The organism is Leptospira montravelensis (assembly GCF_004770045.1).
Classification (GTDB): domain Bacteria; phylum Spirochaetota; class Leptospiria; order Leptospirales; family Leptospiraceae; genus Leptospira_A; species Leptospira_A montravelensis.
Window position 1 is genome coordinate 1047501 of the sequence record NZ_RQFO01000004.1, and the last position, 57671, is coordinate 1105171.

General features: G+C 38.0%; 51 protein-coding genes, 1 tRNA gene, 1 other RNA gene and 2 pseudogenes (2 of these 55 cut by a window edge). 29 read left to right on the top strand and 26 right to left on the bottom strand.

What is annotated here, in order from left to right:
- The 3 genes from EHQ31_RS05775 to EHQ31_RS05785 form a co-directional block, all read right to left on the bottom strand.
- On the bottom strand, positions 1–990 hold the 5' portion of the coding sequence (locus EHQ31_RS05775) for a sensor histidine kinase (RefSeq protein WP_135570402.1). It extends 693 nt beyond the left edge of the window; 990 of the gene's 1683 nt are visible here — the first part of the coding sequence; the start codon lies at positions 988–990; its stop codon lies beyond the left edge, outside the window.
- Between the two features lie 136 nt (positions 991–1126).
- Complete coding sequence (gene trpC, locus EHQ31_RS05780) at positions 1127–1885, bottom strand: indole-3-glycerol phosphate synthase TrpC (RefSeq protein WP_135570404.1); 759 nt, start codon at positions 1883–1885, stop codon at positions 1127–1129.
- A gap of 9 nt (positions 1886–1894) precedes the next feature.
- Positions 1895–2227, bottom strand: a complete 333-nt coding sequence (locus EHQ31_RS05785) for an STAS domain-containing protein (protein ID WP_002979701.1) — start codon at positions 2225–2227, stop codon at positions 1895–1897.
- Positions 2228–2287: 60 nt separating this feature from the next.
- Between EHQ31_RS05785 and murD the strand changes: the two genes are divergently transcribed.
- Positions 2288–3709, top strand: a complete 1422-nt coding sequence (gene murD, locus EHQ31_RS05790; protein WP_135571011.1) for a UDP-N-acetylmuramoyl-L-alanine--D-glutamate ligase — start codon at positions 2288–2290, stop codon at positions 3707–3709.
- Positions 3710–3711: 2 nt separating this feature from the next.
- On the opposite strand, the gene EHQ31_RS05795 is transcribed toward murD, so the two are convergent.
- The 7 genes and pseudogenes from EHQ31_RS05795 to EHQ31_RS05825 all read right to left on the bottom strand — a co-directional run bounded on the left by EHQ31_RS05795 (position 3712) and on the right by EHQ31_RS05825 (position 13779).
- Complete coding sequence (locus tag EHQ31_RS05795) at positions 3712–4548, bottom strand: enoyl-ACP reductase FabI (RefSeq protein ID WP_135570406.1); 837 nt, start codon at positions 4546–4548, stop codon at positions 3712–3714.
- A 72-nt stretch (positions 4549–4620) separates the two neighbouring features.
- Positions 4621–6600, bottom strand: a complete 1980-nt coding sequence (locus tag EHQ31_RS05800; protein ID WP_135570408.1) for an HD family phosphohydrolase — start codon at positions 6598–6600, stop codon at positions 4621–4623.
- A 50-nt stretch (positions 6601–6650) separates the two neighbouring features.
- Positions 6651–7643, bottom strand: a complete 993-nt coding sequence (locus EHQ31_RS05805; protein ID WP_135570410.1) for a hypothetical protein — start codon at positions 7641–7643, stop codon at positions 6651–6653.
- Positions 7640–9982: a tetratricopeptide repeat protein gene (locus tag EHQ31_RS05810; protein WP_135570413.1), complete on the bottom strand. Its 2343-nt coding sequence runs from the start codon at positions 9980–9982 to the stop codon at positions 7640–7642. The genes EHQ31_RS05805 and EHQ31_RS05810 overlap by 4 nt, the downstream gene beginning before the upstream one ends.
- A gap of 97 nt (positions 9983–10079) precedes the next feature.
- On the bottom strand, positions 10080–11474 hold the full coding sequence (gene flgE, locus EHQ31_RS05815; protein ID WP_135570415.1) for a flagellar hook protein FlgE: 1395 nt from the start codon (positions 11472–11474) through the stop codon (positions 10080–10082).
- A 68-nt stretch (positions 11475–11542) separates the two neighbouring features.
- Positions 11543–12097, bottom strand: a pseudogene (locus tag EHQ31_RS05820) (flagellar hook capping FlgD N-terminal domain-containing protein); the annotation flags it as partial.
- A 32-nt stretch (positions 12098–12129) separates the two neighbouring features.
- A complete protein-coding gene (locus EHQ31_RS05825; protein ID WP_135570419.1) occupies positions 12130–13779 on the bottom strand; it encodes a flagellar hook-length control protein FliK in 1650 nt (549 codons plus the stop codon).
- 179 nt (positions 13780–13958) lie between these two features.
- Here EHQ31_RS05825 and EHQ31_RS05830 point away from each other — a divergent pair, with 179 nt between their 5' ends.
- The 9 genes from EHQ31_RS05830 (at position 13959) to EHQ31_RS05870 (ending at position 22683) form a co-directional block, all read left to right on the top strand.
- A complete protein-coding gene (locus tag EHQ31_RS05830) occupies positions 13959–14996 on the top strand; it encodes a sulfate ABC transporter substrate-binding protein (protein WP_135570421.1) in 1038 nt (345 codons plus the stop codon).
- 3 nt (positions 14997–14999) lie between these two features.
- Positions 15000–15827 (top strand): sulfate ABC transporter permease subunit CysT, encoded by an 828-nt coding sequence (gene cysT / locus EHQ31_RS05835; RefSeq protein WP_135570423.1) that lies wholly within the window; start codon positions 15000–15002, stop codon positions 15825–15827.
- Entirely contained in the window at positions 15824–16639 is an 816-nt protein-coding gene (gene cysW, locus EHQ31_RS05840) for a sulfate ABC transporter permease subunit CysW (protein WP_135570425.1), read from the top strand. The genes cysT and cysW overlap by 4 nt, the downstream gene beginning before the upstream one ends.
- Entirely contained in the window at positions 16629–17693 is a 1065-nt protein-coding gene (locus EHQ31_RS05845; protein ID WP_135570427.1) for a sulfate/molybdate ABC transporter ATP-binding protein, read from the top strand. The genes cysW and EHQ31_RS05845 overlap by 11 nt, the downstream gene beginning before the upstream one ends.
- Positions 17694–17761: 68 nt before the next feature.
- Positions 17762–18487 carry a phosphoadenylyl-sulfate reductase gene (locus tag EHQ31_RS05850; RefSeq protein WP_135570429.1) on the top strand — a complete coding sequence of 242 codons (726 nt, stop codon included), beginning with the start codon at positions 17762–17764 and terminating at the stop codon, positions 18485–18487.
- A 7-nt stretch (positions 18488–18494) separates the two neighbouring features.
- Positions 18495–19403: a sulfate adenylyltransferase subunit CysD gene (gene cysD, locus EHQ31_RS05855; RefSeq protein WP_100742436.1), complete on the top strand. Its 909-nt coding sequence runs from the start codon at positions 18495–18497 to the stop codon at positions 19401–19403.
- Positions 19403–20635, top strand: coding sequence for a sulfate adenylyltransferase subunit 1 (locus EHQ31_RS05860; protein ID WP_135570431.1), 1233 nt, complete (start codon positions 19403–19405; stop codon positions 20633–20635). The genes cysD and EHQ31_RS05860 overlap by 1 nt, the downstream gene beginning before the upstream one ends.
- Positions 20636–20703: 68 nt before the next feature.
- A complete protein-coding gene (locus EHQ31_RS05865; RefSeq protein WP_135570432.1) occupies positions 20704–21774 on the top strand; it encodes a TauD/TfdA family dioxygenase in 1071 nt (356 codons plus the stop codon).
- A complete protein-coding gene (locus tag EHQ31_RS05870) occupies positions 21775–22683 on the top strand; it encodes a bile acid:sodium symporter family protein (RefSeq protein WP_135570434.1) in 909 nt (302 codons plus the stop codon).
- Here EHQ31_RS05870 and EHQ31_RS05875 read toward each other — a convergent pair.
- Both EHQ31_RS05875 and EHQ31_RS05880 read right to left on the bottom strand, forming a co-directional pair.
- Positions 22680–24347 carry an NADPH-dependent assimilatory sulfite reductase hemoprotein subunit gene (locus EHQ31_RS05875; RefSeq protein WP_135570436.1) on the bottom strand — a complete coding sequence of 556 codons (1668 nt, stop codon included), beginning with the start codon at positions 24345–24347 and terminating at the stop codon, positions 22680–22682. The two genes, EHQ31_RS05870 and EHQ31_RS05875, sit on opposite strands and share 4 nt — an antisense overlap.
- 7 nt (positions 24348–24354) lie before the next feature.
- Entirely contained in the window at positions 24355–26124 is a 1770-nt protein-coding gene (locus EHQ31_RS05880) for a diflavin oxidoreductase (protein WP_135570438.1), read from the bottom strand.
- Between the two features lie 165 nt (positions 26125–26289).
- On the opposite strand from EHQ31_RS05880, the gene cobA reads away from it, so the two are divergent.
- The gene (gene cobA, locus EHQ31_RS05885) at positions 26290–27072 is read left to right on the top strand and encodes a uroporphyrinogen-III C-methyltransferase (RefSeq protein ID WP_135570440.1); all 783 of its coding nucleotides are present in this window, start codon (positions 26290–26292) and stop codon (positions 27070–27072) included.
- Positions 27072–27665: a precorrin-2 dehydrogenase/sirohydrochlorin ferrochelatase family protein gene (locus EHQ31_RS05890; protein ID WP_135570442.1), complete on the top strand. Its 594-nt coding sequence runs from the start codon at positions 27072–27074 to the stop codon at positions 27663–27665. The genes cobA and EHQ31_RS05890 overlap by 1 nt, the downstream gene beginning before the upstream one ends.
- Here the strand turns inward: EHQ31_RS05890 and EHQ31_RS05895 are convergent.
- The gene (locus tag EHQ31_RS05895) at positions 27662–28267 is read right to left on the bottom strand and encodes an LBF_1134 family protein (RefSeq protein ID WP_208652715.1); all 606 of its coding nucleotides are present in this window, start codon (positions 28265–28267) and stop codon (positions 27662–27664) included. The genes EHQ31_RS05890 and EHQ31_RS05895 overlap by 4 nt on opposite strands.
- Before the next feature lie 43 nt (positions 28268–28310).
- Between EHQ31_RS05895 and EHQ31_RS19060 the strand changes: the two are divergent.
- Positions 28311–28649: pseudogene (locus EHQ31_RS19060) on the top strand (nuclease-related domain-containing protein); the annotation flags it as partial.
- Positions 28650–29851: 1202 nt separating this feature from the next.
- Here the strand turns inward: EHQ31_RS19060 and rnpB are convergent.
- Positions 29852–30201, bottom strand: an RNA gene (rnpB, locus tag EHQ31_RS05905) — RNase P RNA component class A.
- 104 nt (positions 30202–30305) lie between these two features.
- On the opposite strand from rnpB, the gene EHQ31_RS05910 reads away from it, so the two are divergent.
- The gene (locus tag EHQ31_RS05910) at positions 30306–30752 is read left to right on the top strand and encodes an LEPBI_I1174 family sigma 54-regulated protein (RefSeq protein WP_135570445.1); all 447 of its coding nucleotides are present in this window, start codon (positions 30306–30308) and stop codon (positions 30750–30752) included.
- Positions 30753–30836: 84 nt separating this feature from the next.
- Here EHQ31_RS05910 and msrB read toward each other — a convergent pair whose 3' ends face one another.
- Positions 30837–31220, bottom strand: a complete 384-nt coding sequence (msrB, locus tag EHQ31_RS05915) for a peptide-methionine (R)-S-oxide reductase MsrB (protein WP_135570447.1) — start codon at positions 31218–31220, stop codon at positions 30837–30839.
- 106 nt (positions 31221–31326) lie between these two features.
- On the opposite strand from msrB, the gene EHQ31_RS05920 reads away from it, so the two are divergent.
- Genes EHQ31_RS05920 through EHQ31_RS05950 form a run of 7 tightly spaced genes read left to right on the top strand, consistent with a single transcriptional unit; the run spans position 31327 to position 39539 of the window.
- Complete coding sequence (locus EHQ31_RS05920; RefSeq protein WP_135570449.1) at positions 31327–32196, top strand: Rossmann-fold NAD(P)-binding domain-containing protein; 870 nt, start codon at positions 31327–31329, stop codon at positions 32194–32196.
- On the top strand, positions 32189–33724 hold the full coding sequence (gene hemC, locus EHQ31_RS05925; RefSeq protein WP_135570451.1) for a hydroxymethylbilane synthase: 1536 nt from the start codon (positions 32189–32191) through the stop codon (positions 33722–33724). The genes EHQ31_RS05920 and hemC overlap by 8 nt, the downstream gene beginning before the upstream one ends.
- Positions 33721–34674 (top strand): porphobilinogen synthase, encoded by a 954-nt coding sequence (gene hemB, locus EHQ31_RS05930; protein WP_135570453.1) that lies wholly within the window; start codon positions 33721–33723, stop codon positions 34672–34674. Before hemC ends, hemB begins: the two co-directional genes overlap by 4 nt.
- Positions 34671–35954: a glutamate-1-semialdehyde 2,1-aminomutase gene (gene hemL / locus EHQ31_RS05935; RefSeq protein WP_135570455.1), complete on the top strand. Its 1284-nt coding sequence runs from the start codon at positions 34671–34673 to the stop codon at positions 35952–35954. Before hemB ends, hemL begins: the two co-directional genes overlap by 4 nt.
- Positions 35951–36994: a uroporphyrinogen decarboxylase family protein gene (locus EHQ31_RS05940; protein ID WP_135570457.1), complete on the top strand. Its 1044-nt coding sequence runs from the start codon at positions 35951–35953 to the stop codon at positions 36992–36994. The genes hemL and EHQ31_RS05940 overlap by 4 nt, the downstream gene beginning before the upstream one ends.
- Positions 36991–38331, top strand: coding sequence for an oxygen-independent coproporphyrinogen III oxidase (gene hemN, locus EHQ31_RS05945; RefSeq protein WP_135570458.1), 1341 nt, complete (start codon positions 36991–36993; stop codon positions 38329–38331). The genes EHQ31_RS05940 and hemN overlap by 4 nt, the downstream gene beginning before the upstream one ends.
- Positions 38328–39539, top strand: a complete 1212-nt coding sequence (locus EHQ31_RS05950) for a protoporphyrinogen/coproporphyrinogen oxidase (protein WP_135570460.1) — start codon at positions 38328–38330, stop codon at positions 39537–39539. Before hemN ends, EHQ31_RS05950 begins: the two co-directional genes overlap by 4 nt.
- On the opposite strand, the gene hemH is transcribed toward EHQ31_RS05950, so the two are convergent.
- The 5 genes from hemH to EHQ31_RS05975 form a co-directional block, all read right to left on the bottom strand.
- Positions 39513–40598 carry a ferrochelatase gene (gene hemH / locus EHQ31_RS05955; RefSeq protein ID WP_135570462.1) on the bottom strand — a complete coding sequence of 362 codons (1086 nt, stop codon included), beginning with the start codon at positions 40596–40598 and terminating at the stop codon, positions 39513–39515. The genes EHQ31_RS05950 and hemH overlap by 27 nt on opposite strands.
- Positions 40588–42477 carry a type I DNA topoisomerase gene (gene topA, locus EHQ31_RS05960; RefSeq protein WP_244247288.1) on the bottom strand — a complete coding sequence of 630 codons (1890 nt, stop codon included), beginning with the start codon at positions 42475–42477 and terminating at the stop codon, positions 40588–40590. Before topA ends, hemH begins: the two co-directional genes overlap by 11 nt.
- A gap of 57 nt (positions 42478–42534) precedes the next feature.
- Positions 42535–43449 carry a cysteine synthase A gene (gene cysK / locus EHQ31_RS05965; protein WP_004788535.1) on the bottom strand — a complete coding sequence of 305 codons (915 nt, stop codon included), beginning with the start codon at positions 43447–43449 and terminating at the stop codon, positions 42535–42537.
- Between the two features lie 65 nt (positions 43450–43514).
- A complete protein-coding gene (locus EHQ31_RS05970; protein ID WP_135570466.1) occupies positions 43515–44402 on the bottom strand; it encodes a HEAT repeat domain-containing protein in 888 nt (295 codons plus the stop codon).
- 48 nt (positions 44403–44450) lie between these two features.
- Complete coding sequence (locus EHQ31_RS05975) at positions 44451–44999, bottom strand: polyhydroxyalkanoate synthesis regulator DNA-binding domain-containing protein (protein WP_004789271.1); 549 nt, start codon at positions 44997–44999, stop codon at positions 44451–44453.
- A 58-nt stretch (positions 45000–45057) separates the two neighbouring features.
- On the opposite strand from EHQ31_RS05975, the gene EHQ31_RS05980 reads away from it, so the two are divergent.
- Positions 45058–45924 carry a hypothetical protein gene (locus EHQ31_RS05980; protein WP_135570468.1) on the top strand — a complete coding sequence of 289 codons (867 nt, stop codon included), beginning with the start codon at positions 45058–45060 and terminating at the stop codon, positions 45922–45924.
- Between the two features lie 11 nt (positions 45925–45935).
- Here EHQ31_RS05980 and EHQ31_RS05985 read toward each other — a convergent pair whose 3' ends face one another.
- From EHQ31_RS05985 to EHQ31_RS06005, 5 genes are read right to left on the bottom strand one after another with little or no spacing between them, the layout of a single operon-like run.
- The gene (locus EHQ31_RS05985; protein WP_135570470.1) at positions 45936–46709 is read right to left on the bottom strand and encodes a hypothetical protein; all 774 of its coding nucleotides are present in this window, start codon (positions 46707–46709) and stop codon (positions 45936–45938) included.
- 17 nt (positions 46710–46726) lie between these two features.
- Positions 46727–47236, bottom strand: coding sequence for a TlpA family protein disulfide reductase (locus tag EHQ31_RS05990; protein WP_135570472.1), 510 nt, complete (start codon positions 47234–47236; stop codon positions 46727–46729).
- A 5-nt stretch (positions 47237–47241) separates the two neighbouring features.
- Entirely contained in the window at positions 47242–48141 is a 900-nt protein-coding gene (locus tag EHQ31_RS05995) for a decaprenyl-phosphate phosphoribosyltransferase (protein ID WP_135570474.1), read from the bottom strand.
- Positions 48138–49163 carry a hypothetical protein gene (locus EHQ31_RS06000; protein WP_338069449.1) on the bottom strand — a complete coding sequence of 342 codons (1026 nt, stop codon included), beginning with the start codon at positions 49161–49163 and terminating at the stop codon, positions 48138–48140. Before EHQ31_RS06000 ends, EHQ31_RS05995 begins: the two co-directional genes overlap by 4 nt.
- Before the next feature lie 54 nt (positions 49164–49217).
- Positions 49218–50744, bottom strand: coding sequence for a TrkH family potassium uptake protein (locus tag EHQ31_RS06005; RefSeq protein WP_135570478.1), 1527 nt, complete (start codon positions 50742–50744; stop codon positions 49218–49220).
- 126 nt (positions 50745–50870) lie between these two features.
- On the opposite strand from EHQ31_RS06005, the gene fusA reads away from it, so the two are divergent.
- From fusA to prmC, 7 genes are all read left to right on the top strand, one after another.
- Complete coding sequence (fusA, locus tag EHQ31_RS06010) at positions 50871–52988, top strand: elongation factor G (RefSeq protein ID WP_135570480.1); 2118 nt, start codon at positions 50871–50873, stop codon at positions 52986–52988.
- A 100-nt stretch (positions 52989–53088) separates the two neighbouring features.
- Complete coding sequence (locus EHQ31_RS06015) at positions 53089–53727, top strand: LIC_10271 family cell wall hydrolase (protein WP_135570482.1); 639 nt, start codon at positions 53089–53091, stop codon at positions 53725–53727.
- The gene (locus EHQ31_RS06020) at positions 53727–54956 is read left to right on the top strand and encodes an amidohydrolase family protein (protein ID WP_135570484.1); all 1230 of its coding nucleotides are present in this window, start codon (positions 53727–53729) and stop codon (positions 54954–54956) included. The genes EHQ31_RS06015 and EHQ31_RS06020 overlap by 1 nt, the downstream gene beginning before the upstream one ends.
- A 25-nt stretch (positions 54957–54981) precedes the next feature.
- Entirely contained in the window at positions 54982–56034 is a 1053-nt protein-coding gene (locus EHQ31_RS06025; protein ID WP_135570486.1) for a tetratricopeptide repeat protein, read from the top strand.
- A gap of 11 nt (positions 56035–56045) precedes the next feature.
- Positions 56046–56678, top strand: a complete 633-nt coding sequence (locus tag EHQ31_RS06030; protein WP_167481642.1) for a Crp/Fnr family transcriptional regulator — start codon at positions 56046–56048, stop codon at positions 56676–56678.
- 2 nt (positions 56679–56680) lie between these two features.
- Positions 56681–56753 (top strand) — tRNA-Arg (locus EHQ31_RS06035).
- A 6-nt stretch (positions 56754–56759) separates the two neighbouring features.
- Positions 56760–57632: a peptide chain release factor N(5)-glutamine methyltransferase gene (gene prmC, locus EHQ31_RS06040; protein WP_135570490.1), complete on the top strand. Its 873-nt coding sequence runs from the start codon at positions 56760–56762 to the stop codon at positions 57630–57632.
- A gap of 11 nt (positions 57633–57643) precedes the next feature.
- Here the strand turns inward: prmC and EHQ31_RS06045 are convergent, their stop codons facing one another.
- A protein-coding gene (locus EHQ31_RS06045; RefSeq protein ID WP_135570492.1) for a MarR family winged helix-turn-helix transcriptional regulator crosses the window boundary here: on the bottom strand, positions 57644–57671 show its final stretch. The gene runs 428 nt beyond the window's last position; the window shows 28 of its 456 coding nt (coding positions 429–456); the start codon falls outside the window, past its right edge; it ends in the stop codon at positions 57644–57646.

Sequence of the window (57671 nt, forward strand, 5' to 3'; positions counted from 1 at the left end):
CTCACTAAGTAATTTTTCAGAAGTATGTAGGGCTTCGATTGCTTTATTCTTTTCGAACACTTGTTTTCTGAGTAATTTAGTTCGATCAAAGACCTTTTTTTCCAACTCAAATCGATAGGTTATCAGCCTTTGGTATTGTAAAGTAATGAACTCAGATAAAATAGAAAACGGGATCAGAAACGAAATTAAATAAATATAAGAGTCAAATGCTCCAGAATATACAAACGGACCAACACCAAGTCGGGTCATAAGAATACTAGAAAGATATAATAAAAATACTCCTAAGGTAACCCCTCTAATTTGAAACCGGTAACCCAAGTAAATTAAAATCAAAAAGGATAAAAAGAATAAATAAGGAAAGTGATAAACAATAACGAGTTGGACTAAGATAAAAGTGGTGGTCCAAAGGATCAGTTTAATCGACAAATCTCCAAACCGGAATTTTCTCCATGCCATAAAAAAAGGCACTGTGATGAAAATTCCAATCGTATCTCCAAAGGTAATTACGATTAATGTCCGGACCATATCGGAAAGATCTAACCGATAAAAATACCCAAAGTAATAAAGAATTCCACCAAGACATAAAATGGAAATCAAACTAGAAAGAAAACAAACATAAGTAACAAAAAAGAAATTATCTTTTGCAGAATTTAAACTTTTGCGAATTTTTTGAATCCAGAAAGTATAAGCTAAAGTGGATTGTAAGGTATCAATTCCGGCAGTCAGACAGATACTCAAATATAAGTTGAATTGGTCCAAACCATGTTGGCTTTGAATAAGCCCGTCTTTATTCGCGAGGAAACTCGCAAGCCAAATCACAGGAAGAAATCGAAACCCAAAATACAAACATCCAATCAGCCCAATCCCTGAAGGAATCCAAAGAACCGCAAGGTTCACTGGCTGGAAGGAAAAGAACTCCATTCCTAATTTAGCAGTCCCTATATACAATAGAAACAAAACGAATCCCTTTAGGAATTGTTTCCAGATCATGAAGGATAGATTAACGGAAGGACAGTAGGAGAAAAGCGAAAATATCTTTGGATTTTTGAGGGTTATACGGGTTACCCTAAAAAGGGTCAAGTTTTCTAAACAGAAAAAGGCTTAGAATGTAATAAAAAACCGTAGATTAGTTTCCTGACAAGAGGGCGCGGAAGTCTTTTGCAATGTCCTTACTTTTCATAAAGTAAGTTCCGACTAACATAGAGTCAACGATTCCTCTGTATTTTTGCCAATCTGAATAACTTTCTATCCCTGATTCAGCCACACGGATGATGGAATCATCTAATTCAGGAGCAATCTCTTCAATTAGGTTTTTATGAATTTCAAATGTGTCAAGATCGCGGGTATTGATTCCTATGGTTGTGGCTCCAGCATCAAGTGCAATTTTTACCTCTTCTCGGTTGTGGGTTTCCACAAGGACAGAAAGACCTAAATTTTTCGCAAAACTATGTAAAGATGATAATTCCTTTGGAGTTAGAATCCTTACAATGAGCAAAATGGCGGAAGCACCGTATGCATAAGCTTCATCGATTTGAATCGGATCAATGATAAAGTCTTTTCGAATCACAGGAATAGAAACGGACTCAGAAACCGAGGTTAAGTCAGATAAGGATCCAAAAAAATACTGTGAGTCCGTGAGAACAGAAATCGCACCAGCACCAGCGGATTCGTAAATAGAGGCAATGTTTACGGGATCGTAGTCAGGGCGAAGAATCCCAGAACTAGGGCTTCCTTTTTTACATTCGGCAATAACAGAAATGGAGTTCGTTTTGAGATTTGATTCCCAAGGTCGAATAGGAATCTTTCGAGGTGGAAGAGTTTTCCCTTTTCCTAAGAGAATCTCTTCCTGTTTGGTCTCGACAATTTTATGTAATACAGGATTCAAGAACCCCGCTTAAAACGCTTTTAACGCAGCGTCTTCTGAATCGTAAATATCAAAAAGAGAAGTAAGTTCGATCACGTCAAAGATACGTTTGACCGCAGGTTTGATATTAGAAATTTTTAAAGCACCCTCTTTCGAATTAAGTTTTCTGAGAGTAGATATACAAGCTCGGAAACCAGAGGATGACATATATTCAACGTCTTTCATATTCAGAAGGACTTTTCTATGCCCCGCATTATCGATGAGTTCCATAAGGCCCTCTTCCACTTCATTTGCCACAGAAACGTCCAATCGACCTTCCAGATAAACGACTAGTTTTCCGTCTTTCACTTCGTGTTTCAGCACCGATTTACCCAACCTGATATGATTTTACAAAATCATCCTATTTTAGCGCAGTGTCAATCAATGTTTTCACAATCCATTCCTAAGGCTTCTGACCTAGACAAATTCAAAAAATTCCTGATTTTAGGTGGTGGGTCCTCCGGGGACTCCTCTGCCCAATTACTAACTTCCCTAGGAAAAATCTGTATATTAGCCGACAAGTTTCCAGAGAAAGCCAACTCCACTTTGTATGAGGAAGTTTTGTCAGACAATCAACCACAGGAAATTTTAAGAGAGGTTGACTGTATTATCAAAAGTCCAGGAATCCTACCGAACCATCCCATCTTGGAAGAAGCAAAAGAAAGGCAAATTCCCGTTTTAAGTGAAATTGGTTTGGGTAGAGTTTTTTACAAAGGCCCTATCATTGGAATCACAGGCACGGATGGAAAATCAACCACCACTGCCCTCACCTATCATATTTTAAAATCAAAATTTCCCAATTCCAAAATGGGAGGAAATATCGGAGTTCCCTTCACATCTTTTTGTTTAGAACCACTTGATTTAGTTGTATTGGAACTTTCTAGTTACCAACTAGACGACTCACCTAACTTACATATAACGTCTTCTGCCATTTTAAATTTGGCATCCGATCATTTGGAACGACATAAAACAATGGAGTCCTATGCAAAAGCGAAATGGAAAATCCAAGATTTGGAAAACCCAAATCATAAATTATTTGTGAACCCAAATTTTTTTCAGTATTTCCCACCTCTTTCTCAAAAAAAAGACAACTTACATCCGATAGGTGAAAACCAAAAATATTTTCTCAGTTTAGAACCAAATCTTGTGCACACCCCAAATTTTGTTTATGATGTTTCTTTGTTTCCACTAAAAGGAAAACACAACCTTATGAATTTATGTTTTGCCATTGCACTCAGTGAATCAATGGGAATGAAAAAAGAGGAAATCCAAACCACGTTCGAAACTTTTTTGGGCCTGCCACATAGGTTCCGAAAGATAGAAAATTCTGGGTTTCAAAACCCATATAAATCGATTCAGTTTATCAATGATTCAAAATCCACAAACCTTCATTCCATGCTTTCAGGTATTTCTGGATTTAAAAAAGGAGATGGATTGTTTTTGATTTTAGGAGGAATTCCCAAACAAGAACCCATCGAACCATTTTTAGCACGATGGAAAGAATTAGAATGTCCTATCTGGGTTTATGGAAAGGCTGTAGAAGTTTGGAAACCAGAGTTTGAAAAAACAGGATTACCCGTTTATTATTTTCCCAATCTTTCCTCTCTCCTCGAAGATCTGAAAAATAAAATCGATTCGCATCTTAATACAAATACATTCGATTCCTCAATGGTTCGTAAATCAGGAAATGAGTCCAACTCCCTATCGGTGATTTTTTCACCGGCAGGAGCAAGTTTTGATTTGTATAAAAATTTTGAAGAGAGAGGAAACCATTTCGAAAGTTTGGTTACGCAACTCTTTTCGTGAATTTAGCCGCGAATGTGATAACCGCCATCCACATGGCGTATTTCACCAGTGATCCGGTTCCCTGGTCGGAATAAATAAGCTACTTCTTCAGCTAAGTCCTTTGCCTTAGCATTTCCCAAAGGAGACAGTTCTTCACAACTGCTCTCCGCTTGTTCTAATCCTTCAATCGCCGAACCAGCCTTACTTGCCCGGTAAGGAGAAAATCGAATGGCATTCACTTGAATTTGTTTTTCCTTTCCTAATTCCATTGCCATTTCTTTTACCAATCGCTCTAATGCCGATTTAGCAACACCAATGTTTTTGTAAGGATGGGAAACAACCTTTTCTGCACCTAAATAACTCAAAGCAACAATAGAACCACCTTCTACCAACAAATTCCTTTGGTACAAACTTTGGGTTAGAGCAAGAAGAGAAAAGGCTGATACATTCATAGCATCCATAAACTCCTCACGGGAGATTGTCATAATGGGTTTTACTTTTCCTTGACGAATGGTTTTATCCATTGCAATGGAATGTAAAAAGGAATGGATTTTGATTTTATTTGTTTGTAAAAAATCGGCAAAAGCATCTATATTTGCCTGAATGGTCACATCTAATGGATAAGTAATTACATCATCACCTAACTCTTCCTTTACGGTTTTGGTGAAATCTGAGTATGTACGTTCTAAAAAAGAAAGTCCAGCTTCTGAAAGATTTTTGTGGAACTCAGTTTTTCCAAGACCCGTACAAATCAAATTGGCACCTAGCTGTTTACATTCTTTGGCGATCACTAAAGCAAGCGATGACGAATCCGTAATTCCCGTAACGATTACAGTTCTACCAGACAAATTATAGTTCATTTTTACCCTCACCGATTAGACAAAAAGGAGGAAAAAGGAAATCAAAAATACGAAGTTTTTTTCACGTTTATTTCATCGTTTATGAGAAATTTTTTCGTATGCCTTACTGCCAATAAAAATATCCAAAAGATCCCCATCAATGTGTTGGTCACGAACTTCCATTTTTAGAATGTCAAAAGCGCGTTCCAAGGGGACAGCTTTTTTGTATGGGCGATCTTGATCGGTAAGCGCATCAAAGATATCGGCAATGGCCATCATTTTCGCTTGGACAGGGATCTCCACCGCAGAAAGGCCTCGCGGGTAACCGGAACCATTCAATTTTTCGTGATGTCCGTGCGCAATGGCTGGAACCATTTTTAATTCTCTTGTCCAAGGAATTTTGGAAAGAAACTGAAATGTATGTTCCACATGAGATTCAATTTCTCTACGTTCTTCAAAATCTAAGGAACCACGACGAATGGATAAAAATCCAAATTCTTTTGGCATTAGTAAGTTTAGTTGGTTCCCGTCAGTTGTATGATAACTCATTTTGGAAATCTCTTCTAAAAAGTTGGAATTTCCTTCTTCTAAAATGGAAGGTTCATTGGATTCCGAAATCACGCGAACCATTTCTTCTAATTTTTCTTTTTCCAAAGTGTATTCGAGTTGGATTGACTTCTCAAACTCCGCATAACCACTGTTCCCATGTTTTTTTAGATATTCGATTTTCTTTTGTGATAGTTTTGCTTCTACATCTTTTAAAATAAACTGAAAACGCCATCGAATTAAATCTAATTCGTAATCTTCTAGTTTTTTGGCTTTGACAAGAACCTTTTCCCGAACTCCTACTTTTCCAAAATCATGTAAGAGTGATGCATAACGAATTTCCTTTACTTGTGATTCATTAAAGTGTATATCTTTAAATCTTCCCGTTTGAATTGCATTGACAGACTCTGCTAAACCCACTGTATACTGTGCCACTCGAAACGAATGACCCGAAGTTGTTGGATCCCTAGATTCAATCGCAGAAACACTAGCAGTTACAAATCCTTCAAATAGGGTTTCTATATCATGAACCAAATTGTTATTTTGGATGGCCACTGCCGCTTGGCCTGCCACTGCCATCACCAATTCTTCGGAATACTTATCGTAATCTAAAATGGAATTGGATTTCATTTCCTCTAAAGTAAGTTTGGTTTGAAAATTTTTCTTTCGATTGATGAGTTGAATGACACCTACCACTTCATCATGATGGTCCTTCATTGGAACAACTAACATCGATTTTGAATAATAATTACTCATTTTATCAAAATCACTGTTAAATTTATATTCTTCCTTTCCAGACAATTCGTAAACGTTAGGAATATTTAGTTGTTTTCCAGTAAATGCTACGTAACCCGCAATACTCTTTTTATTAATTGGTAAAATAAATTCATCAGAATTCAAATCAAGAGCAGAGATTTTAAATCTAAGGTTTCTAGGATTTCCCCTTTCATCCTTTTCTACCAAATATAAAGATCCCGAATCTGAATTAGAAATTTCGCGGGCAGAATTTAAAATATCACGAAGCAATTTCGTAAAATCTTTTTCATTGGCAAGGCTAATTCCAATCTTTGTAAGTTTGGAAATTTCATTTGTAGATACATTGATTCGTTTTTGAAGTTCAAATTTATCCACAACCATCTGAAGGCTTGTGAACGCATTGACAAATGCCTTTACCAAAAAAACTAGAGGAGCATCATCAGGCACATTTGTAAAAAATAAATCTTCTTCAATGTCTAGTGCTATGTATCCGGTGTAATCAATGGGAGCTCGAACAATAAAGTTCGACATAATGGTCGGATGATCCTTTAAAAATTGGTGGATCTCCTTATGTTTCGATTCCAATTCATACCGAGAGATATAAAATAATACTTTGGCGATTCTGCCTTGCGAATCTGATTCTATTTGGTCTAACTCGGCTAAGGTCAAAACCTTAGCTTTGATTTTTTTGGAATAATCGGCTATTTTGCCTTCAAAAAAAGGGTCGTCCGTGATGATGAATTGCGAATCCGAAGATTTGGTCACAGGCATACTATCGACATGAAAAAAACGACTGTCGATTGTTTTTTACAAAAATAATCTTACTTTTGTTTGTTTAAGAGGATGAGACCAAAACTAAAAGCGCCGGCCAAATAAAAACTTAAAAAATACAATGTTTGAACCCCTAACAATACGTAGGGTGAGTGGACCCAATCCTTTGGTTCTGTCAGTAAAAATGGAAGAAAAATTCCTAAAAAAGATGGAAAGAGGAATGAGACCACTCCCCGGATGCTTGGCTCAGACCAGGAAAGGGAAGAAAGGTAGGAATACAACAACCTACCAAATATTCCAGAAAGGATGGCTAAAGGAAGAACAACGAGAATTTCTGTTCCTAAACAGGAAGAAAAGGTTATGGCCCCGATCCATATTCCTATTTCTGATTCCGCGGGAACTGATTCTTTCTTAAATTTCGAAACAAATTGAAATCCAATTTGGGATGATATTCCATACAGTAGAATGTTTGCCACTTTTGTGTAAAAACTGACTTCAAACTTCCAAGGAGATAAAACCAAAAACGTTGCTGGCAAAAAACACAAATATACCAATCGAGAAGAATCCTCACCTAACTTAGGAGAATTTTCTTCAAAACTCCAAAACATTTCCCGAGACCAAATAAAAGCACCGAGAGAGATTGCAAATGGTAAAATAAAAGTATTATCTTGGACAAAAATAGTTTTTTGGAAAAACTGAATCCCAAAAAGAACACCTACCCAAAAAAGGTATAAAAACACAGAAACAAAAAACCTTCTCGATGGTTTTAAAGTAAATATCCTTTCTTCCAAGGTTACATAAGATAAAAATAGTAATAAATTACTTCTAGTGATATAACCGAAAATGGAATCTGTGTTCCAAAGATCCGAGTGAATTCCCCATTTTAATAGTGATTCTGTAATGATAAATCCAAAACCAGTGATGTTAGTCCAAAGGAAAACTAATTCTCTTCTTTTCCACTCATCAGATAATCTTTCGATCGAATGAAACAAAAAGAAACCAGATAAAATACAAAAGAGGAATTCTGTTTCAAATAAATTCATAGGTTTACTTCCTCACAAACAGTAAACGGAAGGATGGAATACGGCGGTTCTCCGTTACGATCTAAACTTTGAAAGTTATGATGAAATCCTCTGATGGATTGATTTCCAATGAGGATAAATTTTTCACTTCCAGCAGGTTTTAATAAAATACTCCGATTGAAAAAATAAAGGATAGGGTTATTTTTCAGTTCCTTTCCAATGTTTTGGAAATGGGGGAGAATTTTTGTATATGGCTCATAGATATCAATCGAGTTTGCTGCACGAATGATGATGGTTTTTCCTTTTAAATTGGGAACTGGACGGTTCCTTAAAATCCAATTGTTAGGGTTGGAATAAACTGTTTGGAATTCACCCACTCCATCCGCAGAAAGAATCCGAATGTTTGGAAAAGCATAAAGCCTATCTTTTAATTCCGGTTTTACCTTTTTCAAAAACAAATCCACTTCCCCAGGTAACTCCCATAAGACAACTTCCATTCCTGAAAAATGTTTGGCCACAGCAAGTGAGGTAACTCCAGGATATTCGGGATGGTTTAATGCAGGACCAATATCAAAAAATACAATTTGATTTCCTTTATCAAAACGCTTCAGATCACCAAACAAAGTTTTTCGGAGCGCTGACATAGGTTTAGAAAGAAACGCCTTTGCATTTAATAAATCATCCAAAAATAAATTAGTGTCTTCCAATCTATTTTCATAGGTCCTTGCACGAATTTCTTCATCTTGGCTATTAAACAAATAACGTCCAGTATACGACCTTATTGTTTTTTCTTCTAATTCAGTAAAGGAGTTGGGATTTAAAGTTTCCCAAGTATAAGGATAAATAGTTTTTCCAATTTCAAAACGATCCGTTGTAGGTAAATCGACTATTTGACCATAAGGAGATAATCTTACGTATTGTTTGTAATAAGTTTCTGTTTGTTCTGGATTGTTTCGAAGTTTAGAAAGAACTGCAAGGTTATAAAGCGCAAATCTATGATATGGCTTTTCTTCAATTCCATAGATGGATTTGGCAGAAACAAGAGCTTCCCAAACTGAATTTGCAACACTCCATTTTCCCGATTTATAAAGAGTGGCCGCATATAAATTATAAGAATACAATGCTATGTCATGATTGGCATAACTTTCATCCATAATCACTTTTCTTTGGTCTTGTAACAATGACAAGGCAGCATCATACCTACCTAAATCATAATAAACCTTTGCCAAATTAAAATCCAGATAAAGGGAATCAATACCTTTGTATTTATTTCGAATTGAGGAAAGTTCATACGAAGCAAGTTCGGCTTGCGAAAGATCATAAAGTAGAAGTCCATAAAAATATGAATTTTCTACTGAGTTTGGATCAGACAAAAGACCCAAAGTGTCATAAAGTTTTCTGGCAGAAGTTAAATAGTAAACAGCTTCTTCTTTTTTTCCGTCCAGAACCAAAGCTTTTCCGAGTAAAGAAAGTGTATCTGCATAATCGCTATGAAATACGGATTTAAGAAGTTCTCTTTCTTTTTTTGCGGCGTTTGCATACTCAATGGTTTTACTAAATTCTTGTTTTGTGAAATAGTAATCAGCAATAGTTTTTGCAACATAGAACCTCGTGTAGGCTGAGAAATTTAAATTCCCACCCACATTCCGCCAAGTTTCCTTGAATGATTCTTCTGTTCTTTTTTCTAAACTAAGACCAATTTTAATGAACTGTAAATACTCGGATGGAAATTCCAAAGATTTCAAAAGGACATTTTTTTCTTCCAGAGATAACTTGGGATCATATTCAGACAAACGAACAAACTCGGATTCAGAAAGAAATACCACTTCGGAAGGAAATTTCCATTCTGGTGTTCGTTTCATCAAACGATGCAAACGAATGGTTTCATCCAAAAGATGAGAAAGTGATCGATAAACAAGAGAAACCAATTTCCCACGTTCTTCATAAGGCAGAAACACCGACTTACCCGTGTAAGTTGATTTAAGTTCTAATGATTTTAATTTAGGTATGAATTCAATTCCCTTTTCTTTCCACTCGAAAACTCCGGTAAAAACAAAATTGGACCTTAGTTTCTTTGCAAGTGTGAGCGAATTTTCTTTTCCAAGATACACTCCCCCAGTCACTTTTTGAAATTCAAAATCAATCAACTCAGAAAGTAGATGTAAGGTTTTGGGATCAGATTCTTTTCCTGAAATTTCAAAGTCGCCTAAACTAAAAAAGGAAACTGTTTCGGCGGATTCATAAGTTACCGGTAAGGTTTCTTTTTGGATCGCATTTCGAATCGAATAGTATAACGGAGCATAGGCGACAAAGGCCAAAAGGGAAAAGGTGAGTAGGGTATTTTTTTGAAAGCGGGACAAGTTTTGTTAATTCTAAAAAGTTTAGTTTGACCTATTTTTCTTAGAATTTTGCAGAACTCAAGGAAAAAACGGGGTTTCCCCCGTTAGGAATCGAATCTTATCGTTTGAGACCTAGAACTTCCTGGATCATTTGGTCAGAAGTCACAATGGTTCGGGAGTTGGCTTGGAATCCCCTTTGGGTCACAATCATATCAGTGAACTGGTCAGAAAGATCCACGTTTGACATCTCTAGGAGTCCCGCATTGATTTTTCCACGGCCTTGGCTTCCTGCTTCCCCAATGTTTGCATCCCCTGAGTTGAGAGAGTAACTATACATTGTGTCCCCTTCTTTATTGAGACCGGCTGGGTTTGTAAAGTTGGCAAGTGCAATCCTTGCGAGTGGTTGGCGCACTCCATTAGAAAATACTCCCGTTACGGTTCCTGTGTTATCTATGGAAAAAGATTCCATATATCCCATTGGGTATCCGTCTTGTTTCACAGCTTTCGTTGTAAAATCAGAAGAGAACTGAGTGATCCCACCCACAAGACCTGCTTCTCCTAAATTCAAACTGAATTTTTGAGCGGTTGGGTTTCCAGGAATGCGGAAAGAAATATCTGCTTTGAGTTTTCCAGTCGTTTGGGAATCCACTCCATCAGAGACCGAGATGATTTTCCCGTCTGGTGTGAAAGATACTTCAAGCTCTTGGTTTCCAGAAACTTTTGTGTTTTCTCCACCTGTTCCACTGACGTCTACAGAAACTTGGCTTGCATCTTCCAATTTGAAACGCATCTTCCAAACGTTCTCTCTCATTTTGTAAAACTCCACTCCCATTTGGCGAGTGTTTCCGAGTTCATCATATACATTAATGGATGTTACATGGCCTCTTCTTTGGCGAGGATCTGGATCATTGATATAACGTTGGATGTCTTCTTCTGTTGCATCAGAGGGAACTGCGGCAACACTTGCATTGAGGTTGGATTGAAAATCTACGTTTTGAGTCGCACGAGCCGGTTCTTTGGAATAAAGAGGAATCATGATGTCTTCCAAAGATCCTGCGGAGTTGATGTATTTGTTTCCACCATCATCCAAACGAGAATTCCAACCTTGTACTTTTAAGCCGTTGGCAGGGTTTACATAAAATCCGTTTTTATCTACGTTGAAAGCACCAGCGCGAGTATAAAATTGTTTGTCGCCGTCTTTTACAACGAAGAAACCTTCACCTGAGACTGCAACATCAGTATTTTTTCCTGTAGTTTGCAAAGCACCTTGTGTCATAATTTTATCGATAGCAGCGATGAGAGAACCAAGACCAACTTGTTTCGGGTTTGTTCCCCCGATCCTTTCGTTTGGTTCTGACGCACCTTGTAACTCTTGCGAGATCATATCTTGGAAGGTAACTCGTTCCGTTTTAAAACCGTGTGTGTTCACGTTGGAAATGTTGTTACCAATAACATCCATTCTTACTTGGTGGTTTTTCAATCCGGAAACTCCGGAGTAAAGTGATCTCATCATAACGTTATATCCTCTCTTTTTCTATCGACCATTTTTGATTAATCCTGATAAGCTTCTTGTTTTTTTAATGTATTATTCGGAACGTTTGTCGCGTTCTGTGGGCGTTGGAATTCTGGTTCTGCTTTGAGTAGTGATGGATCAGAAATCAAATTGATTTTTGCAACATCAAGCATCCTACCATTGACACGCACATATGTTTTCCCTTCGTTATCAAAAAGAATAGCACCCGCAAGTCCTGTCACATCTTCACCTGTGACTAAATCTGGCCCGGACACAATTTTACCCACTACCGAATAACTTTGTTTAGATTCCATTCTAGCAATTCCAGAAGAAATATTTTTCATTTGTTCGAGAGATGAGAACTGAGCCATTTGAGCAATGAAGTCTTTGTCTTGCACTGGGTTTGTTGGATCTTGGTGAGAAAGTTGCGTGAGAAGGAGTTTTAGAAAATCATCCTTTCCTAGTTCCTTTTGTTTCTCACGAATTTCGATTCCCTTCAAACCACTTGTTTCTTCTTTTTCTAACTGATCCAAATGTTTACGAATATTGAAAGTTCTATCCCCTTCAAAGTATTTGGTTCTAGCTGAATTTTGAGTCGATATATCTGACATTCCTTCTGGCATGGGATCCTCTATTTTTCTATATTGATTGGCGTTTATGCGAAAAATTCCAATGTTTTGGATTCTTCTATGTCTTGCAGTAAGTCCGCCGATTCTTCTAAACCTAAATTGTTTTCAGTATTGCGAAACCGGGCCGCACCTACCATCGTTTGGTAGAGTTCATTTTGTTCTCTTCGATCAGTAAGGCCACTTCCATCATCCCATAAATCAATGATGAGCGCTTGTAAGTCGAGACCAGATTCTTTTAAGTTTTCTTTAATAGTTTGAATTTCGTTTTGAAGAGATTTCTGAAGTTCTTCCGATTCCACAAGGATTCGGCCTTCCACTTTATCCCCATCTACAGTGACTTTCAAAGTAAGCCTACCGTATTCTTTGGGATTCATTACGATTTCTGCACTGGACTTTCCGTTTTGAACAATATCAAACCGAGCTTGTTTGATGAGTTCGTCGATATTTTGTTTGAGGTTGGACTCTTTTGGTTTTGCAGTTTTTTCCGCAGAACGAATGTCTTCAGTTTTTTGCGTAGATTTAGATTCTAAAGAGGAAAATGAAAAACCTTGTTTGGATCCACGCTCTTCAAAAGAACGACCACCCTCTTCTCCCGATTTAGAGGATGAGGAATTTTGAATATTAGAGATAAAAGAAACCTCTGTCTGTTTTTGTTTTTCAGAAGGAGTTTGTACTTTCGAATCTTGTTTTTGAAACTCTTTATCTTTGATACCGAGCGAACGAATCATCTTATCTGAATTAACAGATTGGTTTGATTTTTCTGGTTCCGATGATACTTCCAAGTTTTCAGATCCGTTTTTAGTTTGTTTGTTTGGTTTGATTTTTCCGTCATTCTTACGAACAGAATGTTCCGTCGGAATTTCTTTTCCTTCCACTTTTACTTCTTTGCCTTTGGCAAAGACTAAATCAGATATTACCGAACCAGAATGGATAGGCTCTTTTTTAATATTTAAAGATTCTAATTTATCATTGCCTCTTTTATTTTCTAAGGTTTTTTTTTCCGACTTAGGAAAATGAACTAAGTTAGAATCTTTCTCTAAATTGATTTGTGGTTTTAGGATAGTTGGTTCGTTCTGTTTGGTTCCCTTTTCTGATTGGAAAAGTTGCATTGCTAATTTTTTTGCTTCATCGATAAAACCAGATCCTTCTTTAGGGGAAGAGGAATAAGCTGTAGTTTTTTCAGCAGATTTTTGTAAGGAGAGTAAGACAGTTTTTTCTTTATTTACAATTTCCGTCATTTGGTTTGCTGAAACCAAAGACCGGTCCCAATCCGCATAAGAAGTCACCAAATCAATGCTATACTCCAATGCATCACGGTCCAAATCTTCCTCTTCCGTATTTTCTTCTGATTCATCCGCTTCTTCCGATAAATTTGTCTCTTTAGAAATAGTTTTTTCATTGGATGATTCTGATACAGCAGTTAACTCTTGTTTTTTGATTTCATCTGATTTAGATGGTTCGGAAAAAGAACTTACTTCTTCATTTTCGCGTGTTTTGGTTTTGAATTCAGAATTAGGTTGTTTTTTTTCTGTGTGCACCTGGAACTCTCGTTCCAAAATTTCCCCAAAACTTTCCCTCACTGCCGCTGCATGGTTTTCGAAACCGGTGGGCTGGGAAGACTTCCCTTCGACTTTCGGGAATGGGATTACGTTTTGGTTTGGGGCTTTTACGTTCATAGGGTGCCTTCTCCCTTTAGGATCGAACTTCCCGAGATTTCCTTTAGAGAATTATCTTCTTCCTTTTCCGGTTTATGTCGGAAAGGGTAAATGACAGAGTTTTACGAAATAAATTTCGTTTGACAAATTTCCGCTAAATTGGAGGATGAGTTTGATTTATTAAACAAAAGGGCGCAAAAATGAAAATAGATACCCGTAATCCGAACCTAAAATCAACAATTTCTGCCATATTGTGCATTTTTTTGAGCGTGATGAGCTTTTCCTCTCTCGCAAGCGAAGGCACTTTCCTCCATGTGTCCTTTGACCCTACAAGAGAATTGTATGAGGAAATTAACAAAGCTTTCTTAAAAGAATGGAAATCCAAAAAAGGAAACGATTTTGCCATCCAACAATCTCACGGCGGATCCGGGAAACAAGCACGTGCAGTAATCGATGGACTGGATGCTGACGTAGTGAGCCTTGCTCTTTCTTATGATATTGATAGTATCTCCACCAAATCAGGGTTAATCGAAGCAAATTGGCAAAAAAAACTCCCAAACAATAGTGTTCCTTACTACTCAACCATAGTTTTTTTAGTCCGTAAATCCAATCCGAAAAAAATCAAAGATTGGGATGATATCGTAAAACCAGGAGTTGCAATCATTACACCTAATCCAAAAACCAGTGGTGGTGCTCGTTGGAATTATTTGGCAGCTTACGGATTTGCAAAACGCAAATACAAATCAGATGAAAAAGCCACTGAGTTTGTCAAAGCACTTTTCAAAAATACATCCGTCCTTGATACAGGGGCCCGCGGGTCCACAACTACGTTTGTCCAAAGAGGAATTGGTGACGTTCTCATCACTTGGGAAAACGAAGCCAAACTTTCTTTAGATGAAGAAAAAAGATCAGGAAAAAACACTTTAGAAGTGGTGTATCCATCTGAATCCATCAAGGCAGAAACTCCAGTTGCTGTTGTTACGAAAACTGCTAAAGAAAAAGGCAATTTGGAAAAAGCTACAGCCTATCTAGAGTTTCTTTATACAAAAGAAGGACAATCGATCATCGCTAAACATTTTTTTAGACCAACAGATGCCGCAGTAACAAAATCTTCTGCAAAAGAATTTCCCAACATTAAATTATTTTCCCTATCCGATTTAGGGGAAACTTGGGAATCTGCTCAGAAAAAACATTTTGCAGATGCAGGTGTCTTTGATGCCATCTACAAAACCCCTTAAAATATGCTTATAGAAACCCGGCCGTATAAAAAACTACATTTTGGAATCAGTTTAGGACTGACTGTCTTTTATTCGTCCGCGGTTGTTGTCATTCCACTTCTAGGACTTTTTTTCCATTCCCTCGGGATTGGAGTTTCAGGGATCTTAGAAGTGTTTGCCGATGAAAGAATTCGTTCCGCACTTTTTTTAAGTTTCAGTGTGGGTTTTATCTCTGCCATCATCAATCTCTTTGTTGGATTTTTATTCGCTTGGGTTCTTGTTCGTTACAACTTTCCTTTTAAAAAATTACTCGATACCTTAATTGATTTACCTTTCACATTACCCACTGCGGTGGCAGGAATTGCTCTCACAACAATTTATTCTCAAAATGGAATCATTGGATCTTACTTTGAACCGTGGGGTATCAAAATTGCTTACACTCCGATTGGAATTGTGATCGCGCTAGTGTTTATTGGATTTCCTTTTGTCGTACGAACTGTCCAACCTGTGATCGAAGAACTACCAAAGGAACTGGAAGAAAGTGCCCGTTGCCTCGGTGCGACACCCTTCCAAACTTTTTATAAAGTTTTATTACCCGAACTTTGGCCTTCCCTACTAGCCGGAACAGGAATGGCTTTTGCCAGAAGTATTGGTGAATATGGATCTGTTGTTTTTATTTCCGGAAACATTCCAGGAAAAACAGAAATCCTTCCTCTTCTCATTGTCACCAAACTCGAACAATACGAATATCAAAAAGCAACTTCCATTGCACTTGTGATGTTACTCACTTCTTTTGTTTTTATGTTTCTAATCAATTTACTCCAAGAACGGGCATCGAAAAAATTATCATGAAAATTAAAATTTTGCCCATTTTCCTCGTGTTTTTGGCTTATTTTTTTGCTGGGATCATCCTTCTTTTGCCCATTTACACTGTGTTTTCCGAAGCATTTTCCGAAGGTTATACAAAGTATATCGAATCCATTACTGGCGAATATGCACTGTATGCGATTGGCCTCACCATTAAAGTATCTGTTGTCTCTGTCATACTCAATACAATCTTTGGAGTGACCGCAGCCTTTACCATCACAAGGTTTCAATTCCCAGGGAAAAATATTTTAGTCACCATCATCGACTCTCCCTTTGCCGTTTCTCCTGTAGTTTCTGGGCTTATCTTTTTATTGTTATTCGGAAGGCAAGGTTACTTTGGTGATTTTCTTTCAGCACATGGAATCAAAATTGTTTTTAATACTCCGGGCCTTATCCTTGCCACAGTATTCATTACCTTTCCCTTTGTGGCAAGGGAACTAGTTCCCTTAATGCAAAGCCAAGGGAGAGAGGAAGAGGAAGCCGGTATGTTACTGGGTGCTAATTTCTTTCAATTACTGCGACGAGTCATTCTCCCTAATATCAAATGGGGTTTGTTATACGGGATCATTCTTTGTAATGCAAGGGCTATGGGCGAGTTTGGAGCGGTATCGGTTCTTAGTGGGCATATTCGCGGGAAAACAACCACCCTTCCTCTCCATATCGAAATGTTGTACAATGAATTTGATTCCGTGGGAGCCTTTTCCTGTGCCACCTTACTTGTGTTTCTCTCTCTTCTCACACTGATCTTTAAATTGATTTTGGAAAAACGAACTGCGAGTCAGAACAATGCCGATTGAAATAAATAACGTAAATAAAACCTTTGGGTCGTTCACCGCTCTAAGAGATGTTAACCTTACGATTCCTGATGGAGAACTTGTGGCACTCCTTGGTCCCTCTGGATCAGGAAAAACCACCTTACTCCGAATCATCGCAGGTCTCGAAGAACCATCCTCGGGAAAAGTGGAGTTCGTGGGTGAAAACCTCTCCACTTCTAAAATTCAAAATGGCGAAGTCGGATTTGTTTTCCAACATTATGCCCTCTTTCGCCACATGACCATTGCCGAAAACATAGCCTTTGGTTTGGAAGTCAGACCAAAAAACCTGCGACCTTCGAAAAAAGAAATTGGGGAAAAAGTTTCGAAACTCCTCACACTCATCCAATTAGAAAAATTCCATAACCGATACCCGCACGAATTGTCTGGGGGCCAACGCCAACGTGTGGCTCTCGCACGTGCCCTTGCCATCGAACCAAAATTTTTATTACTCGATGAACCATTTGGTGCCCTTGATGCCAAAGTGAGAAAGGAACTAAGAAACTGGTTACGAAGACTCCATGACGAAATCCATATAACAAGTGTTTTTGTAACTCATGACCAAGAAGAGGCATTGGAAGTCAGTGACCGAGTTGTCATTCTCAATCATGGCCAACTGGAACAAGTGGGAAGTCCTGACGAAGTGTACAACAAACCCAAGTCTCCTTTTGTGTTTCATTTTCTCGGAGATGTGAATCTTTTTCACGGAAGGATCGAAGAAGGAAAAACGAAAATTGGGAATTTGGCCCTCGATAGCACGGAACACCAAGATGTAAAAGAATCGGTGGCCGTGGCCTATGTTCGTCCTTATGATGTGGAAATTGTCAGAGAGTCTGACCAAGGGATCGCCGCCGAAATCCAATACATCCATTCCACGGGAAGGAATGTGCGAGTGGAATTGAAACGAGTGGACACGGGGACACTCATCGAATCAGTTCTCGAGCAGGAAACCTACCGTCTTTTGAACCTTTTGCCAGGCGAGACGGTCTACCTTAGGATTAAAAAAGCAAAAGTTTACGTAGAAGACTTCTCTATCTAATATTTTCCGCTAATATAGTTTACAAATCGTCCAATATACAAAACATTGGACGGTAGGATTGGAAAAAAATGGGAAATTTGGAAGTTTTGACAGAAACCTATACCTCCCTCTCCTTGGAACAGGGATTACGACAACTTAGTCTGGACTTCTCCGGAAAAGTTGTTTTCACAACGAGTTTTGGATTGGAAGACCAGGCCATCACTCACGCGATTCTCGCAAACCAAATCGACATTCGAATCGCAACTCTGGATACAGGCCGCCTCTTCCAAGAAACCTATGATGTTTGGCAAAAAACAAACATCCGTTATGGGGCAAAAATTGAAGCCTTTTATCCAAACGAAAAAGAAATTCAAACCTTTGTAGAAGAGAATGGTCCGAATGCCTTTTATGATTCCCAAGATTTACGTAAAGAATGTTGTCGGATTCGTAAGCTTGTTCCCCTTGATGCCATTTTAAAAAACACAGAAGTTTGGGTGACGGGACTCAGAAAAGACCAATCCGGATTTCGAACTGAGATGTCTATTTTCGAATCGGATCCTCAAAGAAATTTAATCAAATACCAACCACTACTTTTATGGTCCTTTGAAGATACTTGGAAGTATATCAGAGAACATAACGTACCATACAACCTATTACACGATAAAGGTTTTCCAAGCATCGGTTGCGCTCCCTGCACCCGTGCGATTGAACCTGGGGAAGACTTTCGTGCCGGAAGATGGTGGTGGGAACAAGAATCTAAAAAAGAATGCGGCTTACACTGGGTAGACGGCAAACTCACACCGAAAAAAGGATAATACCAATATGACCGATTTACATCGACTTTCCCATCTAGACCAACTAGAATCGGAAGCCATTTATATTTTAAGAGAAGTAGCAGCTCAATTTGAAAGACCTGCCCTTTTATTTTCTGGAGGCAAGGACTCCATTTGTCTTGTACATCTTGCACTCAAAGCCTTTCGACCTGGTAAATTTCCTTTTCCTTTAGTTCATATTGATACAGGGCATAACTTTGATGAGGCGCTAAAATTTAGAGACGACCTTGCCGAACGAACTGGTGAAAAACTAATTGTTCGTTATGTACAAGACTCCATCGACCAAGGAAAAGCAGTCGAAGAAAAAGGAAAGTTTCCTAGTCGTAATGCCATCCAAGCGGTAACACTTCTCGATACCATTGCTGAATTTAAGTTTGATGCTTGTATTGGTGGTGCTCGTCGGGATGAAGAAAAAGCTCGTGCCAAAGAAAGAATTTTTTCAGTAAGGGATGAATTTGGATCATGGGATCCTAAACTTCAACGCCCAGAACTTTGGAATATTTATAATGGAAAAATCCATGTAGGTGAAAACGTTCGAGTTTTCCCAATCAGTAACTGGACAGAACTTGATGTTTGGGAATACATTCGCAAAGAAAAAATCGAACTCCCTTCCCTATATTTTTCACACCAAAGAGAAATTGTATGGCGAGAAGACCTAGTGTTTCCGGTATCAAAGTTCATCTCCTTAGACAATACCGACAAAGTAGAAACAAGAACCGTTCGTTTCCGAACTGTAGGTGATATGACCTGCACTGCGGCCGTGGAATCAGAAGCCAATTCCATCGATGATATCATTCGTGAAATTCAAATTTCTAGAACCACCGAAAGAGGATCTCGTTTGGATGACAAACGTTCGGAAGCGGCGATGGAAGATAGAAAAAAAGGCGGATACTTTTAATGGATATTTTACGTTTTATTACAGCAGGTAGTGTGGATGATGGGAAATCAACTCTCATCGGACGATTGTTATACGATAGTAAATCTATTTTTCAAGACCAATTAGAAGCCATTGAAAAAGCAGGACAGGTAAATGGTCAAATCAACCTTGCCCTTCTTACGGATGGACTAAAAGCGGAAAGAGAACAAGGGATCACTATCGACGTTGCTTATAAATATTTTTCTACACCAAAAAGAAAGTTTATCATAGCCGATGCACCAGGCCATGTTCAATACACAAGAAACATGGTGACAGGAGCCTCTAACTCGGATCTTGCGATCATTTTAATTGATGCCAGAAAAGGTGTGATCGAACAAACCTATCGCCATTCTTATATTGTCTCCCTACTTCGTATTCCCTATGTAGTCGTGTGCGTAAACAAAATGGACTTAGTGGATTTTTCGGAAGAAGTGTTTTTAAATATCCAAAAACAATATTTGGATTTTGCAAAAGATCTAGATCTAAAATCCATCCACTTCCTGCCTATCTCCGCACTGAACGGGGACAATGTGGTGGATTTATCAACCTCTATGCCTTGGTGGAAAGGAAAATCCCTTCTTGGATTTTTAGAAGGAATCGAAATCCATACAGAAGAAGAATCACCGGCCCCAAGATTTCCCGTACAAAATGTAATTCGTCCTCAAACAACGGAATACCATGATTACAGAGGTTATGCGGGTCAAATCCGTAGTGGCCACTTTTCCGTTGGTGATTCCATAACCGTTTTACCCAGTGGACTCAAATCAAAAATCAAAGCCATTGATACCTATGCGGGTTCTCTACAAACTGCATTTGCTCCCATGTCTGTGGTCATTCGCCTGGAAGATGAAATTGATGTGAGTCGGGGAGATATGCTCGTTGTCACTGGACAGGAACCAACTACTTCTCAAGATTTGGAAGCCCATATCTGTTGGATGGACCAAAAACCAATGACACCTGGTTCGAAGTATTTACTACGCCAAACGACAAATGCGGTGAAAGCCTCTATTCGATCTTTGGAATACCGAGTGGAAACGAGCACCCATGAAAAAAAGGAACAGTCGAGTCTGGCTTTAAATGAAATTGGAAAAGTCACCATAAGGACAGCAAAACCCGTGGCCTACGATCCCTATTCCAAAATCCGAGGGACCGGAAGTTTCATTTTAGTAGATGAAGGTACGAACCAAACTGTAGGTGCCGGAATGCTATTGTAGAAATTTAATCTGCTATAGCAGATTTTTTCTTGATATAATACTGCACAGTTCACTAAACTGGCAGTATTATGAGCCAAACTACTGCAGTAAAAACACAATGGATCCGCAAATTTTTCATCGGGGAAACGAAACTTCCCGTTGTTTACGAACCTTCTGAAGAAAAGGATTTATTGGATCTGACTCAGTGGATTCAAAAAAACCAAAAGGAATGGAGAGAGGATCTAAAAACCTACGGTGCCATTCTTTTTCGTGGTTTTCCTATTCATGAAGCAACAGACTTCCAATCCATTCTCTTTGCGACCGAAGAAAAAAAATTGGGGGAATTTTATTTAGGAACATCGCCAAGAGACCAGGTCGTCAAACACGTGTATACTGCAAGTGAACTTCCCCCTCACTACCCGATCATGCAACATGCTGAAATGAGTTTTCTTGACAATCCTCCTAAACTTTTATTTTTTTATGCAGAAAAAGCCTCAGAGACCGGCGGGGAAACCCCACTCACCGATCTTCGGGAAATTTATAAAGAAATAGATCCAAAAATTAAAGAAAAAATAGAAAACCACGGAATTCGTTATCGAAGGCGTTACGATGGTCCATCCAAAAAAGCCAGATTCTCTTTATGGAAAACAAAACGTTGGGATGAAATGTTTGGAACCACAAACCTAGAAGAAGTAAAAAAGATCTCAAAACAAAATAGATTTCAATTGGATTGGTTTGGAAAGGATTCCTTAACTATTACCAACGAACAATCTGGTTTCCGCATCCATCCAGAAGCAAAGACAATCGCTTGGCACAATCATTCCCAAACCTTTCATTACCAAGCAGCTGTAAGTGAAGTATGGAAAATTTTTAAAAAACAAAAAACATTTAGGTCTTTTGGTGTGGCAATTCTACTCACTCTTCTAACAACCATCAAACGAATTTTAGGACCTGAGTCCCATGATGTACATGTTACTTATGGCAATGGAGAAGAAATCTCAGCAAAAGAAATGAAATCGATATCCGATGTATTTTGGAAACATTTAGTTGCCATTCCTTGGCAAACGGGAGATGTCCTCATCATTGACAATTTATCAGTTTCTCATGGCAGGCTTCCGTTTACAGGCCCACGCAGAATTCTCGTAGGATGGTCTGATTAAATGGATATCAATGCAGTTCGTCTAAATTTCAACAAAGAATCAGTATATTTAATCAATGCACTGATTGGTTTCATTATGTTTGGAATTGCTTTAGAATTAAAACTACAAGACTTCAAACATTTGTTACGTAATCCTAAACCAGCGTTTGTTGGTCTTTTTAGCCAATATGTTCTTTTGCCACTCGCAACGCTTCTCATCATCTGGGTGATAAATCCCCACCCTGGTCTTGCACTGGGTATGGTACTTGTGGCCGCATGTCCAGGCGGGAATATGTCCAATTTTTTCACTCATTTAGCAAAAGGTAATTTAGCACTTTCTGTTAGTCTCACTACCTTTTCTTCTGCTTTGGCATTTATCTTAACGCCACTTGGATTTTTCTTCTGGGGAAATTTACTCCCAGTGACTCGTGAGTATCTAAAATCCATTTCGGTAAGTCCATATGAGATTCTAGTTTCGGTAACATTAATTTTACTCATTCCACTTGTTATAGGAATTCTATTTCAAAAATTGTTTCCGAAACTGACTCATACGGTAAAACGAGCAGTGCAACGGATATCGGTGTTGTTACTTGGTTTTTTTATTGTCGGAGCTCTTGCCACCAATTGGAAATTCTTTAAGGAATACATCCACCTTCTCTTTGGACTTGTTTTTATTATGAATTTAGCAGGGCTTTCTCTTGGATATTACTTTGCCAAACTGTTCCGATTGCCGCCAAACGACAGAAAGACGGTTGCGATTGAAACAGGAATTCAAAATTCAAGTCTTGGACTTGCAATTGTTTTTAATTTTTTTGATGGGCTTGGGGGAATGGCGATGATTTGTGCTTGGTGGGGAATTTGGCACCTGATTGCCGGTGCCGTGATTGCTACTTATTGGAATAAAATTGCCCCGAAGGAATTGGAATCTTAATTTAAGATTCCAATTCGATTGATATAATCTCCAAACGACTCTTTGGAATTTCGCTCTTTAGCGTATTTACCAAAAAGTCCATCCAGTTCCGAAAGAATAGCCGTTTCATCTAAATCTTCTTTATACTTTCGATTGAGTCTGTATCCTTCCGCATCCGCGCCTAAGTGTAAATTGTATTTCCCATAGGAAGTTCCCACAAGACCAATCTCTGCAATGTAAGGTCTTGCACATCCATTCGGACAGCCTGTCATTCGGATGGATACTGGTTCGTCAGTTAGTCCATGTTTTCCAAGAATTGGTTCAATTTTATCAATTAAACTTGGTAGGTATCTTTGTCCCTCAGCCAATGCAAGCGAACAGGTGTTTAATGCTACACAAGCAATTGAATTTTTACGGATTGGTGAAACTTCCGCAGTTTTACGATGAACTCCAAACTTCACAAGAATGGATTCTATGAGATCCTTATCTTTAGGAAAAATATCAGATAAAATAAGATTTTGGTTACAAGTAAATCGAAAGGTAGCCCTTCTAGTTTTGGATACCTCTAATAGTGCTGTTTTTAAATTATAACCATGTTCATCACAAACACGACCATTTTCGACAAACACAGTATAATGCCAGTTACCTGCTGAGTCTTGTTTCCATCCGAAATCATCAGATCTTTGTGTAAATTGATAATCTTTCGCTGGTTCAAAACTGATCCCCGCTCGTTTTTCTACTTCTCGTTTGTAGAACTCAACACCTAAGCGGTCCAAAGTATATTTTAAACGAGAAAGTTTTCGATCTTCTCTATTTCCAAAATCTCTTTGGACAGTGATAATTTCATACACAACTTTTAAGATATCTTTTTTAGGAATAAAACCGAATACAGTTCCCACTCTAGGATAAGTGTCTGGATTACCATGAGTGGTTCCAAGTCCCCCACCAACAGCTACGTTAAAACCAAGCAGTTGTCCATTTTCAATGATAGCAATGAGGCCTATATCATTTGTGAAAAGGTCCACATCGTTGTAAGGAGGGATTGCAATCGCAATTTTAAACTTCCGTGGAAGATAAACATCCTTGTATAAAGGATCTTCTGGTTCTTCTTTTTCTGCCAAAAGATTTTCATCGAGCCAAATCTCGTAATAAGCTCTGGTTTTGGGTAGTAGCGATCTACTGATTTCACCGGCATAACCGAACACTTCTTTATGTAACGGACTTGTGGCAGGATTTGATGTACAAGTAACGTTACGATTTACATCCCCACAAGCTGCAATGGAATCTAAAAAAACAGAATCAAAGGCTTTGATGGTTGGTTTGATTTTTGATTTTAAAATTCCATGTAATTGTACGGTTTGACGAGTGGTAATTTTGATTGTACCAGTCGAATTTTCACCAGCAACGTTGTGTAAGGCTTCCCAATGAACAGGGCCAATCATCCCACCAGGAATTCGCAAACGAATCATAAAGGAATACAAACGTTCTAATTTTTTAGCTGCGCGTTCTTCTCTTCGGTCTCTATCATCTTGTTGGTACATTCCATGAAACTTTAGTAGGAGTTGGTCATCGGAACGTAAAGAACCAGTATGTTCATCCTTTAAACTATCAGCCAGTGTTCCTCTAAGTCCACGGCTGAGGCGTTTCACCTTTTCTGCGAGTGTTTCTTTTTTTTGTTCTGCCATGATTCCCTCAGTAAACGTCTTTAATATAACGACCGGCTTCTTCCAATTCTTTTAGATAATCAGAAGCATCTTTACCAGTTTCAAATGTTCTTTCCGATAAAATTTCAATGAGTTTGCGGTCTACATCCTTACTCATTGGATCTTTTGACCCACAAAGATAAATAACTGCCCCATTCTCTATCCACTTCAGAAGTTCTGCCGCATTTTCACCCATACGATCTTGCACATATACTTTCTGTTTTGTGTCTCTAGAAAAAGCAGTATTTAACTTATGTAAGACGCCCGTGTCCATAAGTTCCAAAAGTTCAGTTTGGTAATAAAAATCAGAGACAAAGTTTCGTTCTCCAAAAAATAACCAATTTTTTCCGTTCCCCGAATTTTGTTCCCTTTCGAATAGAAAACTTCGAAAAGGCGCAATTCCAGTTCCTGGTCCAATCATAATGATATCCGTGTCGGGACTTGGGAGACGAAACGATTGATTTCTTTGGATGAAAAAAGGAACTGTATCTCCTTCCTTTAAATCTGCTAAAAACCCTGAACAAAAACCAGTTTTAATTCCAGTAAATGTTTCAATCTCTACTTCTGCCACAGTTAGGTGGACTTCATCTTCCCCATGCGCCGATGGACTAGAAGCAATGGAATAATATCTAGGAACGATGGGCTCTAAAATATCTACAATGGTTTGGATGTCCCATTTTGTTTCCGATGGATTTAGAGTGAGTAAAACATCTAAATCTGTTTTACCGGAAGGAATTTCTTTACCAATCAGTGTTGCATATTTTTGGATGACTCTGTCTGGCAAAAAACGAATGGATACTTTTTTGCGAAACAAATCATAAGCCATCCATGTTTCCCCTTTATAAGTAACGCGAGTTTCACGGTCTGCTTTCAAAAGAGACAATATTCGATTAATTTCTTCATCACGATTATAAGCTAAAAATCCTGCACTGTCTCCTGGTAAATAATCAACAGGAACAGGTGTTTTGATTTCAATATGCCTTGTTGATTTACTAGCACCTATATCATTTAAAACAATGTTTGTGACAACAGAGCCTTCATACACAACCTTACCACCAGATGTTGGTTTTGCGGTTTGATTTTGACTAGTTTTTGCCTGTTGTGTCGTTGCAGTTTTGGAATGAGCATTGAGTATAGAGATAAGTTCACTCATCCAGGGTTTTGCCACGATTTCATAATCTACATCACATTTACCTAATGGTTGGATACGTTCGGCACCAAGGTTTGCTAACAAAGAATCCACATCTTCACCTGATTGACAAAAAAGTGGATAACTAGTATCACCTAACCCAAGCACTGCGAACTTTACCTTTGATAAAGAATCTTTTGTATCTTTTAATATTTGAATAAAAGGTTTTGCCGCTTGTGGTGGTTCGCCGTCGCCATGAGTGGACACAATTACAAATAAATACTCTTCTTCTTTTAGGTCTTTGGCTTTGTATGTATCTGTACTTTTGAGTTTAGCGGAAACACCAAGTTCCTTTAATTTTTTTACAAGTTCTGTTCCGAGTTTTTTGGAATTTCCGGTTTCTGTTCCGTAAACTACACTGCATTGGAGTGGTTGGGCTTTTAAATTTCCATGTAATGAATCCGTTCCTGAATCTATACTCACAGGAGCTGTGATGGAAACATCCACACTGCTCCCCCCAAGGCTCGGTTGGGTCAATGCGGATAAATACCCTGACATCCAAACCCATTCGTCTTTGGTAGATTCCTTCAGTAATTGTAAAAATCGATTGCGTTTCTCATCGGATAACATAAAAACCTATTTTCGATTTGGATTCCAGTAAAACATCCAAAAAGTCTTATAAATTGAATCTTTCCCCAGAGATACGCCCCAAGTAAACCAAAAAAATGGAGATTTTGTAGAAATTATTAGCCATTCACTTGACTATTTCTAGCAATATGGCAGGGTATAACAGATATGTCCTCCAATAAGACAGAACCTGGATTTGTTAGTTTTGTAAGCGGTGGCCCAGGCCCCATCGACCTTTTGACCCTTCGTGGCCGAGGCCGCATCGAATCCGCTGAGGTCATTCTTTACGATGCCCTCCTGGATCCCGGTTTTTTGGAACTTTTTCCAGAAAACGCAGAAATCCTCTATGTGGGAAAACGGGCCAAAGAACATGCCCGCACCCAGGATGAGATCAACTCACTCCTTGTCAAATACGTAAACGAAGGAAAACGAGTGGTTCGTTTGAAAGGGGGAGATGCTTCTATTTTTGGTAGGCTTGCCGAGGAAATCCAAATTTTGGAAACTCATGGTATTGCTTTTGAAGTAGTTCCCGGAGTGAGTTCTGTGACCACAGGTGCCGCTGACTTAGGCATCTCACTGACGGTTCGGGGCATTTCTAGACAGATCATCATCTTAGATGGACATACCATTTTAGAAGACGAACGCAGTTGGATTGGAATGGAAAACTTTTTTGGAACCATTGTCATTCTTATGGGCAGTAAAAAAACAAAAGAACTCGCAGAAAGATTGATCCAAAAAGGAATTAAGGATTCCACTCCAGTTGTCCTTGCAGAAAATGTAGGTGGAAAAAAAACCACATATACATCCTCTACTCTCGCCGATACTTTGTTAGATGGAATTCAAAAACAAACTTCAGGTCCAGGTATTCTTTACGTAGGAGAAGCAGTCCGTCCCCTCCTAAACAGAAAAGATAAAATTCAAAAACAGACAATAATGGCTCTTCTTACTTAATGGTTTTTAAAAAATATCCTATTTTCTTAAACTTAGAAAACAAAAACATTCTCATCGTAGGTGGTGGGAATGCATGTTTGGAAAAACTGTATGGATTAGAGTTTACAGGTGCAAAACTCCATGTAATCTCCATTGACTTTAGCGATGATGTTCAAATTTTTTTAAATAAATACCCTGATATATCCGCTGAAAAACGTGCAGTTAAAGAAGAAGATTTAAATCATCGAGATATTATTTTTTTAGCAACGAGTGATTCCGAAACCAACAAAAACTTTCGTAAAATTGCGAAAGAAAAAGGAATTTGGGTAAACTCAGTGGATGATCCAAAAAATTGCGATTTTTATTCTTCCTCAACTGTAACGGTAGGCCCGGTTCAATTTGCCATATCTACTGATGGAAAATTTGCAGGTGTATCTTCTACACTCCGCAAACTTTTTGAAGAAATTCTACCAGAGGAAGATCATGAACTAATGGAAACTATTTTTGAAATGAGAAGGAACTTAAAAGAAATCCTTCCCGATCAAAATGAAAGAAGACTTGCTCTAAAAGAAATCATTCGAAACTTAAATTCCAAATATTTTCATAAATCCTAATCCGAATCTGGAAAAACCTGAACTGTTGTTAACTGGTGTTCATTTGCCCACACAGAGTGTAAAGGAATATTCACAACCATTTTATCTGAGCTATCCAACCTAACTGTCCATTCACCTGGAGTTCTAGGTTCGGCAAATTTTACTTTTTTTATAGGAAAGGGAAACTGGATTTCAAACTGAATGAATTCAACTAAAGTATTAAAACGTAATAAATCATCTCTTTGTTTTGCTTCATTCAAAATAGTATCAATTTCTGTTTTGTTAATTTCCAATGCTTTGAGTAAGGGCGAGGATTGGCTTGTATCCACGACCAATTGGATTTCCTGGGTTTTGTCTTCTGTAAATTCAATGAAACGAAAACCCGGCGGAAGGATATGAGTATAATGGGAAAACTTGTAAGCTCTTTCTTTAATAGAAATTTCTAATTCCCCGACAGGCACAAGGCCTGAACCAAAAAACATTCCAGAAGGTTTTTTGGTTATTTTTTTTTGGTATAAAACCAAATCTCCAGAAAGATCTGGTCGAATCTTTATTTTAATATTCCCACCGGCACAGGCACAAAACAATAGGCAGAAAATTAAGGTTGGTGGTATCAGTTTCATATCACCAATGAAAACCTTGGTGCCCAGTTTACAGAACTAAAAAATGATTTACCCAAAACAGTTTCACGGAAAAGCGAAAGACGTTTCGCTCGAATCCCATTTTTACCATCGTTTTTCAAAAGAAATTCGTATCCCATGTAATATTTATTATTCCCTTACCCTCATCACACCTGATGTTCCTATGCGAGAAATTGACTTTCTTGTGGTATCACCTTACGGGGTCATCACCATTGAATTAAAAAATGGAAAATGGAGAGAAAAAAAAGGTGAGTGGGAATTTTATAACGTACGAGCCAGAGAATGGAATCCGGTAGAAGGTAAGTCCTATTCCAATCCCATAGAACAAGTACAAACGCAAAGAGATTTGATTCGTGAATTTTTTAAAAATCACAACCAACTCACTGATTTATTCCCAGCAGATTATTATGATAGTGCAATTTTCTTTTTAAAAAACGAAAGAAAAGAATTTCACCTACCAAATGATAGACATCTGTATGTGTTTGGTGGCAAAGAAGTAGAGGATGATGTAAATTTAAATTCTGTACTCGAATCGATTCTATTTCGTTATAACAGGGAACCTCTACCAGAATCGGTCTTAATAAAAGCACATGAAATCATTAAAAAGAATTTAAATTTCTTTCAAACATTTCGTTCCCAGAAAGAAAAAGAAGAAGAGAATTTATTATTTTTCACCAAAGAACAATTTCAATTGGTGGAAGGTATTAGTAACCATTCGCATAATTTAGTTTTCGGTAGCACAGGTTCAGGCAAATCGATACTCGCAGGAGAGTTAGCCATACAAAATGCACGTGTTGGCAAAAAAGTATTATTATGGCAAGGAGCCAAAGCACTATACGAAATTTGGAAAGAAGAGTTAGAAAATATCCCTGAAAAATCAAATATCGACCTCATTTCAAACATAAATGAAATCAACCATAACCATTTTGATCTTCTGATCGCCGACGGGATCGAAGACATCTTGGACCAATCACCGGAAAAGGAAGTATTTTTATATTTATCAAAGTATTTTTGGGAAAATAAAAATTGGATCCTTTTTATTTCGAGAAGATTTAAATATTTAGAATCTCCCATGTTAGATTATTGGAATTCCTTATCTCGGCATGTTTGGGATATCAAACGAAATATTCGCAACTCACCTGAAATTGTAAATTTTGCAAACTCATTACTAAATGATTTTTCTGAATCGCCTATCCAAAGTAATCTTTCGGATATCCAATTTATAAAGGCGGATGAAGACCTAACAGACCAAATTCGATGGTGTTATGGATATGCTAAAAAAGTATTGGAAGTAGAAAATGATCAAATAGTTGTAATTTACAAATCGGAAGAATCAATATCTCAAAATGGATTAAAACAATTTTTAGATGAAAATGGGATGCGAAACTATTCCGCTAAAGAATTCTCCGGAATGGAAGAAACATGTGGAATCATCGTTGGTTATGAAAATTGGGACAAAATAGAAACTAGAACCTCTCTTGCAGAAACCATTTTAAAAATTAGAAGTTTAATTTGTGTATTTTACCCACCTAATGAAGAAGAGGTGATTCAATCTATTTTAAAAAAAGGTGACTCTGGCCCGTAAGCCGGATTCTGTTTTATGCGATCATTTATCTGATGCTCTCTACCCACAACCTGGCGGGACAAACTCATAACGGTTGTTTACTTGAGATTGCACATCGGAGGGTTTACCATGCCCCTATTTTTACAAATAGAGCGGTGGGCTCTTACCCCACCCTTTCACCCTTACCTACCTAAGTAGGCGGTTTGCTTTCTGTTGCACTTTCCGTCTCCTGATCTTCATTTCTGAAAACCAAAAGCCCAAGCATTACTCGGTCCAATTGTCCCCTAGTGTCCGGACTTTCCTCCCCTTTCTCTCCAGAAGGAGAAAAAAAGGCGATCGCTCGGCCAGAGTCAGTTTCATTGGAAAGTCCACCCCATAACCGTCTATGAGTATTTCATTCCCTTGGCACAAAATATGCAATCTTTCATAGAACGGAGTCAGTGAGGCACGTCTTGTATGATCAAATACCAAATTGCTATACTTTTCATCATTTCTTTTGGTTTGCATGCAAATCCCATTTTAGATGAACCAGCAGAGGATATCCTTAGGGCGGTTCGTTTGTCTCGCATTCCCACTGTCATCAACAGTTTAGAAGAAAGGGCCATTCAAAAAATGGAATCCAACGATTTACTTTCGGCAAGGGAAGATTTAAAAAAAGCCATCCAATTAAAACATGCCATTGGTATGAAAGAATCGGAAGGAAACGCAAGCCTTCTATTACAAATCTCTAAATTAGAATCACGTCTTGGGAATCGTTGTGAAGCCAACCAATATTCGCATCTAGCCAAAAGGATTGCCCTTCGTATTGGAGTTAATTTGGGAGCGGTAGCACTCGAACGCGCAAACCTATCCGAAACAAGAAAACCCGACGGATGTATTGAAGTATCTTGGTTAAAAGAATAAATCCGAATCAGAAATAATCATACCATCACGAAAGATCCAGTCTCAGTTTTTACAAACCTTCCTGGATCATTTCACTCTAACGGCTTAAGATTCCTTTTCAAACTTTAAAGAAGCTGAATTCACACAATACCTGAGTCCTGTTGGTTTAGGTCCATCAGGAAAAACATGTCCCAGATGTGCTCCACAGTTTTTACAATGGATTTCTGTTCTGACCATTCCATGACTTTGGTCTTTCTCAGTTGCGACAGCTTCCGCTTTTACAGGTTCGTAATAACTGGGCCAACCACTACCGGAATCATACTTAGCCTGAGAAGAAAATAATTTTTCACCACAACAAATACATAAGTATATTCCTTTTTCTTTATGTTCATAGTATTCACCAGTAAACGGACGTTCGGTGCCTTTTTCACGAGTGACTTGGTATTGTAAGGGAGTGAGTTTTTCTTTCCAATTTTCTTCGTTCATCATATACCATTCCTAATTAATTGAGACTAAGTTTCAATATCATATTTTATTTTTTTAGATACTGACAATCTTGTGACAGTTGGGAGCTTGTATTTGATAGAATAAAATTATGTGGTCAAACCTGATTCTATTACACTCAAATGATCCCATCAAAACTTTAGACGACTCCGGTCTAGAGATTTGGCAAACATGCCAAAGAACCATTGCGTTTGGAGACCGCAGACTCTTTCCCCTTTCGGAAACTGAAAGATTTTACAAAGGCCATGAAGTGTTTCATGGCTTCGAAGCTTACCGATTTTTATTAGAAGTAGTTTCTGGTTTACGATCCAAATTATTTGGGGAATCAGAAATCCAAGCCCAGTTCCGTGATCGATTCAGAGAAGATAAAGTGAATGATTCTACCTTTGCTCTTTCTCTTTTAAGGCTGAGAGATCAAATTCTAGAACACACAAAACAAATTCGTTCCAAATATTTAACTGGGATTGGTAGACAAACTTACGGTAGTGTCGCAGATTCCTATTTGCAAAAACATAAAACAGTCACCTTACTGGGAACAGGAAAACTTGCCACATCCATTCTTCCTTATCTTGTTTCCAAAAACAAAGAAGTTCGACTCATCGGACGAAACCAAACTAGAATGAGTGAATTACAAAAAGAATTCCCAATTACCACTTACCACTGGGAAGATTACAAACCTATTAACGAAGCGATTGTTATCGCATCTAGTTTTTTACCATTCAACTGGGAAACAATGATCGAAAATTCATCACTGATTTTAGATTTTCGTGAAATAGGTTTTACTGAACCAAAATACCAAAATTATATTCCTCTTTCCAAAATTTTGGGAGATTTGCAAGAAACCGATGAACAAATCCAATCAGTAAAAATAGACTTACAATTCTTTCTTACTGAACTCACTCGGGAAAGGGAGGAAGAACAAATACACATTATGAATGGATGGGAAGATTTACTTGTCTGAACTGATTAAAGTCGGAGGAAGATCCTCCCTACTCTCTCGAATTCAAATTTTTTCTGTCATCAAAGCTCTCCAGGAAAAAAACAAAACTAAAAACTTCCAACCAGTATTTCGGGAATCTGCCGGTGATAAGGATCTAAAAACTCCACTTTGGCAATTTGCAGGACAAGGAATTTTTACAAAAGATCTTCAAGAAGATTTATTAAATCATAAAGTTGATATTGTCATCCATTCTTGGAAAGATATGGATCTAAAAGACAGAAAAGACACCATTCTTATACCGATTCTTCCTAGAGAAGATGTAAGAGATGTTTTATTATTTAAAAGAAATAAATGGATTTCGGCTCCAACAGATATCACAATTCTTACTTCTTCCCCTAGAAGAGAACATCATATAAAAGATTTTATTAAAACTTTTTTTCCGACACCTATCAATACCTTTGATATTAAAATAGAATCTGTCAGAGGAAATATACAAACAAGACTAAGAAAGTATTTAGAACATGAAAACGGCGGTATCTTAGTCGCAAAAGCTGCCTTAGATCGAATTCTTGGATTTAAAGATGAAGAAAACTTAATTCCAGAATTACATGCAATTAAAAAACTAATCAGCGAAACAATCAATCTTTCGTTGTTTATGGTTTTACCATCTTCGATTTTTCCAAGTGCACCTGCCCAAGGTGCTCTTTGTGCAGAGATACGAAAAGAAGACAAAGAATTAGAATCCATTCTTAGAGAAATCACAAACAAAGAAGCAGAACTCACTGCAAATGAAGAAAGAAAAATATTATCCAAATATGGCGGTGGTTGCCATCAGAAAATTGGAGTTTCTGTTTTAACAAGAGATTACGGAAAAATAACTTTTGTTAAAGGAGAGACCGAAAACGGACAAACTTTATTTTCTAAGGAGTTGTCTGGCGCTCCCGATTTGAGTTTCGATAAATCCGAAGTTTGGCCTCCCAATGCTAAAATGGCGGCAAGACAAAGAGAAAGGCTGACCTATTCTCTTCCCAAGGATGTAGACGTATTTGTTTCTAGAGGTTATGCTTTCCCACTCGATTTATCAGTAAACCCAACCAACCAAATCCTTTGGTCTGCAGGTCTTTCTACATGGAAAGATTTAGCACTTCGTGGATTTTGGGTCAATGGCACCTGTGATGGATTAGGTGAAAGTGAACCACCCATGATTGATTTACTTCTCGGAAGAGAAACCAATTTTGTGAAACTTACACATGTGGATTCAGATAAAAACAATAGTATCTATCCAGTCATTCCAACTTATTTTGTTTCGGCACCAGAAATCCCTGTTCCCTTTGATACTTCTAAAATTAAAGCAGCATATTGGCGCAGTGGATCCGAGTTTGATATAGTTACCAAACGGTTCCCGGAACTCCTGGATGTAATTCATTTTGTGGGGCCTGGATCCACATTCAAAAAAATCAAACAGACAATAGGCGAAGAAGCTTCGAATCAAAGAGTATTCGTGTCATTGTCTTTTGATTCTTGGGTAGAAAGGTATATAAAACAATGAAAAAACAAACACTAAGATTACGTTCCAACCAATATTTAAGAAATTTAGGTGAAACAGGGTCACTCAATGTAAATAAAATGATCCAACCACTTTTTCTTGCTGAAGGCATTGAGGAAAAAGAACCAATCAAAGGTTTACCTGGAGTTTTTCGTGATACAGATAAGTCAATTCTCCACCAAATTGAATCTGATTTAAAAGCTGGTGTATCTCAATTTTTATTATTTATGGTTCCGAAAGACAAATCGGATACAAGTTTTCCAAAGGACTTTTACCAATCCAACATTAGTGTGATTAAAAAGAAATTCCCCGACATGTTTTTGTGGCTCGATACCTGTATTTGTTCGGTAACAACTACAGGACATTGTTGCCATTTTCACAAATCAGGAAGTATTGATCTTGAATTAACGCTAAAACGATTGTCTGATTTGGCACTGATTTATGCGGATGCTGGGGCAGATGGAATTGCACCTAGCGATATGATGGATGGTCGAGTTGGTTCTCACAGAAAAATTCTAGATACTAACGGGCATTCAATGGTCCCTATCATGAGTTATTCGACAAAATTCAAAAGTAATTTTTATGGACCATTTCGAGGAGCGGCAGATTCCTCACCACAATTTGGTGATCGGAGTGGATACCAACTTGATGTAAGGGATCGTGATACAGCCATCCACACATCTCTTAGGGATAAAGAGGAAGGTGCTGACTTACTTATGGTAAAACCTGGAATGACTGCGATTGACCTCATTGGACCTATCAAAGAAAAAACAGGACTTCCTACTGGTGCTTACCAAGTCAGTGGAGAATATGCAAGTCTTGTGTATTTAGCTAAGGAAGGTTTTTTAAATTTCGAAGAAGGATTAAGAGAAACTTGGGATGTCTTTAGAAGAGCTGGGTCTTCTTATTTAATTACATATGGTGCAAGAATTGCACAAAGGATTTATTCATGAACTCAGAAGAACTATTTATACGTTCCAAAAACGTGGTTCCCGGTGGAGTCCATAGTCCCGTTCGTTCCTTTGCCTCCGTTGGTGGGACACCTATTTTTTTTAGTGAAGCAAACGGCGCCTATCTAAAGTCAGTCGAAGGAAAAGAATATATCGATTATTGTTTGAGTTTTGGCCCACTTCTTTTTGGTCACAGACATCCAGAAATTCAAGAAGTAGTTGAAGATACTGTAAGAAAGGCTTGGTCATTTGGAGCTTGTGAACCTTATTCCCTAGAACTAGCAGAGTTTATCACAAGTAAAATTCCTTGGGCCGAAAAAATCCGATTTGTGAACTCAGGAACAGAAGCAGTGATGAGTGCTCTTCGAGTTGCAAGAGCAGCCACAGGCCGAAGTAAAATTTTAAAATTTGACGGCTGTTACCACGGCCATTTAGACCAACTGCTTGTAAAAGCCGGTTCTGGACTTGCCGGGCTCAGTTCGAGTGACAGTAAAGGAATTGGACCCGAAATCATTCAAAATACCCTTGTACTACCGTTAGATGATGAAACTACTTTAGAAAATTTATTTTTAGAACAAGGAAAGGACATAGCTTGTCTTATCATTGAACCAATTCCCGCCAATTACGGCCTTCTTCCTCAGAGAACTGAATTCTTAAAAAAATGCAGGGAACTAACCACAAAATATGGAACCTTACTATTGTTTGATGAAGTAATCTCTGGATTTCGCGTTTCTTTCCAAGGAATGGCTGGACTTACTGGAATTGTCCCGGACCTCGTTTGTTACGGTAAAATTATAGGTGGAGGTTTTCCTGTAGGTGCCTATGCCGGTAAAAAAGACCTAATGGATTTAGTCGCACCCAGTGGTCCAGTTTACCAAGCGGGAACCTTATCAGCAAACCCGATTGGTATGCGAGCTGGTCTAAAAACTTTAACGAAAGCTTGGACTGAAAATCCATACCCTGAATTAGAATCAAAAACAAAACAATTAACTTCAGGGATATTAAAACATTTAGAAGAATCTGGAGATTCGAACTGGGAAGCCGTCACATTCGGAAGTCTTTTTTGGCTAAAGGGAAAAACAAAGGATCCTGTTCGCACCATAACATCAATTCCCAGTGACCACAAATCTAGGTTTGCTACATTTTTTCACAAACTCCTAAACCAAGGTGTATATCTTGCACCTAGCGGTTATGAGGTGGGATTTCTTTCAACAGTTCATACCGAAGAAATTATAGAAGCCACTTTAAATAAAACCAAACAGGCATTAAAGGAAAAAAAATGATTACAACTACATTTCGAAATGACAGATTTGCAAATGCCATAAATTTAATACCCCAAAAAATCCCGCCTATTTGGTTTATGCGCCAAGCCGGAAGGTATCACTCCCATTACCGTAAACTCAAAGAAACTTATAGTTTTATGGATTTATGCAAACAACCGGAACTCGCAGCAGAAGTGGCACTTGGACCTGTTAAGGAATTTGGATTTGATGTTAGTATTTTGTTTTCCGACCTACTTTTCCCTTTAGAAGCATTGGGAATGGGTTTAACTTATGATCCTGGTCCGAAACTTTCCTTTTCCCTCACTTCCGAAAAAGATTTATTACAATTAAAATCTCCTGACGAAGCAATAGAAGCACTCAAGTTTCAAAAAGAAGCTGTGATTCGAACAAGGGAAGTTTTACCAAAAGATGTATCTCTTATTGGATTTGTAGGTGGACCGTTTACATTAATGACCTATGCAAGCATTGGAAAACATGATGGAAATTTATCCTTTATCAAAACTAATCAAAGTTTTGTAGATCAATTTTATTCCATACTTGTTCCACTTCTCAAACAAAACATCGAATTACAATTGCAAGGTGGAGCTGAAGTTGTAATGATTTTTGATACTGCAGCCGGTATGTTAGATCCTTATAACTTCCAAAGATATGTTAAAGGGCCAATTTCCGAATTTGCAAAACTCTACCCAAAACAAATTGGATATTACGCAAAAAATTCTACAGAAGAACACGTGAGGCAAATTCAAGAAATTCCAGGTTTAGCGGGTTTTGGTGTGGATCATAGATTCTCTATCAAACAAACTTTAAAAAACTTTGGGGGAAAAGGTTTCATCCAAGGTAATTTCGATCAAGAACTTCTCTTTGCAGATCCCCAAACACTAAAACAGAAAATTCGAGAGTATCTTTTGCCAATCAAAGATTTAGATCCTGAAGACCGAAAAGGATGGGTAGCTGGACTTGGGCATGGAGTTTTACAGTTCACTCCAGAAACTTCCGTCCATATGCTCATAGAAGAAACAAGAAAGGTATTTAGCGAATGAAACAATTACTCGAAAAATACGATACACCAGCACCAAGGTACACAAGTTATCCAACAGTTCCCTATTGGACGGATTCTCCAACGTTGGACGAATGTATCCAATCCTTGGAAACTAATTTATCTCCTAAAGAATCAAAACTTGCCTTATACCTTCACATTCCATTTTGTGAAACACTTTGTACATTTTGCGGATGTAATACATCCATCACAAAAAACCATACGGTCGAAGAACCTTATGTGGCGGCGATTAAAAATGAATTAAATCTTTATACCGATAAAGTAAATAGTTTAAAAGGTAAAAAGTTAAGCGAACTACATTTGGGTGGCGGAAGCCCAACCTATCTTTCAGACTATAATTTGGAATCTACAATTGATTACATTTTAAATAAACTAAACCCAACGGAAGATCCTCAGTATTCGATTGAAGTGGACCCAAGAAGGACAAGGGTATCGCAACTAAAACTTTTGCAAAAACTTGGATTCAGAAGGATTAGTTTGGGAGTGCAAGACTTTGATCCCGAAGTACAAAGGTTAGTCAACAGAATCCAACCTTTTGAACTCACTGAAAATATCACTCGCGAAGCGAGGGCACTTGGCTTTGATTCTGTTAATTTTGATCTTATTTATGGCCTGCCCAAACAAACCCTAGACTCAATGAAATATTCTATCGAAAGGACATTAGAATTAAAACCAGATAGAATTGCTTTTTACTCTTATGCTCACGTACCTTGGATCAAAGCATCGCAACGCCTATTCACAGAAAAAGATCTTCCTGAAGCTACTGTAAAACGAGACTTGTATGAAATCGGCAGACAATTGTTAGAAAAGGAAGGTTACAGAGAAATTGGAATGGACCATTTTGCCCTTCCACACGATAAACTTTGGAAGGCTTTCAATTCAAACCAACTACATCGAAACTTTATGGGTTATAGCGATTCACGAACAGATGTTATGTTGGGACTAGGTTCCTCTTCTATCTCAGAAACTCCTGATCTTTTTTTCCAAAACCAAAAGTTGGAAATGAAATACCGTAAATCCTTGTTAGATGGGATCATTCCAATCTTTCGTGGACATAAATTAACAAAATCTGACCAAATACGTAAACAATTGATTTTAGATTTAATGACATCTTGGAAAGTGAATGTTCCTAGCGAAATGAAAACTCATGTTTTCCAATTTTTAAAAGAAATGGAATCCGATCAGTTAATCAGATGGCAAGAAAATACACTGACTGTGACAGAACTTGGAAAACCTTTCTTAAGAATCATTGCAATGGCTTTCGATGAAAAATTACAACTAAGCCAACCAACAAAACCTGTTTTTTCGAAAGCAATATGAGTGAACAAGTTCATATCATTGGCGGTGGTATCACTGGTTTATTTCTGGCATACCATCATACGAAACGTGGAGACAGGGTTACTTTATATGAAGAGGCCGATAAATTAGGCGGAGTCATAGGAACAAAAATTGTTAATGAGGGACTTGTCGAACTTGCTGCCAATGGTGTTTTACTCACAGATGAAATGAAATCCATGTTAGATGACATTGGACTTTCACCTGTTTATCCAAATCAGGCAGCAAAAAGAAGGTATTTCTTTACTAATCAAAAGTTATCGAGACTTCCCATTTCCATTTTTACTGGCATTCGGTTAATTATTACAGTACTTTTTAAAAAAATAAAATTCAACAAAGACCAAAACTTTGAAACTTGGGCTTGTCAAATGTTTGGTAACTCTGTTACAAAAAACATCATCGAACCAGCAATTGGCGGAGTTTACGGAACTCGGCTCGACTCCCTCCAAGCAGAATCTATATTCTCTAAATGGGAAGGTACAGGAACAAAAACAATCCTGCAGGAACTAAAAAAGAATAAATCTAAAACCTATGGAACAGTATCCTTTCCGCAAGGAATGGGAGATTTAGTATCCCATTTAGTTCAATATTTAGAACCTAAAATAGAAATCAAAACTAAGTTTTCAAAAGCGAATTTGGAAACTATCCTTAAATGGAAAGGGAAAATTCGTTTTTCTACATCCTTAAAGAATTTAATCCCAATTCTCGGCGATCATATAGAACCCAATGAAGTTCCCAATTTACTTTCTATCACAACAATCACAAGGTTCGGGAAAAATCACCTAACAAAGAAACCATGTTTCGGTGTCCTTTTTGGAAAAAACGAAGGAATCCGAGCTCTCGGTGTTTTATCCAATTCCGATATTTTTCCGGGAAGGGCAATAGATGGCCTTCATTCAGAAACCTGGATTTATCCGAGTGCGGCTAAAACCGGTGATTCTATCACATGGGAATCTATCTTAGAAGAAGATAGAAAATTGATCACAAAAATTGAAGATTCACCTAAAGCTGTTTATGTGACTTCTTGGAACGGTGTATTCCCTGCTTACGATAGAAAATTGTTTTTATTCAATCAAAAACTGGATTCCTTAGAAACACAATGGTTGTCGGAAGGAATAAACATTCGCTTTTTTGGAAATTATCGAAAAGGTATTGGACTAAGATCTTTATTTGAATCGACAAGTGGTGAGTGATTCACCACCCATCTCTTTACAAAAACAATGGTGTATCGACTTGTCTACATCGACTACTTTCTCCGCCAAATACTCGATAAACGGCGGGTAAACTCCGAATGCAGGAATTCTAGTAAAAGATTTTGCACCTTTCTCTAAGGCAAGGTCTTTAAATTGTTCTCCTATTTCTTCCAAAGTTTCTAAATGATCACTGACAAAACTAATAGGATATACGGCAATTTGTTTCCCTTCTTTGGCAAGAGATTCTATCATCTGTAAAGAACTTGGTTCCGTCCATTTTGCCGGTCCCACCTTACTTTGATAAGATATATGGGTTTTCCCTTTAAAACCTAAGAGACGGAGTTCTTCTTTAATTCCTTTTACTGAAGATTCAATTTCTTGCATATACCTGTCTCCTTTGCGAATGAGCCGCAACGGAACCCCATGAGCTGAAAAAACAATATCTATCTCTTTCCAATCTAGTGTTGGACTTACATTTGGAAAATGTAAAAATTCATCTGATTTTAGGACTCCGCTAAAAAATTCAAAAATAAACCTAGCAGATATTTGGTGAAATTTAGGATCAGAGGCAAAACTAGGAACATATCCACCGCTTCCGACAGGACATTCTTTGAACTTTTTTTCTAAATGGTTTAATGTCGATAAAACTGTAGAACGAGAATATTGAGGATATAACGGCAGATAGATGGTATCCGGTGATGGTTTTCCAAATTCATTATCTCTAATATGAGGAAAACCACAGGTCATTGCAACCTTTACTGTCCAATTTATATTGGTTTTAAGATTTAATATTCTTTCAATAGTTTTGGCTTGTTTTTCTGTTTCGGAAACTAAAGGAGAACCTCCACCAAATCCCATGGACTCATAAATTCTTTTTACCTTGGGGCTGCGTTTTTTAGCGATAAACCTTGCTAATGGAAGTCGTAAAAATTCAGGTAAAGGCAAATCAAAGACAAATGGATCCGTAAATAAATCGGTTAAAAAAACTTCAATTTCCTCTGTGTTTCTAGGCCCACCTAAATTAACTAGGATCAATGTTTTTTCTGGTTTATGGTTCATAAGTTATGTAGTCACAATGTGGGTAACGGGAACAAAAATAAATGGTTTTTCCTTTTTTACCTAGTTTGGTTTTTACAAATCCAAGCTGACACACGGGACAAATGTTTGTAGGTTTTAGACTGGATTCAATGGTATCGAGTTTAATATTTTGTTTTTTACTGGAAGATGTTTTTCTGGCAACAGCTCGTTCTGATTTGTTTTGTTCTACATTTGGAACATTTACAGGTGCGAGTGGAGTATTTTTTTTTCTAGGACTTCGTAAGATACGAAGTAAACCTTCATAGAAATTTTGGATCAGAAGGATTCTTGATTCTTTATTTTCAGTGACTTGGTCTAATTTTTCCTCCAAATCTTTTGTGAAAGACTCACCAATCATATCTTGAAAGTTTAAAAATAGATAATCATTTACTTTCAATCCAAGTGCCGTAGGCCCAATGGATTTGTGATATTCCACAATGTATTTCCGAGTTTTTAAAGTTTCAATAATGGACCCATAGGTAGAAGGTCTACCCACACCTGTATCTTCCATTTTTTGAACCAGTTTTCCTTGTGTATAACGAACTGGTGGCTCTGTTTGTTTTTCTTCTATGGTATAGGACTCGTAAAGGAACCGGTCACCCAATTTCCAATCCAATTGTTTTTGTATTTTTTTCTTATCCGTTTTAAAAAAGGCCTTAAATCCAAAATCGGTTATCAATTCATTTTTATAATAGAAAGTATGTTTCTCTTTTTGAAATTCATATATCGTTTCTTCACCTAACTCTGGCTTCATCAATGAAACTAAAAATCGCTCCCAAATTAAAGTGTATAGTTTTTTCTCATCAGGTGATAAATAGGAGGAAATAGAATCAGGAGTCAAATTTGGATTTGTGGGGATGACAGCTTCGTGGGCATCCTGAGAGTATTTTTTTTGTTTTTTGGGAGTAGAATTTATATTAGAAAGTAAACCAGGATAATTTTTATTTAAATAATCTTCACCTAACTCTCGCTTATCCAATGAAACTCGAGTGCTATCGGTTCGCATATAGGTGATAAGCCCTACTCTCTCTCCAGTTCCAATTTTTTTCCCTTCAAAAAGCATTTGTGCCAGTTTCATAGTTTTTTTAGAATCAAAACCCAAAATGCGAAAACTCGTTTCTTGTAAACTAGCAGTGGAAAAAGCTGGGGGAGGATTTCTTTTGATATTTTTCTTTTTGATTTGCGATAGGATTAAGTCTTTTAATTTTGAAGGTTCTGGTAAAATTTCTATATCCGAAAGTAGGTTTTGAATTGAATTAGAATCTAATTTATCTTTTGTTTGGTGGTCTAAATCTATAGATTCTCCTAAAACAGATCCATGTAATCTTAATTGGTAATAAATCTCTTTGGAAAAATTCTGGATTTCTTTTTCTCTTTCACAAATCCAATGTAAAACCGTAGATTGCACACGACCCGCAGACAAAGAAGAGATTTTTAACTGTTTCCACAAATCAGGAGATACTTCAAATCCAAAAATTCGATCAACAACACGCCTTGCAATTTGTGATTCTATTTCTGCAAGATCGAGTCCAAACTTTAATTGGATTTGACGGCTTACTTCCTCTTTGGAAATTTCCTTCAGTCGTAGTCTAAAAATAGGTTTTTTTAATTTTACTAGTTCATCATAACAATGTTTGGCGATGATTTCCCCTTCCCGATCCGGGTCACTGGCGATATAAATTACTGAAGATAACTTGGCTTTGGATTTAATCGCAGAAAAAACAGCCTTCTTACCTTTTAGCCATTCATATTCTGGTTCAAATTGGTTTTTAAAATCTACCCCATAGGATTTGGGAGGAAGGTCTTTGATATGTCCCTTGGTAGCAACAACAACCCAATCCTTATCTAAATAAGAAGCGATTGTTGCTGCTTTTGTCGGCGATTCGACTATTAAAAGTTTGGTGATTTTAAATTCCTATTAAACAAACAAACCTTCAACGGATAGGTATCTTTCTCCAGTATCATAACAGAAAGTAAGAACCTTCGAACCTGCGGGAATTTCTTTTAGTTTTTTAGAAACAGCAGCAAGGCTGGCACCGGAAGAAGTTCCAATAAAAATTCCTTCTTTTTTAGCGGCAAGAACCGCCATAGTGAAAGCTTCATCCTTTCCAACGGTGATGATTCCATCCAGTAATTCTGTTTTACAGTTTTTAGGAATGAATCCTGCACCAATGCCTTGCAGAGGGTGTGGGCCAGGTTTTCCACCACTCAAAACAGGAGAACCTTCTGGCTCTACAGCAAATACTTTGAGTTTAGGAAATCTTTTCTTTAAGTTTTCCGCACAACCAGTGATATGACCACCTGTTCCGACTCCTGTAATGATATAATCTAATCCGTCTGGGAAATCTTTTGCGATTTCTTCAGCAGTTTTTTCTCTATGAACTTGTATGTTAGCTTCGTTTTCAAACTGTTGAGGCATCCAAGCATTTGGATTTGCTGCCACAATCTCTTGTGCTTTTGCGATTGCACCTGGCATTCCTTTTTCTCGTGGTGTGAGTTCAAACTTAGCACCATAGGCCGCCATAATTCTTCTTCTTTCTACAGACATATGTTCCGGCATGACGAGTGTAATTGCATACCCTTTAACAGCTGCTACCATCGCAAGGCCAATCCCAGTGTTACCGGAAGTAGGTTCTACAATAAAAGAATCCTTTTTTAATTTTCCTGATTTCTCTGCTTCTTCAATCATTGCAAGAGCAATCCGATCTTTGATCGATCCACCTGGATTTTGTCTTTCGAGTTTCATATAAACTTCATGATCTGTTCCAAAAAGGCGCGACAATCTAACGTGAGGTGTATTTCCGATGGCTTCTAGAATGCTGTTTAATTTCATAATTTCTCCGCTCTGTCACATTTTAAGAGAAAAAGCGGATTTGTCCACAATGAAAATTAGAAAACTTATGGTGTATGAAAGGAAACAAGAAACTGGTAATCTGATTTCATTTGATTTAGGACTTTAACATTGTTTTCTGATTGAATCACCTTTTCTAAGTAAGGTGCCGAGGTTCGGAAATCCAATCGGCGCAGTGCCTCTGATGCTTTTACCCTTACCTCTGGATCTTTGTCAGTGAGGGATTCTAACACTGCTTTATAATTTTGGTTTGGCATACGTTCTAACCCAACGACAGCTGAAAGTAAGGAAATTTTAGCATAAGGAACTGACTCTTTGCCCAAACTGTCTAGTAAACTAGACAAAAATTCCTTTTTTCCAGAAAGATAAAGCGCATCAGCAGCCGAACTGCGAAGGTAAAAATTAGGACTTGTTAGTGCCAATTTGATAGTGGCTTCTGATTCTGAAGTTAGAGGCAAAGTTCCTAAAGAACGTAAGATTTCCCCACAGGTAAGAGTGATGGGAACCTCTCCATCCTCATAAAAATAAGGACTGGAAATTGAGGTGCTATCGGCCACACCATCTTTCCAAGTGCGGACTTTTTTTGGGTTATATTCAGGAATATTGACCGATTCTTTTTGAAAAGTTTTGATTAAATAGGGAATCGCAATTTTGTTCCCTTTTTTTCCTAGAGCTTGGGCCGCATAAAATTTAACGACAGGTGCATTGATTGGACTTGTTGGAAAATGAGAAGAACCTTCCAGGGCAGAGATAATATCACGAATGCCCCTATTTGATTTAACAAAAGCAAGCTGGTCAATCGCATCACGAATTTCGAATACATCGGAGGAGGACAATCTAGCTCTTTGGATTTCAAAAAAACGTTCATCACTTTCTGCAAAAAGAGTCACAGGCACAATTAGTGCACACAAAATCCAACGACTAGTTCGAATCATTCTAAACAACCTCTACTTACAGAGGACGGGTAAACTAAGAAGATTCCGTTAATTTTCTTTTAATTTTTCTGCGACTTCTTTTAGTTTTTCGGAAAGGTCCCCAAGAGTGGCTTTGTCTTCTTCCAAAATAGATTGGCTGAATTTTTCCAAATCTCTTTGGATTTGTTCCTTTTTTTCACTGGCCCGAGAGGCCATTTTGCGTAATAGGTCTTCCCGGTAATGACTGAAATCTGCTTCTTTTAGTTCGCCCAGTTCCACCATAGAATTTACGATTTTTTCTAATCGTTCTGAGGTAAGGTAATTGGCTCCAATGCCACCAAGAATCAATCGCTCAAAAAGCCCAGACACATCCCTTCCTGTTTCGCGAATCAGTGAGGTTAACATAAAGTTCGAAAAGTCTTCGTTTCTTTGCCCTAAACTTACCTTCAGAAAGGTTTGTCCCAAAATTTTTGGAGTGATGTCTTCCCCAGTCATATTGTCTTGGACTTTGATTTCTTCTCCACCTATGATCATCTTAGCCACATCTTCCAAAGTGATAGTGGAACTAGTTTCTGGATCATAAAGTCTGCGGTTTGCGTATCGCTTAAGGAGCTTCATCGGAGATGCTTTTTAAAATGACTTTCAAGCCTAGGGGGTCAACTAAAATACAATCGTAATGGACACTCTATTCGGTGCTGTTTTGACACAACTTCCCGACCTCGAAAAAAACCTGATTACTTCCTGGTTACAAGTGCAAGGCCTCGTCATAAAAGAATGTACGCAGAAAAATTGGAAAGAATATCCAGATTTTATACCTCTCTTTACCAAACCCACACAAGACTTAGCAAAAGAATTATTGGATTGGAGCATCGAACCAATATTATGTGGTAGTTTTACAAACGAAGAAAAACAAAATTATAAAAATGCGGGTGTTTCCCTTTTATGGGAGAAACCATATACAGAAATCCATACTTTACCATATAAAACGTTAACACTGTCAAAATTGACTTGGGTTATTTACACAAAAGATCCTATATTCGATAAACATCTTTCCGTATTTCTAAAATCAATGGGCCAAACTGTATTTGCAGAAGGAAGCTTGGAATTTCTAACGAAAAGAATCCAAACTGGACCTTGTCATTTTCTTATTTTAGATTGGGATGTAATGAATGATCCGAGAAATCTGGTGGCAGAACTCTCTAAACTAAAAAAGTTAAAACAGTTTTTATCCATCGGGATCAAAGACTTTATGAAAGAAAATCTTTATAGAGATTTAAAAACGGGGATCGGAACCATTTCAGAAGTATTAGTTTCAAAATTAGATTTTTGGAATGTATTCATTCATTCTTTTCCGCTAAAAGAAGAAGGAGGAAATTCAAATGATTGGAAAGAAACTTCCCATTCGATTTCCAAACTTAGTTTTACTTTTCAAGAGAAACAAATTCCAATTTCCATGCAGTTAACCGAAACTACAATGATTATGAAAAAACCAAACCATCCACAAACAGAAAATTTGTTAGGTCTTTTTAGTTGGTTTTTATAATCAAAGTTTGGTCACTCAAAGAGCAACATATCATCACTAGAAAGTTCGCCTGCACCTCGATTTGGAAAAGCTTGTTCAAAAAAAAGTGCCGCAAGTAAATCAAAATCCTCATCTTCTTCGCGATTTTCTAATTCCCAAAGTTCATTTCTTCGTTTGATGAGAAGGGAAACCGTTGCATCTTCCAAAGCAAAATCTATCTTCAAACGATTCAATGTGCGTATGAAAAAATTTAAGTTATAAACTACATAATCTCTGAAATAAGTAAGGCCTGCAATCGTTGGTTCATATTTCAAAAGTGCCTCCGTCAAATAACAGGCAGTTTTTAGATCTTCGGTTGCTCCTGTTTCCTTATAGGCTTTAAAGATATGATGTACTGTTTCATGCATAGAGATAGTGGAATGATAAGAATCTTCTATGAGTCTTATGGCTTCCGGATGTGATTCCATATAAGCAAATACATCCACAATTTCACCAAGAGCCATTACGCGTTTCCTTTCCGCATCACATGGTTCCTCTGTAATTGTTGGATCTACTAATAAAATAAAAAGGTATTTAGTTTCGAATGCAAACCTAGATTCCTTGGGAATATAATATTCAATCCAAATAGGTTCTTTGTAATAATCAATGGATTCTTGGAAGCTAAGTTCTGGTGTGACTTTAAGGGACTTTAGTTTTTTTACGTCATCAGTGATGACCTTCTTTCCTTCGACCCGAGTTTTACTGCGTTTGATTTGTCGGAGTTCCGACTTATTCAAAAGCGGTTTGGGTTTGAAGGAAGAATCCATGTTATATCATCGACAATTTAGAAAAAGCGCAAAAGAAAAGATCGCAACCAGAAACCAACGGGGCTTAGAATTCCTGTGTCCGAAAACACAACCTTCCCTTTTTCATTCAGAAACACTGTTGTGGGGTATGCGGAAATTCTCCATTCCTTCAAAATCCTGTAGTCGGCCGCATAGATTGGGCGTTTTGCTTCCGGGGAAAGTTGGGAGATAATTTCTTTTGTTTCCTCAGAATCTTCCGCTTCTAAAACCGAAAGGAAAACCGTAGATTTTGGCAAAAGTTTTAGATTTGCTTCCAAAATTGGAGCATAAGCCTTGCAGACCGTACACCAAGTAGCCCAAAAATACACAACCTTTGGGTGGCCTTTCCAGGAATTTGCTTCCGTGGGAGTGGTAGCTAAAACTTCGATAGGAACATTAGGACTTGTATCCCTTCCCTTAAAGTAAGCAAAACATAAGGTGGTCGAAAAAAAGAAAACAAAGGCGGAAACCACCTTCCAACCATAAGGTAACTTTTTCCAAATTTTCATAGTCTCTAATGTAAGACTGGTGCTTGGCCCGATATGTTCCCAAACATTAAAAATAAGATAAGAAGTAACCAAATAAACCCGGAGGTAAGAACACTTACATCCGTAAGAATGGCTTTTGTGGGGTTATGACCCATGTTCTTGATATAAATGATATATAAAGACCGAAAAACTGCGTATACGACAATGGGAACTGTATATACCATATAAGGTGTTCCTAAACTTTTCGCAGTTTCAGGGCTTACCGTATACATAACATAACTGACAAGAGTTAAAGTGGCAACCACTCCCATCATTAAATCCAAAAACTCAATAGAATATTCTTCTAAAATCTTTCTATGTTTGCCGGCATCCGTTTTAAGAATATTAATCTCACCTCTTCGTTTGGAAAAACCCCAAAAGAGTGCCAACATAAAAGTACAAAGTAACAACCAATGAGAAAACTCCACTCCAATGACAACCGCACCAGCAATGGCACGTAACACAAATCCTATGGAGATACTCATTACATCCAAAATCACAATATGTTTCAGAACTTTACTGTATAACATATTAAAAAGTAAATAGAAGATAGTAAGATAAAAGAAAACCGGAGAAAGTTTATAAGCACCAATGAGCGCAATGGGAAGAATCACACCTGTAATTGCCAAAGCAATTCCAGAATCTAATTCTCCACTAGCAAGGGGTCTATGTTTTTTTTCTGGATGTTTTGCATCTTCTTTTTGGTCCAAAAAATCGTTAAACACATATTGGCAACTTGCAACGAGAGAAAAACAAAGGAATGCCAAACAAACTTTTGATAATGAAGGAAGTTCGAAAACTTTTTTTGAAAAAATCAATCCCGCAAATAGGATGACGTTCTTCACCCATTGTGGAATTCGCATTAACTTTAAATATAGTTGAATCATTTTTTCTTCACTTTATGAGCTTCGATGAACTTCATTTTTAATTTGATAGTTTTTGCATCTTTAACCGTTGGGAATACAAAATGAATTTGTGGGTCAGATCCTGTTGTGATCATTTCAACAAGTTCGCCTGGTATTTGTTTACTGGCAGTTTTGATATCAGTAATTTTCAAATAATCCTGGTAATCTTCAGGTAAAAAACTGGAACTTACTATGATTTTTTTGTTATAAACTTCTTTTCCCTTTGAATCTAAAATTGAAATTTGATCCAAAGAAAAACGGATTCCCCTTTGTTCGAGTGGATCAATGCGGAGTCCACCAAACTCAGCCATTGATTTAGGGAGTTCCCATTCATACATAACCCAATTGCCTATGTCTTTTTTTAATACTGGTTTTGTGACCATTAGAGATTCACTAGTGTTAGGATTTTCTCTGCTAGTAAATGTATAGAGTTTGATGGATTGGTCTTTAAAAACTGGGTATTTGTATTGGAAATAGGAAAAACCAAATAGAATACTAACTAAGATCGCACTTACTAATCCAATACGAACTTTTCTCAAAAAAAGGAATTGGTCTAACTGAGTCAAATACTGCGTTTTAAATTCTTTTTTTGATTCGGAGGATAAATACTCAAAAGTATCAATGGCAGTGGACAAACCGTTCTCCATTTCCTTTTCATTCCAATCGGAAACTTTTCCTAAGGATTCTAAAAAGCTAAATGGTTTTAATTTTTTATTGGTTTCAGGAACCACAAAACCTTGGAGATTTCCCTCAAAAGGGATTTCTTTTTGGTTTGTTCTTTGTAATTGGCAATTGATCAAATCATAAGCTAAATAACGAAACAAAAGTTTTGTTTCTTCTAATTTGTCATTGGAAATCAGAATTTCGAGTGCCTCTAATCTTGACTCAATGGAAGACAAACTTTTTTTTAGAGCCTCTTTTTGTTTCTCCAATGTTAACTCGTCCGAGGTTAAGACAGGAGGCTTCCAAAATGAAAACAATAAATTTTGTATGCTAAATTTCACAAATACCAAGTCTTCTTTATCCTCAAAATACTAAAACCGATTTTTATCCCCATTCTAACCGACTTGAATTTTCACACCATCGTCTACTGTACCCATTTTAGGTACTCCAGAATGGCCAGTGGCAGCGATGAGAACCGTAAAAATCCCCACACGTCCCACATACATGACTGCTGCATAAAAAACCTTTTCGAGATCCCCTAGTTGGGATGTTAAGTTCAAACTATAACCGACTGTGGAAAACGAAGAGATGAGTTCAAAAAAGATAACATGTAAAGAATGTTGGTTTTGATCTAAGATACCAAGAAAAATGAACACAAAAGCCAAAGCGATTGTTGCAAGGAAGTAAACTCTGATAGCAACAGCCACAGAATTTTTGGAAACAATTTCACCAAATAACATTACCGGTTTAGAAGGTTGGATCACATTTTTCAAATAGGCGAGTAACAAAACAAAGGTGGTAATTTTAATACCTCCAGCAGTTCCTTGGGGACCTCCACCAATAAACATCAAAACAGTAATGATGATGACTGTGGCATCATTCAAATGACCAAGATCCATTGTAGAAAATCCGGCAGTACGGGAACAAACTGACATAAAAAACGCATTAGAAATTTTATCAACAAGTGCTAACTCATGAAAGGTATGTGGATTGGAACGTTCTAAAAAATAAATTCCCACAAAACCAAACAATAACAAGGCGAATGAACCATATACCAAAAGTTTAGATTGGATTCTCGTGGTTTCTCCCCGTAGGTGTTTGTTATAATCCTCAATCCGGTTTTCCAAAAATGCAGAGAACTGAGCGGGAAGTAATAAAAACCTTGGAACATTCCCTGTTTTTAAGGCTTTTTCCATCATCAGAGTTTCTGCCATCACTTCTATGCGATAAACAATTCGTACAAATACAGTTAGGAGAAATTTTTCTAAAAGGATGATCACAGGAAATCCAATCCCTCCAAAAATCACAAGTCCAGAAACAATGTACAAAGAAAAAGGATCGTAACGTAATGCACTGAGATCATCGGTAATCGAAAAACCGGCGTTATTGAAGGAAGAAACGGCGGTAAACAAGGAAAAAAACCAACGAGTGTTTCCGCCTTCTACACCACTTGGCATATGTAAATACAATCCAATGGCTCCAAGGATTTCCAAGGAAAAGGAAATATTAATAATGGAAAGTAACATCCGATTGACTTCGTTTGTAGCAAGGGATTCGGTTTCGGGTTGGGTATCGATTGCCGCTCCGACAAAGGCATTAAAACGAGCGTTTCTAGAAATTCCTTGGGTGATAAGAAAACCTACAATCACGGTAAAACTAATGATCCCAAGCCCACCTAGCTGAATGAGAAAGAGCATGATCCAATGAGTTCCTGGATTTAGGCCAGAAAGGGGAACAGGCGAAAGACCTGTCACACAAATGGAGGATGCAGAGAGGTAAAAACTATCCACATAGGAAAGTTCTCCCTCTTCAGAAATATAAAGGGCGAACGACCCAAGGAGGATGGCGGCAAAGAAACCCAGACATACAAGTCGGGCAAAGGACAGTGTTCGAAAAAATCGCTTCAAGTGCGCTAGTGGCATATTCCCCTAATCTCTACTTTCTCCAGGATTTTCCCTTTGACCAAAAATCCCAAGTACTTTACAAACGCAGTCCATTTCAGATTTTGGTAGAATCAATTCAACTTTAACCTTATTTTTGAGGAAAATATGACCTCTGCGACAGAAACCAAACGCGACCCTAAATTGGATAGAATCCGTAACATCGGAATCTCTGCCCACATTGACTCTGGAAAGACAACTCTTACCGAACGTATTTTATTTTATACGAACAAAATCCATGCCATCCACGAAGTACGTGGTAAAGACGGTGTGGGTGCTACTATGGACAGTATGGACCTCGAAAGAGAAAGAGGGATCACAATCCAATCAGCGGCAACCTATGCCACTTGGAAAGACATTACCATTAACATTATCGATACTCCAGGTCACGTTGACTTTACTATCGAAGTAGAACGTTCACTACGTGTACTTGACTCTGCGATTATGGTTCTTTGTGGAGTGGCTGGTGTTCAATCTCAGTCCATCACTGTTGACCGTCAGATGAAACGTTATAGCGTTCCTCGCGTTGCGTTTATCAATAAATTGGACAGAACAGGTGCTAATCCTTGGAGAGTGATCGAACAACTTCGTGAAAAACTCCATTTAAATGCACATGCGGTGCAACTTCCTATTGGTTTGGAAAACGATCTAAAAGGGATTGTTGACCTTGTGGAAATGAAAGCGTATTACTTTGAAGGTCCTAATGGACAAGATATCAAAATCACCGATATCCCTGAGGAATTAAAAGCCCAAGCGAACGAAAAACGCGAAGCTCTCCTGGATGCTGTTTCTCTTTTCAGTGATGAACTCACAGAAGAGATGTTAGAAGGTGCTCCGTCAGAAGCACGAATTAAAGAAGCCATTCGTCGTGGGGTTCTTGCTCTTAAATTTGTTCCTGTATTTATGGGTTCTGCCTTTAAAAACAAAGGAGTTCAAAGACTTCTTGATGGTGTAGCAGATTACCTTGCTTCTCCTTATGATGTTGAGAACAAAGCAAAAGAAATCGGAAACGAAGAAAACGAATTCAATTTAGAATCCGATCCAGAAAAACCATTAGTTTGTCTTGCATTCAAACTAGAAGACGGTCGTTACGGTCAGTTAACTTACGTACGTGTTTACCAAGGTAGACTCGAAAAAGGTATGACGATCTACAACTCTTCTAACAACAAACGCCACAACATTGGTCGTCTTGTTCGTATGCACTCTAACGATATGGAAGATATTGCTAAAGCAGAAGCGGGAGATATCGTAGCTCTATTTGGTATTGATTGTGCCTCTGGGGATACTTTTACTGATGGAAAAGCAAAAGTGACTATGGAGTCCATGTTTGTTCCAAACCCTGTAATCTCTCTTACTATTGAATGTAAAGAATCAAAACAACTTCCCAACCTTGCGAAGGCTCTCAACCGTTTCACTAAGGAAGATCCTACCTTCCAAACAGAGATCGATAAAGAGTCTGGACAAACCATCATCAAAGGGATGGGTGAGCTCCACCTTGAAGTTTACATCGAACGTATGAAACGTGAGTATGGTGTGGATCTTGTGACTGGTGCACCTCAGGTGGCTTACCGTGAAACCATCACTAAGTCTGCTGAATTTGATTACACTCATAAAAAACAAACGGGTGGTCAAGGTCAGTTCTCTCGTGTGGCTGGTTTTATTGAACCAATCCCACAAGAAGAAGGAAAAGATTACGAATTCGTAGATAAAATCGTGGGTGGTTCCATCCCTCGTGAATACATCGGATCTTGTGATAAAGGTTTCCGTTCTTGTTTAGAAAGAGGATCTCTCATCGGATTCCCTATCATTGGGGTTCGTTGTGTAATCAATGACGGTGCTTACCATGATGTGGATTCATCCGATATGGCATTCCAAATAGGTGCTCGTTACGGATTCCGCCAAGGTTTCTCGAAAGCAGCTCCTATTATCCTTGAGCCAATCATGCGCGTAGAAGTGGAAGGTCCAACAGAATTCCAAGGTGCGATTCTTGCTTCTGTGAACCAAAGACGCGGTATGATCTTAAACACAACAGAAGAGAACGGATATGCTAAAATTGAAGCAGAAGTTCCTCTTGCTGATATGTTTGGATACTCTACTGTGCTTCGTTCTTCTACCCAAGGAAAAGCTGAGTTTGCTATGGAATTTTCCAAGTATGCTCCTGTTCCAAGAAACGTAGCTGACGAGCTTATGAAAAAATACAAGGTCAACAACAAAGACGAAGAATAATCCTTCGTCTCAAGGTTCGATTTTGGAAAAGGCGGGAGCTTCCCGCCTTTTTTATTGCCCTCTCACTTTTTGCTGTCGATACTTCTAGAAGGGATCACGAGTGCGAAAATTTCGATACATTCTAATTTTATTAGGGATTTTGTTTGGATCTTCCCTTTCCCCGAAACAAAATCCAAAAGCGGAAATCCCCTCTTCCTACCGTGTGACCAAAGGAGATTCTTGGTTTGGAATAGCCCGAAAATTCAAAATTTCACCAGAAACCTTAGCTAAGTTAAATGGTCGCACCATAAGTGAAAACCTATATGAAAGGGAAGTTTTACGAATTCCTAAAGGAAATGAAAAACTTGTGGTTTCCCCAGAATCAATTCTGAAGGAAAAACCTGCCTTTCCCTTGACCCAAAAAGAAAAAGTCTTAAAAAAATACTCTGAACTTACTTATGATCCTCACAAAGGAATCCAATTCCAAAGAGGGAACTCTTCTCTTGTACGTGCAAGTCTACCTGGCAAAGTGGTCCACGTAGATTATATGGATGGGTATGAAAACTTTGTGATCTTAGAACACCAAAACGGCATTTATTCTATTTATGGGAACTTGGAACGTATTCAAGTCACCGAAGGCCAACAAGTCAATTCAAAAGATCGTCTCGGAATTCTATCAAAAGACAAAGGCCTCTATTTCCAAATGAACAGGCAAAAACAAAACCTAAATCCAGAACGAATTTTGGAGGTTGGCATTTAATGGGAAACTCGGTCCTCTTCCAATCAGCTTCTCTGTATCGAAACGGAAAATTAGAAACCGGTGATCTTCTCATGGACGGAGAAAAAATTGCCGCCATTGACACAAATCTTTCACCAAACAACGATACTGTGACTATATCCTTAAAAGGAAAAAAAGTTTATCCTGGTTTTATCAATTCCCATGACCATTTACTCGCAAGTTTCTTACCCAAAGTGGGAGGAACAGAGAAACATCTGTCTTGGTTGTCTTATGATAATCTTTATAAAAGTTCGGGAGTGTTTGCAGAACGCCAACAAGTAGATCCAGAAATTTTATACTATTTAGGTGCTTATAAAAATCTTTTCTCTGGAGTCACAACTGTATTTGATCATATTCCTCATCATGTTCAAAATCCATTTCGAGGAATCCTTCCTGTCAAACTTATCTCCGACTATACTTTAGCTCATTCGATCGGAAACTATAGTTTAGGTTGGGGTGAAGGACCTGCACTCGAATATCGTATGGCAGAACATGCAGGCCTTCCCTTTGTCACACATTTGGCAGAAGGAGTCGATGATGATTCCAAACAATCCCTACGACTTCTGGAAAAAATGGATGCTCTTGGCGGACATTCTGTACTCGTTCATTGTTTGCCTTTTGGTCAAAAAGAAGTTGAAAAAATTGTCGAAAAAGGTGCCTCAGTTGTCTGGTGCCCAACTTCTAACCTACATATCTTTGGAAAAACAACCAATATTAAACTCTTTTTAGATATGGGAGTTAATGTATGTTTGGGGACAGATTATTCTGCTAGTGGATCACTCCATTTATTAGAAGAATTAAAAACAGCAAAATCAATTTATTTTGGTTTGTATGGGGAAGAATTACCTGAATCAACTCTATTAAAAATGATTACCGAAAACCCAAGAAAAGCCTTTCGATTGGGTAATCCAGATGCAATGATGCCAGGTCTTTCTGCCGATTTACTTATAATCAACGATGATAAAAATAAAGCAGAGATTAATGTTTCTGAATTATCTTGGAAACACATTGACCTTGTAGTGATTGATGGATACCCCATTTATGGGTCTGAAGAATACAAGTCACTCTTTCTTCATTTCGGTTTAGAAACAGAAGAATTTTCCGTTGATGGTAAAACGAAACTCGTAGCTGGTTCACCAAAAAAACTCTTGAAACAAGTTTCTGACAGTGTCGGTTATAAAAAGAGTTTGGCTTTTTTACCTAATTTTTGAAAATGAAGCGCAAGCGAGGCATGAGTTGTCAGGTCCCATAGTACGTAATTACAAAGGAGGTTCTATCGTCTACTTCGAGAAAGATAAGGCGGAGGATATCTTTGTACTACAAAAAGGTCGTGTTGTACTAACTTACACGAATATCAACGGTGTGGAACTGAAAGAAGATGTAAAACTCGGTGAGTTTTTCGGAGTGAAGAGTGCCATCGGTCGTTATCCTAGAGAAGAAACGGCTCAAGTCATAGGAGCCGCTACAGTTCTTGTCTTCAAAGTCCCTGAATTCGAGAAATTTGTCTCAGACAAAACCCATCTCATCATCAAAATGCTGAAAGTTTTCTCAAGCCAACTCCGCCAGGTCCACCGCCAAGTTAGGGAAATCCTCGGCCAAGGGGAAGCAAAGAACCCAGCTTTTGAACTTATGAATGTGGCCGAAGTTTTTTACAAAAATGGAAACTTTGAACACGCCGCTTACGCTTTTGAAAAATACCTACAACATTATCCGGACGGAATGTACGTTGATCGCGCCCGCCAACTTGTCGACTTGGCTCGTAAAAAAACTCCCTTCCCTCTCACCATACAAGAGTTAGTTTACAAACCGGAACCTGGTGCCCAAGCGGGTAAACTCCAGGAAATGCTAAAAACAATGGCAGTTCCCGCACAAAACACAAGTTCTAGTGTGGATCCCAATTCCATTCTTTCCCAATATGACAAAGCTTCCACTCTTATGAATGCAGGGAAATATGCTGATTCTATCGACCTTTTTAAAATCGTTTCGGAAAGGACAGATTCTGTTACCCAGGAAGAAGAACAGTTTGTAGAAAATTCATTGTTTTATATGGGTAAGTCCAGCTTCAAAGCTAAGGATTACCCAGGTGCCATTTCTCATTTTTCTAATTTTATTAAAAAATACCCCAAGGGCCTTCTACTTAAAGAAAACCTTTACCACCTAGCACTTGCTACAGAAGCATCTGGGGAAAAAGAAAAAGCCAAACAGTTATTCCAAAAGGTAACACAAATGCCACCTTTGGATGATAGTATCTCAGAAGATGCTAAATCCAAACTCAAAGGAGGCAAATAGTGAACGACCAAATGTTAGAATCAATGTTTGGAAAGTTTGGAAAAGTATTCCAACCAAACGAAGTTTTATTTTGTGAATACGAACCAGGAAACGACTTTTACCTCATCAAAGAAGGGAAAGTTAAAATCACAAAAACCATTGGGACTAGTATCAAAACCTTAGATGTTTTAGAAGCTGGGGATATTTTGGGGGAGATGGCAATTTTAGAGGAACAACCTCGTTCTGCCACTGCCATCGCTGTGACCGAAGTGAAAGCCCTGAACTTCAACCGTGCCAATTTCGAAATGTTAATGACGAAAAACCCGGCTCTTGCGATGAAACTCCTTCATATTTTTTCCTTTCGGATTTATGACCAAAAACGCCGCCTCATGATCCTACTTATGGATGATATAGTGGGTAAGGTTTGCGACGTATTTGTGATGTTATACGAAAAACAGTATAACAATGATGTATATAATGAAATTATTCTTTCTGCTACCGTGGATGATATTGCCAATTGGTGTGCACAACCGGTTGGGGAAGTCCAAAAGGTGCTTATGCAGTATGTAAAAACTGGCAAACTAGATCTCTATCCGGATAAAATTGTTATTCACAATATCTCCGATTTCCAAAGGATAGTGAATCAGAAACGTAAACCTACGTAAAAGCTCCCATAGCTCAGGTGGATAGAGCACTAGTTTCCTAAACTGGGGACACAGGTTCGAATCCTGTTGGGGGCAAAAATTATGGCGGAACAACCAGGAACCCTTCTATATTATCTAAAACGGTCCACAGAATTTCTGGAGAAAAAGGAAATTCCTAACCCTCGTGTGGATGCAGAATGGATCCTTTCCGATCTATTAAATCTACCCCGCATCAAACTCTATTCCCAATTTGAAATGCCTCTGGGACAAAAGGAAATTGATACTTACCGGGAACGAATTGTAGAAAGAAGCAAAAGAAAACCCGTTGCCTATATTACTGGCAAAAAAGGATTTCATAAATTTGAATATTTAGTATCAGAGGATGTCCTGATCCCGAGGCCAGAAACCGAAGAACTTGTGGATTACCTTTGGAAAAAAAAAGAAGAACTTTTCCTGTCTTCTGACCCAATCCATATTTGGGACCTTTGTTCCGGGAGTGGTTGTATTGGCCTTAGCCTAACACAACTTCTACCCTCGAGTGTTGTGACTCTATCCGATTTATCAGAGAAAGCCGTCACAGTGAGTCGTCGTAATGCGGAAAAATACAACGTAAGTGATAGAACCCATTTTTATGTTTCTGATTTGGATTTAGCACTCCCTGATGGTTTAGAATTTGATTTGGTTGTCTCTAATCCCCCTTATATCCCAGAATCAGAAAAACCAGAGATTATGCCAGATGTCCTCGACTATGAACCCCACCTGGCTTTATTTGTTTCGGATTTCAATGAATTTCACAAACGATTGTTAGATGCCATATCCAAACGCCTGAAACCAGGTGGTAAATTGATGTTAGAAACTCATCCTTTGTATATTAAGGATTTAGAAGCAATGGCAATAACTTTGGGATTTGTGGATACAAAAATTGTTTTAGATAGTTCGAAGAAAGAACGATTTCTTTTTGCAAAAAAACTTTAGAAGGAATCTTCTTAAGTATTTTCCCTGTTAGCCAATTGA

Excerpts from the sequence above, each read along its gene's own strand:
- EHQ31_RS05865 (WP_135570432.1), top strand. The coding sequence starts at position 20,704 with ATGAGCCAAACTACTGCAGTAAAAACACAATGGATCCGCAAATTTTTC.
- EHQ31_RS06030 (WP_167481642.1), top strand. The coding sequence starts at position 56,046 with ATGTTAGAATCAATGTTTGGAAAGTTTGGAAAAGTATTCCAACCAAAC.
- EHQ31_RS05860 (WP_135570431.1), top strand. The coding sequence starts at position 19,403 with ATGGATATTTTACGTTTTATTACAGCAGGTAGTGTGGATGATGGGAAA.
- hemB (WP_135570453.1), top strand. The coding sequence starts at position 33,721 with ATGAAAAAACAAACACTAAGATTACGTTCCAACCAATATTTAAGAAAT.
- EHQ31_RS05895 (WP_208652715.1), bottom strand. The coding sequence starts at position 28,267 with ATGAAACTGATACCACCAACCTTAATTTTCTGCCTATTGTTTTGTGCC.
- prmC (WP_135570490.1), top strand. The coding sequence starts at position 56,760 with ATGGCGGAACAACCAGGAACCCTTCTATATTATCTAAAACGGTCCACA.
- EHQ31_RS05805 (WP_135570410.1), bottom strand. The coding sequence starts at position 7,643 with ATGAATTTATTTGAAACAGAATTCCTCTTTTGTATTTTATCTGGTTTC.
- EHQ31_RS05870 (WP_135570434.1), top strand. The coding sequence starts at position 21,775 with ATGGATATCAATGCAGTTCGTCTAAATTTCAACAAAGAATCAGTATAT.
- cysD (WP_100742436.1), top strand. The coding sequence starts at position 18,495 with ATGACCGATTTACATCGACTTTCCCATCTAGACCAACTAGAATCGGAA.
- EHQ31_RS05995 (WP_135570474.1), bottom strand. The coding sequence starts at position 48,141 with ATGATTCAACTATATTTAAAGTTAATGCGAATTCCACAATGGGTGAAG.
- cysW (WP_135570425.1), top strand. The coding sequence starts at position 15,824 with ATGAAAATTAAAATTTTGCCCATTTTCCTCGTGTTTTTGGCTTATTTT.
- flgE (WP_135570415.1), bottom strand. The coding sequence starts at position 11,474 with ATGATGAGATCACTTTACTCCGGAGTTTCCGGATTGAAAAACCACCAA.
- cysK (WP_004788535.1), bottom strand. The coding sequence starts at position 43,449 with ATGAAATTAAACAGCATTCTAGAAGCCATCGGAAATACACCTCACGTT.
- EHQ31_RS05845 (WP_135570427.1), top strand. The coding sequence starts at position 16,629 with ATGCCGATTGAAATAAATAACGTAAATAAAACCTTTGGGTCGTTCACC.
- cysT (WP_135570423.1), top strand. The coding sequence starts at position 15,000 with ATGCTTATAGAAACCCGGCCGTATAAAAAACTACATTTTGGAATCAGT.
- hemH (WP_135570462.1), bottom strand. The coding sequence starts at position 40,598 with ATGAACCATAAACCAGAAAAAACATTGATCCTAGTTAATTTAGGTGGG.
- hemN (WP_135570458.1), top strand. The coding sequence starts at position 36,991 with ATGAAACAATTACTCGAAAAATACGATACACCAGCACCAAGGTACACA.
- EHQ31_RS05975 (WP_004789271.1), bottom strand. The coding sequence starts at position 44,999 with ATGAAGCTCCTTAAGCGATACGCAAACCGCAGACTTTATGATCCAGAA.
- EHQ31_RS05890 (WP_135570442.1), top strand. The coding sequence starts at position 27,072 with ATGGTTTTTAAAAAATATCCTATTTTCTTAAACTTAGAAAACAAAAAC.
- EHQ31_RS05990 (WP_135570472.1), bottom strand. The coding sequence starts at position 47,236 with ATGAAAATTTGGAAAAAGTTACCTTATGGTTGGAAGGTGGTTTCCGCC.
- EHQ31_RS05850 (WP_135570429.1), top strand. The coding sequence starts at position 17,762 with ATGGGAAATTTGGAAGTTTTGACAGAAACCTATACCTCCCTCTCCTTG.
- hemL (WP_135570455.1), top strand. The coding sequence starts at position 34,671 with ATGAACTCAGAAGAACTATTTATACGTTCCAAAAACGTGGTTCCCGGT.
- EHQ31_RS05825 (WP_135570419.1), bottom strand. The coding sequence starts at position 13,779 with ATGAACGTAAAAGCCCCAAACCAAAACGTAATCCCATTCCCGAAAGTC.
- EHQ31_RS05970 (WP_135570466.1), bottom strand. The coding sequence starts at position 44,402 with ATGATTCGAACTAGTCGTTGGATTTTGTGTGCACTAATTGTGCCTGTG.
- EHQ31_RS05880 (WP_135570438.1), bottom strand. The coding sequence starts at position 26,124 with ATGTTATCCGATGAGAAACGCAATCGATTTTTACAATTACTGAAGGAA.
- fusA (WP_135570480.1), top strand. The coding sequence starts at position 50,871 with ATGACCTCTGCGACAGAAACCAAACGCGACCCTAAATTGGATAGAATC.
- EHQ31_RS05985 (WP_135570470.1), bottom strand. The coding sequence starts at position 46,709 with ATGGATTCTTCCTTCAAACCCAAACCGCTTTTGAATAAGTCGGAACTC.
- EHQ31_RS05875 (WP_135570436.1), bottom strand. The coding sequence starts at position 24,347 with ATGGCAGAACAAAAAAAAGAAACACTCGCAGAAAAGGTGAAACGCCTC.
- EHQ31_RS05940 (WP_135570457.1), top strand. The coding sequence starts at position 35,951 with ATGATTACAACTACATTTCGAAATGACAGATTTGCAAATGCCATAAAT.
- EHQ31_RS05920 (WP_135570449.1), top strand. The coding sequence starts at position 31,327 with ATGTGGTCAAACCTGATTCTATTACACTCAAATGATCCCATCAAAACT.
- murD (WP_135571011.1), top strand. The coding sequence starts at position 2,288 with ATGTTTTCACAATCCATTCCTAAGGCTTCTGACCTAGACAAATTCAAA.
- cobA (WP_135570440.1), top strand. The coding sequence starts at position 26,290 with ATGTCCTCCAATAAGACAGAACCTGGATTTGTTAGTTTTGTAAGCGGT.
- EHQ31_RS06020 (WP_135570484.1), top strand. The coding sequence starts at position 53,727 with ATGGGAAACTCGGTCCTCTTCCAATCAGCTTCTCTGTATCGAAACGGA.
- EHQ31_RS05910 (WP_135570445.1), top strand. The coding sequence starts at position 30,306 with ATGATCAAATACCAAATTGCTATACTTTTCATCATTTCTTTTGGTTTG.
- msrB (WP_135570447.1), bottom strand. The coding sequence starts at position 31,220 with ATGATGAACGAAGAAAATTGGAAAGAAAAACTCACTCCCTTACAATAC.
- EHQ31_RS05795 (WP_135570406.1), bottom strand. The coding sequence starts at position 4,548 with ATGAACTATAATTTGTCTGGTAGAACTGTAATCGTTACGGGAATTACG.
- EHQ31_RS05980 (WP_135570468.1), top strand. The coding sequence starts at position 45,058 with ATGGACACTCTATTCGGTGCTGTTTTGACACAACTTCCCGACCTCGAA.
- EHQ31_RS05830 (WP_135570421.1), top strand. The coding sequence starts at position 13,959 with ATGAAAATAGATACCCGTAATCCGAACCTAAAATCAACAATTTCTGCC.
- EHQ31_RS06005 (WP_135570478.1), bottom strand. The coding sequence starts at position 50,744 with ATGCCACTAGCGCACTTGAAGCGATTTTTTCGAACACTGTCCTTTGCC.
- EHQ31_RS05800 (WP_135570408.1), bottom strand. The coding sequence starts at position 6,600 with ATGCCTGTGACCAAATCTTCGGATTCGCAATTCATCATCACGGACGAC.
- EHQ31_RS05950 (WP_135570460.1), top strand. The coding sequence starts at position 38,328 with ATGAGTGAACAAGTTCATATCATTGGCGGTGGTATCACTGGTTTATTT.